Raw genomic sequence first — 57671 nt, forward strand, 5'->3', positions numbered from 1 at the left:
ATGTATTATGCGCGCCACACCAAACAAGGTGTATGTAGTGGCGGTTGTAGCTCAGTTGGTAGAGCCCCGGATTGTGATTCCGGTTGTCGTGGGTTCGAGCCCCGTCAATCGCCCCACTATTTTCTAAGTTTCCTCAGTAATATCTAAAGTTAATTCATAACTTCATTATTAAAAATCAAATTATAGTTTATTTTGATACACCGAGAAAAGCCACGGCTGCGGGTAACGGGTTTCAGGCTATAAGTCCTAGCACCTAGTCACTTTAATCTCTTACTCTGTGTTCTCTTTACCTCTGTGGTAAATAAAATAACTAAAAAATATAACAATAAGCCGCCCTGCGGCTACCGTGAGCAAGCTCTACGTCTACAAAATATTTTAATTTACCCGCGCCACGTCGCTCGTAACCTTTCGCCTTTAACCTTTAAAAAAGTTACATGTGCGCGGCGTAAAGCCCCGCCAAAAATATTTTTTACCACAGAGAACACCGAGGCGCTACGCGCTACACAGAGAAGAGCTACGGATAGCAGGTTTCGGGCTATAAGTCCTAACCCCTAGTCACTTCCCTAGCACCTAATCACTTCCTCTGTGTTCTCTTTACCTCTGTGGTAAATAAAATAACTAAAAAATATAACAATAAGCCGCCCTGCGGCTAACGTGAGCAAGCTCTACGTCTACAAAAAATTTTAATTTACCCGCGCCACGTCGCTCGTAACCTTTCGCCTTTAATCTTTAAAAAAGTTACATGTGCGCGGCGTAAAGCCCCGCCTACAAAACAATTAAAACGCGGTGGTTCCCCGAAACTCGTTGCCCGTTGCCCGCGCTCCGTTGCCGTTTATTAAAGGCACTCTTTCCACTGTTCAATAGGCAGTGGCTTTGAAAATAAATAGCCTTGAAATAAGTTGCAACCGCGCTGCTTTAAATAATTAAATTGCGCGGGTTCTTCAACGCCTTCAGCAACGCTATTTACACCTAAAGCACTGGCCATGTCGATGATCATATTCACAATAGTTTTACTTGAATTATCATCAGTATCCATAATGCCATCGACAAAGTATTTATCTATTTTAAGCTCAGAAATTGGCAACTCTTTCAAATAACTCAGGCTTGAATAACCCGTTCCAAAGTCATCAATTGAAAACCTAAAGCCCTTTTTATTAAGTTCAAGCATAGTCTCTTTTACTAGTTCGATGTCTGACACTAAAGTCGTTTCGGTCAGCTCAATCACTAAGTTACGTGGTGACACTTGCCACTTATGAACACTGGCGAGCAATTTTTCCTTAAAATCGGGGGCTACAATTTGTTTAGCGCTAATGTTAACGGCAATACAGGTGTTTTTTCCTGCTCGGCTGACTTCATGCAGCAACTTACATACTTGATCAACCACCCAATCGCCAATTTTAATAATGGCTTCACTCTCTTCTGCTAGGGGTATAAATTCCCCAGGGCTTATTACGCCTAATTCCTCAGAATCCCAACGTAATAATGCTTCGGCTGAATTAAAGGTATTTTCATTAATAAATTGTGGCTGTAGTACCAGTGTTAATTCATCACTTTTATCAACATTTATTAGTAAGTAACGAATTTTATTGGTACGTTCGTAACGTTTTAATGCATCTAAATCTGCAAAGTAATAACCAAAAGGAGACAACTTTTTGGCTTGTTTTAGTGCGTATTCCAACTTATCAAACATAGAGCTATAGGAGTCTCTACTCGCATTAATAATTGTACTGCCCAACGAGGCGCTTAGTACCACATCAAGATCACTGATCTTATGTGAGAAGTTATCTAGCGCTAATATTTTAGAGTCTATACTTGGTTGTTGTTGCTCTAGGTAGGATAAGTCATTACTTATATTGGCGCTTATAATTAAAAAAGAATCGACTCCGCTTTTGTATAGCTTGTACTCGCCCTGTACCGCATTTGATAGTTTTTTAGCCGTTAAAATGAGTGCTTCGTTGCCCGCCTCAATACCGTACTTAAAGTTAAATTGCGCTAACTTATCCATATCTAATAATGCAGCATATATATAGCCATTATTAATGCTGGCACTTTGTAGTAAACTTCTGCATTCGCGCTCAAACCACCGCTTATTTTTTAATCCTGTTATGGGATCTGAATAAGCTAAATTATAAATGGTATCTTGCGCTTTGAGTTTTTCACTAATATCTCTAACTACACCAATATATTCAACGCTTTGCTCATTAACTGCTTTGGTAAGTGACAATTCTATTTGAAAAATAGTGCCGTCTTTTTTTCTTGCAGGTAGTTGCCTACCAACACCAATAATTTTAGCCTCACCTGTTTGCTCATAATTTCGCATATACGAGTGATGCTTAGATGCATAAGGCTCAGGCATTAAGTTGTTAATCGACAAGCCAAGCATTTCATTTTGCTTATAGCCAAACATAGTTAATGCGGTTGAGTTACAGTGAACAATAACGCCTTGCTGATTAATAGTGATCACTGCATCATTTAAGTTATTTAAAATAGCTTCAAGGCGATTATTTTTATCATCAACCTTGGCCTTTAATTCATACTCTAAAGTGACATCTTCAAAAGCACCATGCACTTTAATAACCTGATGATCATCATTAAAAACAGGGTGACCACTCGTCCGTACCCACTTTTTATTGCCATGAGCATCTACAAACTCAAAGTCTTCACAATAAGGAAGACCATGTGTTTGCAAACGATTAAAAAAATCACGAATACGCGCTTGCTCTTTTTCACCAGCATAATGCGCAATCGCTTGTGTGGTCGTGAGCGGTTTGCGCTTATCAAGGCCATAAATATTATAAACCTCGGGTGAATAATTTAGCTCGCCGGTTGAGATTTTGTATTCCCACGTGCCTACCTTCGACATAGCTTCAACAGCACTAAATAGTGATTGCTGTGAGCTTGATTTATCTTCTAAAAAACACTTTTGCAGGAACACTGCTGTATAACTCGCAAAGCTAATTAGCCTTGGTAGGTAGCGTTCGATTGTTGGATCACTATTTAAATAAAGACCAACCAGTACGCCGCTTAATTGGCCTTCATCATTGCTTATAGAGACGCCAATGTAAGCTTGCGCATTTATAGTTTTTAGTAGCTGATTTTCAGGGTAGTGTTGTTGTAATTCATCCGTTATAAAACACGCACTTTTTGAAGGTAGTTGTTCACAAGGCGAGCCTTCTAGCGAATAAGAAAAGTTATCAACGACCTCTGCGTTATGTAAAACCAACTGCGTAGTGGCTAATTTATCTTCATTTACAGAGGCAATAAATAAGTAATCGGCTTTAATTTCGTGCTGCAGTACTCTCAATTGTGCACTTAAATTTGCACATTGAGAATACGATACATCATAGGCTGTACCTATATCTAACTGCTTGCTATCCTTGCTCACTTTACTAACCTACTTTGAAAGAAAGACCTAATGACGCTAATGCTTTAGAGTGCTTTTCAATCGCATCAGACTCTGCCCCTACACAATGCGCTTGGGCTAAGTTTTCTGAAGACGCACTACTAATATTGGAAATATTGCGGCTAATTTCTTGCGATACCATGCTTTGCTCTTCCGCAGCGGTTGATATTTGCGTTGCTAAATCGGAAATATCTGTAATTGCTGCATAGACTTTTGAGACGATATCTTGGCTATTACGGGTTTCTTTAACACATGTTTCAGCAGCGTGTTTACCCGCTTCCATTGTTTTTGACCAGTTGAGTAGCGTAGATTGCATTTCAGATATTGAGACTTGAATTTGCTCTGTGGCGGTATGCGTTCTGCTTGAGAGTGCACGTACCTCATCAGCAACAACCGAGAAACCTCGGCCATGTTCACCAGCACGCGCAGCCTCAATAGCGGCATTAAGTGCAAGTAAATTTGTTTGATCGGCAATCCCTTGTATCTCTTGCATTATTCCACCAATTTTTTCAGCCTCTATTGCTAACTCACTCGCAGAGCTTGCTGAGTTATCAACTTCAGTTGCAAGTAACGACACCTCTCGCATTGTCCCTGACATGGCTTGCGTTGCTGACTCACAATCTTGGTGAGCTTGTTGCACTCGTTGATTAGTAACTAAGGTATTTTTAGCCACCTCGTCAATTGAATGCACCATTTCTTCGACCGCAGACGATACCTGATGTAATTCAGACGCTTCTTTTTCAACGCCAGCCTGCGCAGCTTCAGCACAAACTTTAAGCGAATCAGCTCCTTTGCTAAGGCTTAAAGTGCCATCAATAATACGCCCAACAATGGTCGTTACTTTACCCTCAAGTAATTTAATCTGAAAATCACTATAGCTGAGGCTATCGCTACCAGAATAAATATGCCGAGATACGCTATCTGGGCCTGCTTTGGTTTTTTTGATTTTGCTTTGCGAGCGAATTAACTCTTCATAAAAAATAACAAAAGGCAGAGGAACAAACAGCAAACATAACCAGAACATGTAACTTGTTAACCAAGCAATTAAAGCGGCACACCCAATAAATAGAGGCAATTTAAATGCAGCTAATTTTTCACTTAAAGGCGTAATTGATTGACCGTTGTTTAAACGTTGGTAAAGCTTTTCTGCGCGGTGTTTATATTCTGGAAGGAGTTGTTGACGAACTGATTGATAACCTACTTTTTTACCGTTTTCGTAAATAGGGGTAACAAATGCATCAACCCAGTAATAACGCCCATCTTTACATCTATTTTTTACAGCTCCTCGCCATGCGGTATCGCTTTTTAAATTAGACCACATATCACCAAATGCCGCAGGTGGCATATCTGGGTGACGAACCATATTATGATTTTTCCCTTTTAACTCATTGATGGTATACCCTGAAACTTTACAAAAGCTATCATTTGCATAGGTGATAACCCCTCGTAAATCTGTTGTAGAAACTAATTCTTCGTCAATGCCAAACGAAACTTCCTGGTCTACCGTTGCTTGATTTCTTCTACTCATAGTGGGTGCTTCATTATTTTTTAATGGGTGAATTTGCGGGATGTTAATTTATAAATGTATAAAACACAATTATACATTATTACTATATTCTAACAGTTCAAAAGAGCCTGAAACTTCATATTACACCTCAGTTTAGTAAAAATATACATTTAAAAACATGAGGTTACAAAAACTCACAAAAACAAACGAGAATAGTTATTACTTTATTTTAAGCTTATATACAAAGTTTAAACACCAATCACTGCTTATAGAGTAATTTTAGACCGAAGCGATAAGGTTCGCCACAAAAGTGGCTAAAAAAAATGCCACCAAATGGTGGCATTTACACACGGGGGTATTTCTACTTATAGAAATTTTTTTACTATTTTGTTACGAAAAATATATATTAAAAAGGTAACATTTAGCCCATTATCTAGCAACATTTAACCGAGTTTTATCTTACAACCATTAACTCATCGGAACAGTCTTAATCATTACACCTTAATACATACGTATTTTTCTTCTAAGTACTCATCTAAACCCTGATGCCCGCCTTCACGACCAAGACCTGATTGCTTTACACCACCAAACGGCGCAACTGGGTTTGATATAACTCCCTCATTTACACCTACCATGCCAAACTCTAGCCCTTCGCTTATACGATAGATTTGTTTAATGTTTTGGCTATAAAAGTACGCAGCTAACCCATAAGGGACGTCATTAGCAAGCGCAAGTACTTCGCTTTCTTCATCAAATGGGATCACCGTTAATACAGGACCAAACACTTCTTCGTGATAAATATCCATTTGTGTAGTGACATTGGTGACTATTAATGGGTTTTGAAAACTGCCACCTAAATTGCTGTTATCTCCAATTAGCGTAGCGCCTTTATCAAGAGCGTCTTTAATCAGTTGTTGCACTTTCTCTTTTGCTTTGGGGTAAATAAGCGGCCCTATGTCGGCATTTTCATCAAAACCGTTCGCAACTTTGAGCGCAGCGACTTTGGGTGTAATTTTTTCAAGCACGTCATTTAATATATTACGCTGAATAAAAATACGATTTGCTGCAACACAAGCTTGTCCTGAGTTTCTAAATTTGGCCGCCATCAATCCATCAATCGCATCGTCAATATCAGCATTATCAAATATTATAAACGGGGCATTTCCCCCCAATTCCATTGAAGTACGCTTTATTGTAGATGCACATTGAGAGAGTAACTGCTTACCTACACCGGTAGAGCCAGTAAAAGTAAACTTACGTACCACCTCTGAGTCTGTCAGCATTTTGCCAACCTTTTTGGCATCTTGTGACACAAGCACATTAAATGCACCTTTAACAAAGCCAGCCTGATCAGCTAAATAAGCTAAAGCGATAGCACATAATGGTGTGTGCTCAGAAGGCTTGAGTATAAAACTACAGCCCGCGGCATAAGCCGGCGCGACTTTTCGAGTCACCATAGCAACAGGAAAGTTCCATGGCGTAATACCTGCTACCACGCCAATAGGTTGCTTGAAGCTAGTTAAACGATGACTGTTATCGGTGGCGGGGATAACATCACCGTAGCTGCGTTTAGCTTCCTCTGCAAACCATTTAATAAAGCCAGCCCCATAATCTATTTCACCAAGAGATTCTTTAAGCGGTTTTCCCTGCTCTTTAGTCATAAGTGTAGCAAGGGTTTGTTTGTGCTTGATCACTAGATCATACCAACGCATCAAGGTTTCGCTTCGCTCGGTCGCATTGGTGGCTTTTAATTTTACAAAAGCGCCTTGTGCTGCTGTTATGGCATTTTTTACGCCTTGCTCGTCAATATCACTTACATCAACAATACTTTGTTCGGTGGCCGGATCATCAACGCTAAAACGTGAGTTGGTTTGATAAAATTCACCGTTAATAAACGAGTCTGAAAAAATAAGATCACTCAAAATATACCTCCAAAATGGGTTTTGGTTTTTTGGCCTCGAGCTTCGGGCTTCGGGCTTCGGGCTTCGGGCTTCGGGCTTCGGGCTTCGATAAATTAAAAAGCCTTGTGGTTAACGCTACAAGGTTTTTTATTTTAAATGTGTACATTTGCGCGTTAAGCCCTCGCCTACAAAACAATGTTCGCCACCTTTTAGGCGGGAGTTTACCTCGCGCACTTATAGAGCTTTTGGCTTACCCGCGTCTCGCAGCCCGTAACCCGTAACCCTTTACCTTCAAGCTTTGTATTTATTCACTTCCTCTACGCACTCTGTAATCTCTGTGGTAAATAAAATTACTAACAAACGCGGAATAAAACCGCTTTAAAAAGCATATGCACAAAGAGAAGTGAATGAGAAGAAAATGAGAAAGCACTAACCATTAGCCTGAGTGATTAATTGTTTTGTCACTTCCTCTAAAAGCGCAGCGTCTCTTAACCTCTTTGTGCATAATTTTATTACCTTTAACCACATTTGCGCGGCGTAAAGCCCCGCCTACAGGTTATTTTAATTTACCCGCGTCTCGCAGACCGCCGCTCGTAACCTTTTGCCTTTCGCCTTTAACTTTAAAAAGACGCGGGGTAAACCCGCTGCTACTTCTGCTCGGCGTAAAGCCCCGCCTACAAAATATTTACACCACAGAGAATACAAAGGCGCTTCGCGCTACACCGAGGGGTTAAGGTAAATAACACTAAACCTTTGCCTTTGCTCACTTTCTCTGTGATCTCTGTGGTGAATAAATCACTAAAAAATCAAATAATGAGCCGCTGCAAGGCTAACTTGAGAAAGCTCTACGTCTACAAAAGATTTGTCTGCGCGGCATAAATCTTCGCCTAAAACAAAAAAGCCGCTGTATCAAACAGCGGCTTTTAATATGATAGTCATTAATTAAAAACTAGTGTTCTTCATTAACGATATTGAGATTGTACTTAGGTATTTCAACCACTAAGTCTTCATCTCTGATAATTGCTTGGCAACCTAAGCGCGATTCAGGCTCTAAACCCCATGCTTTATCTAGCATGTCATCTTCTAGATCATCACTTTCATCTAATGAGTCAAAACCTTCACGGATCACTAAATGACACGTTGTACATGCACATGATTTTTCACAGGCATGAGGAATGCTAATGCCATTTTTAAGCGCGATATCAAGTACCGTTTCGCCAGCGGGCGCTTCTATTGCTGCACCGTCAGGACACAACTCCGGATGGGGAAGAAAAACAATTTGTGGCATTCTAATCTCTCTTATATATTGTCTACTGACTGACCCGTTAAGGCTTTTTTAATTGACGCGTCCATTCTGCGCGCGGCAAAATCACTGCTCGCATTATCCATTTTTTCAATGGCCGCTTTAATTTCGCTTGGCTCTTGCGCACTCTCGCGTACTTTCGCAAGTTCGCTTATTTCCACTTTTAGCGTCGCTAATTGCTCAGGCTCAAGTAAATCGCCATCAGCAGCTAATGAGGCTTCCATCGCTTCTATTACACGAAGCGCTTCAACTTGTTGCTCTTTGAGCATACGCGCTTGCATATCGCCTTTAGCGTTACTCATCGACTCTTTAAGCATATTAGCAACTTGGTCGTCAGACAAACCAAACGACGGTTTTACTTGTATTTCTGCTTGGACACCCGTTGATTTTTCCATGGCTGATACGCTTAGTAAACCATCAGCGTCTACTTTAAAGGTAACGCGAATATGCGCCGCCCCCGCCGCCATAGGAGGAATACCTTTTAAGCTGAACTTTGCCAGCGATCGACAATCGTCAACCAGTTCACGTTCACCTTGTAATACATGCAACGACATGGCCGTTTGACCATCTTTAAACGTAGTAAATTCTTGCGCACGTGCAACCGGAATCGTAGTATTGCGTGGAATGATTTTTTCAACCAAGCCACCCATTGTTTCAAGGCCTAACGACAACGGTAACACATCAAGTAATAACATGTCGGAATCTGGCTTGTTACCAATTAATACGTCAGCTTGTAATGCAGCACCCAGTGCAACAACGCGATCAGGGTCAATTGAAGTGAGTGGCTGTTTATCAAAAAATTCACCGACTTGAGTACGCACTAATGGCATACGGGTTGAACCACCAACCATTACAACTTGTAATACTTCTTGATTTTCAATACCGGCATCTTTTACTGCACGACGACATGAGCGGAGCGTTTTTTTAACCAGTGGCATAGCGAGCTCATTAAATTTTTCTCGCGTTACTTCAACCATGTATTTTTCATCGTCAAACTCAAGGCCAACATTCACTTTTTCGTATTGGCTGAGTGCTTCTTTACAGGCTTTGGCTTTATTAATGAATAAGCGTAATACCGAAGGAGATAAGCTTGTCACGCCGGTTTCTTGTTTTAGGTAATCAACTAATAATGAGTCAAAGTCGTCGCCGCCTAGGCTAGAATCGCCACCGGTGGCCAGCACTTCAAACACGCCTTTATTAAGACGCAGAATAGAGATATCAAAAGTACCGCCCCCTAAATCATAAACGGCGATAATACCTTCTTGCCCTGAATCTAAACCGTAAGCAACGGCAGCGGCAGTAGGCTCGTTTAGTAAGCGCAGTACATTAACACCGGCAAGCTCAGCCGCATCTTTGGTGCTTTGACGCTGTGCATCATCAAAATAAGCTGGTACCGTAATCACTGCCCCTAAAATATCTTGATTACCAAAGCTTTGCTCAGCGCGTACTTTTAAAGCATTTAAAATATGACTTGAGGCTTTAACTGGGCTGATTTTTCCCGCAGCCGTTTCGATAGCCAATGCACCATCATCATCGCAAAACTGATAAGGCAGTTGGCCATAGCTTTGTTCTATTTCGGTTTGCGTTTTACCTAAAAAGCGCTTCACTGAAATAAGCGTATTAACCGGATCGAGTGTAGCCGCTTGCATTGCATCATTACCCACGGTAATGCCGCCAGCTTGATAACGAACCACTGAGGGTAACATCGCTTCGCCTGACTCATCAGTAATAGTGCGTGCTTCGCCGCTTTGTACGGTTGCCACTAATGAATTTGTAGTGCCTAAATCAATTCCAATGGCTAATTTGTGTTCATGTGGTGCCGCGCTCTGCCCCGGCTCAGCAATTTGCAATAATGCCATAATGCTCTTTAAACTCGTGTTGCTCGCTTTGCAGCAAGTAATTAATCGTCAAATAAACTGTCTTCAATGCGTTCAAGTTCGTCTTGTAACTTATATACAAATTTTAATTTGCGAATGTTGTCAGCAGCGTGTTGATATTGTTGCTCATCGTTGCTTGCAAGTTGCTCAGCCAATTCGTTGCTATACTGGGCTTTTAATTGCTTTATTTGCGACTCAAAATTAGCAATAGCGATATCTGGATCACTTGCAGAGGGAAGTTCTTCAAGCTCTTCGCGCAGTTCCATTTGTTGCATCAAGAACATGGGATCTTGCAATGTTTGCTGCTCAGCGCGAATATCAACGCCCAGCTCACTCAACATATATTCAGCACGTTTAACCGGATGCTTAAGTGTTTGTAATGCGTCGTTAATTTCAGCGGTACTTTGTACGGCCATTAATTTATCACGACTGCTGGCATTAGCATGACGATCAGGGTGTACAGCACGTTGAAGTTCTAAGTAGTGCTTGTTGATCATTGCTAAGTCAATATTGTAGTCAACCGGTATTGCAAATAACTCAAAATAACGCATAACTTCTCACAAATGACAAAGCCCTACATTAACTGGCAGGGCTTATTTATATCTTAAAACAAGTTTGAGCTTAAACGGTAAAGCTTTCGCCACAGCCACACTCATCAGCTTGGTTAGGGTTATTAAATTTAAACCCTTCATTTAAACCTTCTTTAGTGTAGTCGAGCTCAGTGCCGTCGATATAAACTAAGCTTTTAGCGTCAACAATTAAGGTAACGCCTTTGGCCGCAAATGTTTCATCGTCATCGTTTAGCTCATCAACAAACTCTAGAACATAAGCAAGACCTGAACAGCCCGTCGTTTTAATGCCAACTCGCAGGCCAATGCCTTTACCACGGTTTGCTAAAAATGATTGTACGCGGTTTGCTGCCGCATCTGTCAATGTCACTGCCATGAATATCTCTTAGTTTGTATGTTTGCTTTTGTAATCTGCAATTGCTGCTTGAATTGCATCTTCGGCTAAAATTGAGCAGTGAATTTTCACTGGTGGTAATTCTAGCTCTGCGCTGATATCGGTATTTTTGATAGTCGCAGCTTCGTCTAATGTTTTGCCTTTAACCCACTCTGTTACCAGCGAAGATGAAGCAATTGCGCTACCACAGCCGTACGTTTTGAATTTTGCATCTTCAATAACGCCTTCCGCCGATACTTTAATTTGCAATTTCATTACGTCACCACATGCTGGTGCGCCTACCATACCCGTTGCCACTGACGGATCATTTTTGTCTAGAGCACCTACGTTACGTGGGTTTTCTACGTGGTCGATTACTTTATCACTGTAAGCCATAATTCTATCCTCACTACCTGCTAGGTATGGGCTCCACTAATTAGTGGTGCGCCCATTCAACTGAATCTAAATCAACACCTTCTTGGTGCATTTCCCAAAGAGGAGACATTTCACGTAAACGGCCAATCGAGTTTTTCATTAGCTCAACGGTGTAATCAATCTCTTCTTCGGTGGTAAAACGGCCAATACTAAAACGAATCGAGCTGTGCGCTAGCTCGTCGTTGCGACCTAATGCACGTAATACGTAAGAAGGCTCTAAGCTTGCAGATGTACAGGCTGAACCTGACGATACCGCAATATCTTTAACAGCCATTAATAACGACTCACCTTCAACAAAGTTAAAGCTAATGTTGACAATACCAGGTACTGATTGGTCTTGCGTGCCGTTAAAGTACACTTCGTCCATATCCGTTAAAATGCCGTCGATTAGGCGTTTACGCAACGCACTGATGTGTGCGTGATCTTTTTCAAAATCTTGTTTTGCAATTCTAAATGCTGCGCCCATACCCACTAATTGATGGGTTGCTAATGTACCAGAACGCATGCCACGTTCATGGCCGCCACCGTGCATTTGTGCTTCTAAACGTGCACGTGGTTTACGACGAACATACAAAGCACCTACGCCTTTAGGGCCGTATACTTTGTGCGCCGAGAATGACATAAAATCTACTTTGGTTTGTTGCACGTCAATTAAAACTTTACCCGCACTTTGTGCTGCATCTACGTGGAACATAATTTTACGTTCGCGACACATTTCACCAATAGTATTGATGTCTTGGATTACACCTAGCTCGTTATTTACATGCATGATACTTACAAGCACGGTGTCGTCACGCATGGTGTCAGCTAATTTTTGCAGATCAAGTAGGCCGTTTTCTTCAACGTCCATGTAGGTTACTTCAAACCCTTGACGCTCAAGTTCACGACATGTGTCGATAACCGCTTTGTGTTCAGTTTTAGCGGTAATAACATGCTTACCTTTTTTCTTGTAAAACTGAGCTGCACCTTTAATAGCAAGGTTATTTGATTCTGTTGCACCCGATGTGAATACAATTTCACGTGGGTCTGCATTAATTAAATCAGCAATGTCAGTACGTGCTTGGTCAACGACTTCTTCAGCTTGCCAACCAAAACGGTGTGAACGCGATGCTGGATTACCAAAATTACCGTCCATAGTCAGGCACTGCATCATTTCTTTGGCAACTCGTTCGTCAACAGGCGTAGTTGCTGCGTAATCTAAATAAATCGGTAACTTCATTTCTCTCTCCGCTGCAGGTCAACCTTAAAGTTGACAGCTTACTTGAATATTTTCCAACTGCTTAATTGCATCATTAACGCTGTTTTCTTGGCGAAGAGCGACCGCTTTAACGTCCGACTTTTCGACCAGTTCAGCTAAGGTAATATTATTTAAAAATTCTTCAATTCGTGCGCTTAAGTCTGACCACAATGTATGGGTTAAACAACGCATACCACTTTGACAACCAGTATTGCTTCGCTGACACCGTGTAGCGTCAACAGATTCATCTACCGCATTGATAACATCGCCAACTGAAATTACGTCAGCCTCACGTCCTAGTAAATAGCCCCCACCAGGACCTCGAACAGAACTCACTAGCCCATTTTTACGTAAACGGGCAAATAATTGCTCAAGATAAGACAAAGAAATTTCTTGGCGCTGCGAAATATCTGCAAGCGCTACAGGGCCTATATTTGCATGTAGTGCAACATCCAGCATGGCTGTAACGGCGTATCTGCCTTTTGATGTTAACTTCATAACGCCCCCCGCACAAAAGAGTGCAAATTTTAATTACCAGAGTAGATTAGTCAAGTATTATCCTGATTGGCTAGCCTCGAATGCCAGCCGATAAACTTGTAATACCCGACTGTTTTGGTCAAGTATTGGGTCTATTGTAATTACCTGAGTAATTTAGTCAAGTATTAGTAGAGCAATAAAGAGCGCTATTTATAACTAATTGCTATTTTATAGACTTATTAATTGAGGTAAGAATACCTCGTAATATGTTCATTTCAGCATCTTCAGGGCGAGCACGATTAAACAAGCGACGTAGCTTAGTCATTACCATGCCTGGGTGCTGCTTAATGATGAAGCCTGTTTTAAACAAAGTGTCTTCAAGATGTTCGTAAAACAGTTCTGTTTGTTTAGACGATGGATATAGGGTGTCGTCTTCTTCTTGAACAGCCTTAGGTTGCTGATTTAAAAACGCCATACGCGTTTCATAACATAAGGTTTGCACAGCCATGGCTAAATTAAGTGAGCTGTATTCTGGGTTAGCAGGAATACACACATGGTAATTACACAGTTGTAATTCTTCATTAGTTAAGCCACTGTTTTCACGGCCAAACACAAGCGCTACAGGGCCGTTTACGGCTTCGCCAACAAGCTTTTCACCACATTCTCTCGGCTCTACCATAGGCCACGACAATGTACGCGAGCGGGCGCTAGTACCAATCGTTAATGCACAATCAGCAATCGCATCTGCAACACTATCAACAATAACGGCATTGCCTAGCACATCAGTCGCACCAGCAGCGAGTGCACTTGCATGGCTGTCTATTTCACAGGCTGGATCAACAAGGTATAACTTTGATAATCCCATGGTTTTCATGGCGCGCGCCGCTGAACCAATGTTACCAGAGTGTGATGTGTTTACTAAAACGATGCGAATATCATCTAAGATCATTACAGTGCTACTTATCGAGTACAAAAAAATTGCGCAAATTCTAGCATGAAAACGCGCTGAGATCCTATATTCAATAGTCGAGATCTAAAAGATCAGTTCGGGGTTCGGGGTTCGGCAGGATTGTGTTTGGTATTAATTAAAAAGCAATTCGTCATTTATTTATTCATCACCTAACCCTTCAACTCTTGATAAAGCAAATTATAATTGGCAGTTACACAACATTAATTACACCCTCGGAGCCTTTACCCTATACGCGGCATAAAGCCCCGCCTACAAAATAGTGTGCGCCACCCCATCAACCTTAGTTTACCTCGCACACGTTTTAGGCTCGAAGCCCGTCGCTCTTAGCCCGTTAACCTTTAACCTAAACCATCGCGGCTTTTACATATACATCAAAGCGGTTCTTTTTAGTTTTGATTTGCATGCTTGGAGTTTTATCATTTAAAAATGGCGCATAATCGGGGCGTTTAACTACAACACGTTTGCTGGCAAGGGGGTAGGCAAACTCGAGTAAATCATCGGCGTCGGTATCGCCACCTACTAATTCTTGGAATACGCGCATTTCTTTTTTAACCAATGCTGATTTTTCACGGTGCGGAAACATTGGATCTAAATACACCACATCTGGCATGCTGTCACATTGAGTAAGTAAGGTGTGGCTTGAGCCAAATATTAAGCTCATATTTTGCTGCATCCATAGGCCAATTTCACTATCGTTATAAGCACGTTGTAAACCGTCATATAACAGTGCGGCAACCACGGGGTGGCGCTCATGCAAAATCACTTTACAGCCTAGCGAAGCTAAAACAAAACCATCACGTCCAAGCCCTGCGGTTGCATCGAGTACCACTGGCGTTGCGCCCTTATTAAGACCAACTGCTTTAGCAATTGATTGCCCTTTACCACCACCAAATTTACGCCTATGTGCAACGGCACCAGTTACAAAGTCTACGTTGATTGCACCTAGTTTAGGCTCATCAGTTTTATATAGGCTTAGCCCTTTATCATCGTAATGCAAACTAAAGCCACTGCTTTGCTCCGCCCATTGAGCAAGCCCAAAGCGTGCTTCTAACTCATTTAAATAAGGTCGACACTCTTTAAACGCACACTGTATAACCACTTCACACTCCGATGATAAATTTCACCGCTATTATACCCAAACAGCAGCAATATACGAAGTTCGCAAGGTGTATAGTTTAAAACAACTCAATATCGTTATTTTCACTCTCAGATTCTGGCTGCGCTTGTTGTTTACTTAGTTGTGTTTGAGTAATTAAGTCATCACGCTGTTGAGTAGTTGTTTTTAGTTGGTGCTTAATAAACGCTAAATCATTCGTGATTGCAACCAGCTGCTGTGATGTATGGCTAAGCTGAGTTATTTGCTCATTGAGCTGCGAAGCTGGTAAGTCATTTTGTGTTTGCATTAACGATTGGAGTTGCTCGAGCTGCTCTGTAAGCTGGCTAATCGCATTCGTTTGCATGGCGTTTTGATTTTTAAGCTGGGCAACAATATCTTTAAAAGCAAGGGTGAGCTCATTGTCGCGCATTAGTCGATATTGGTGCTGCTGTATAGTAACTACTTTTTCGTTAGTTACTTCTAAAATATGCGGAAATAAATCTTTATAGCGACCATACAGTGATGGCGTATCTATTGGCATATTTTTAATTAACAGTGAAATATTAGGGTAATTAATAATAGTACTATGACCAATATCAACAAAGCGCTCTGCATTTTTATGCTGCATGAGTAGCTCTTGCTCTAATGGGCATACGCCCGTCTCTTGGCTATAAAACACTCCCTGGTTATTTTGCCAAAAAACAACCACGACATTGAGATGTAATGGCGTAAAAAAGCCTAAAAAGTATTCACTTAATAGTTCTAAATTATCAGCATGGTAGCTTTGACAAACAAAGCGCATAATGCGTCCCATGTCACCGGTTTCAATCATCGCCATTTCAGCTGTTTTATTGGCCTTTGCTATATCATACTGCAGTGCTGCGCATTGCTTGCGGTACTGGTAAAGAATTTTAATGCGTGCCATCAGCTCCTGTGCGTTAAAAGGCTTTAAAATGTAGTCAGCCCCGCCAACACTAAACCCTTTAATACGTTCGGCCTGCCCCACTTTGGATGATAAAAACATTACCGGAATGTCTGTTGTGGCTTTATTTTGTTTAATACTTTGGCAGACCTCATAACCAGACATACCCGGCATTTCAACATCAAGCAAAATAATATCAGGGTTGTATTTATTTGCTTGTCTTATGCCATCTTCACCATTTTTGGCATGGATCACTTTACAAAACCCAGCTAAAGACTCTTCAATAATATGGTGCATTAATTTATCGTCATCAATTGCCAGTATTAACTTTGCCATGCGTTAGTCCCTTTTAGTACTTTGTTCAAAGCATAGTACGCTATGTTGAAACTACTAAAATTTATTCAAAATATTCTTTAACAACACTGTGTTTTAGGCAATAAAAAAGCGCCACTGGGGCGCTTTTGTAATTATATTTTAATCCGCAAAGGTCAATAGACCCTAAGCGGCAATGCCACTGTGGCGTAGTAGTGCGTCTACACTTGGCTCACGACCACGGAAGTTTTTAAACAATGTCATCGGCTCTTCGCTGCCGCCTTTTTCAAGAATGTGCTGCATAAACGCTTGGCCTGTTTGTGGATTAAAAATCCCCTCTTCTTCAAATTTAGAATAGGCGTCTGCCGAAAGTACTTCAGCCCATTTGTACGAGTAATAACCTGCACTATAACCGCCCGCAAAAATATGACTAAAGCCATGCTGAAAACGATTAAACGCTGGCGGCTTAATGACTGAGGTACGACTGCGTACATCATCAAGCACAGCTTGAATGTTACATGGTTTGTCTGCCACGTAATCGTGGTGGATTTTAAAATCAAATAACGAGAACTCAAGTTGTCTTAACATTTGCATACCTGAGTTATAATTTTTAGCCGCAAGTAGTTTGTCAAGCAACTCTTTAGGTAGTGGCTCACCGGTTTCGAAGTGACCTGAGATAAAGCTAAGCGCTTCTTCCTCGTAACACCAGTTTTCTAAAAACTGACTTGGCAACTCAACGGCATCCCATGCCACACCATTAATACCGGCAACGGGGGCTGCATCTACTTGGGTAAGCATATGATGAATGCCGTGACCAAACTCATGAAACAGTGTGGTTACTTCATTATGGGTAAACAAAGCAGGCTTATCGCCAATCGCTTTATTAAAATTACACACCAGGTAAGCAACTGGTGTTTGAAGTTCACCATTAGCGCGCACTTTACGACCCATACAGTCATCCATCCACGCACCACCACGCTTGTGATCGCGCGCATACAAATCTAAGTAAAAACGACCACGTAAAGTGTTATTGCTATCGTAAATTTCAAAAAAGCGTACATCTTTATGGTAGCTATCAAAATCAGCGACTTCTTTTACAGTAATACCAAATAGGCGATTAACCGTTTCAAATAAGCCACTGAGCACTTTATTTGCTGGGAAGTACGGGCGAAGAACTTCATCTGAAATCGCGTACTTTTCTTGCTTTAGTTTTTCACTGTAATAACCAAAATCCCACGCCTGCAGTTCACTAATACCGTGCTGTTGCTCTGCATATTGTTGCAGCTCTTTAAGTTCTTGCTCTGCTTGTGGTTTAGACTTAGTGGCTAAGTCTTCTAAAAATGAGAATACCTGCGCGGGTGATTCTGCCATTTTTGTAGCCAACGATTTTTCAGCGTAGTTATTAAAGCCAAGTAATTGTGCTAACTCATGACGCAGTGCCATCTCTTCACTCATGATCGCAGAGTTATCAAACTCTCCCGCATTAGGGCCTTGATCGGATGCACGGGTAGAAAACGCGGTGTATGTTTCTTTGCGAAGTTCACGATTATCTGCATAGGTCATAATCGGCAAATATGAAGGGAAATCTAGGGTAAATACCCAGCCGTCTAAGTCTTTACTTTTTGCCGTATCGGCCGCTAATGCAAGCGCTGATTCTGGTAAACCAGCCAATTGGCTTTCATCGGTAATATGCTTATGCCATGCAAGCGTGGCATCCATCACATTATTACCAAATTTTGAGGCAAGCTCTGATAAACGCGCACTAATTTCACCGTAGCGTTTTTGTTGCTCAGGATTTAACGCAATACCTGAAAGCTTAAAGTCACGTAATGCGTTAGTAATGGTTTTTTGCTGGGCAGTAGTGAGTGTTTTAAATTCGTCACTGTTATAAAGTGCGTTGTAAGCCTCATACAAACCTTGGTGCTGACCAACAAAAGTAGAGTATTCAGAAATAAGCGGTAAACATTGCTCGTAGGCTTCGCGAAGTTCATCATTGTTCATTACTGAGTTCAAATGCGATACCGGTGAAAACAATCGCGATAGTTTATCGTCAGCTTCTTCAAGGGGTAATACTAAACCTTCCCATGTGTATGATTGCTTTGCTAATACATCATTAATTGCACTGCGACAGTGCTCAATACCTTTTTTTAGTGCCGGGACAACATGCTCTGGCTTTATTTTTGAAAAAGGCGGTAAACCTTCAAGCCCGATTAGGGGATTAGTATGTGCATTGGTCATAGTGATTCTCGGTTTATGCAAAATATAAAAATTTAAGTTGGGGCAAAATACGTAAATACAAGGGCAAACCTGCTTTACTAGTTAACGAGTGTGTATCTGTAAATGATCACCTAGCAGCTTGATCTGAAATAGCATATCTTTCGTTTGATGAAAGATGTTTGATAGATTTTAGCAGCCCCGAACAAGTGACTTGCTCATCGCATATGCTATCATCGGCACAGAAAAGTTAAATTAATATTTAGAGGATTAAACATGGCTCAGCATTTTGATTACATTGCAATTGGTGGCGGTAGTGGTGGTATTGCATCAGCTAACCGTGCAGCAATGCGTGGCGCAAAAGTAGCATTAATTGAAGCTAAACACATGGGTGGCACCTGCGTAAATGTAGGGTGTGTTCCTAAAAAAGTAATGTGGCATGGCGCTCAAGTTGCTGAAGCAATTAATCTTTATGCTCCTGATTACGGTTTTGATGTTGAAGTTAATGGCTTTGACTGGTCAAAGCTAGTAGAAAGCCGTGAAGCCTATATTGGCCGCATTCACAAAGGCTATGATAATGGTTTAGCTAAAAATGGCGTAACTGTGATCAAAGGCTTTGCAAAATTTGTGGATAGTAAAACCGTTGAAGTAAATGGTGAGCATTACACTGCTGATCACATTTTAGTTGCCGTAGGCGGACGCCCTACTATTCCTAACATTCCAGGTGCTGAACACGGTATTGATTCAAACGGCTTTTTTGAGCTGAACGAACAACCTAAGCGTGTTGCCGTTGTTGGTGCCGGTTACATTGCCGTAGAAATTGCAGGTGTGCTGCACAGCCTAGGGACACAAACCCATTTATTTGTTCGTAAGAGCAAGCCGCTGCGCACCTTTGACCCATACATTATCGACACACTGGTTGATATTATGGCAAAAGAAGGCCCTACTCTGCACACTGAGTGTTCGCCAAAAGAGGTGGTAAAAGAGGCTGATGGCAGCTTAACTATTCATTTTGAAAACGGTTACAGCGAAAATGTTGATCAGGTTATTTGGGCGATTGGTCGTACACCTACAACCGATAAAATTAACCTTGCTGCAGCAGGCGTTGAAGTAAACGAAAGCGGCTATGTAAAAGTAGATGAATACCAAAATACCACGGCTAAGAATGTATACGCTGTGGGTGATATTATCGAAGGCGGCATTGAGCTTACACCAGTTGCTGTAAAAGCGGGTCGTACTCTATCGGAGCGTTTATTTAATAAAGAATTGCCGAACGATTTAAAAATGGACTACAGCCTAGTACCAACCGTGGTATTTAGCCATCCACCTATCGGCACCATTGGCTTAACTGAACAAGAGGCGATTTCTCAGTACGGCGAAGAAAATGTAAAAGTATATAAATCAAGCTTTGCGGCTATGTACACCGCAGTTACTCAGCATCGCCAAGCATGTAACATGATGCTTGTGTGTGCAGGCGATGATGAAAAAGTTGTGGGCTTACACGGTATCGGTTTCACCGTTGATGAAATGATTCAGGGCTTTGCTGTCGCCATGAAAATGGGCGCGACTAAAGCCGATTTTGATGCGGTTGTAGCACTTCACCCGACGGGTTCGGAAGAGTTTGTTACCATGAGATAAGCTCGAGGTTCGAGAAAATAAAAAAACCTTGCGGTTAACATCGCAAGGTTTTTTTATTTAGAAGTTAGGTGTTTTGCTCGAGACCCGTTGCCCGTAGCTCTTTACCTTTCGCTTTGACCTTTAAAAAAGACGCGGAATAAATCCGCTGCTACATGTGCGCGGCGTAAAGCCCCGCCGTTTAAGCCAAGCACTGTGCTTGGCTTAATCTCTGCCTAAAACCTTTGCCTTTAATCTCTTCCTCTGTGGACTCTGTGACCTCTGTGGTAAATGATGTTTTAATTTTTTTCACCACAGAGTGCACCGAGGCGCTGCACGCTACACAGAGAAGAAAATCTTGCGCAGGATAAAGCCTCCGGGTTCGAGGTTCGAGAAATGACCAACTTTACGCGGGGTAAACCCGCTGCTACGTAATCTCAACTCGTAGCCCGTAGCTCGCAGCCCGTTAACTCTAACCTTCGTATTTTAAGCTAAATGCTCTCTTGCTAAATACTCTAACGATTGCATTTCTTGCAGGCGACTCACACAACGTCTAAATTCAAAGTTTAAATTACCTTGTGTGTACAGCTCGGTAATGGGTTTTTCTGCAGAGATAATTAAGGTAACGTTACGCTCATAAAACTCATCTACCAACGCAATAAAACGCCTTGCTGCATCATCATTATTTTGTCCAAGCTGTTTTACGTTTGATAAAATCACCGTGTTATATAATCGGCTTATTTCCATGTAATCCACTTGGCTACGCGCGGTTTCACACAGTTCGCTAAATTCAAACATAACGATGCAATCAGACACCTTGCGGGTTTTGATCATCCGCCCTTCTATTTCAATTGGGGTGTCTACTTTACCGGCCTCAGGGGAGAGCTTATCAAAGTATTCAAATAGGTTTTTATCAGCTTGATCATCAAGCGGGCTGTGAAAAATTTCTGCTTGTTCCAGTGTACGTAACCGGTAATCAACACCGGAATCTACATTAACTATTTCAGTATGCTTATTCACTAAGGCAATAGCCGGTAAAAAACGAGCGCGTTGTAAGCCATTACGGTATAAATCATCAGGTATAATATTAGAGGTTGCAACTAACACAATACCACGAGCAAATAGCGCTTCCATTAAACCACCGAGCAGCATGGCATCGGTAATGTCTTGTACAAAAAACTCATCAAAACAAATTATGTCTGTTTCTGCTTTAAAAATATCGGCAACTGTTTCTAATGGGTTTGCTGTGTTGTTTAACTTTTTAAGCTCGTCGTGTACTCGGTGCATAAAACGGTGAAAATGCACTCGCATTTTTCTATCGCCCGGCAAAGCTTCGTAAAAAGTATCAACTAGGTAGGTTTTACCACGGCCTACGCCACCCCAAAAGTATAAACCTTTAATGGGAGCTGGCTCTGCTTTATTAAAAAGCTTTGCAAAAAAGCCTTTAGATTGTGGTTTTGCTTGTGTTAAATCGTCGTATAAACGCTGTAAATGACGAACTGCATTTTCTTGTGCTGCGTCATGTACAAAGTCATCGCGTTGAAGGTCTTGCTGGTATGTTTGCCAAGGAGTCATATCTATTTACAGTTAAAACACAGTTTAATTTGTAAAGCATATTAACACGCATCAATACTCAGGGTATATTAGACTTAGTATGAATTATTATTGAACTAAATTTTTTTAGTTATTTTCGCATAGAGGTGAATTTATGGGTACATTTACATGGGTAGGTTTAGTGATAGTGGTTGCTATTGCTGCATTTTTCGTTGGTGCCTTTGTCACTAAAAAACAATTTAAGCAAGATGAGTTAGAGCAACAAGCAGAGCAAGCTAAGCATTCGCTTGAGCAGTATCGTCAAGATGTTGCCGACCATTTAGCGAACACTGGTAAGTTAGTAAACAAAATGAAAGAAAACTACGACCAGTTATTAAGCCATGTTGAAGAAACCAATCAACTATTACTTGAAGACAGAAATAAAGCCCCTGCTGAACCGTTTTTCTCTAAAGAAACCACAGAGCAATTACAAGCGTCATTAAAAGAGCGTAGTTCGGATCGCTCAAACGCCGATGCTCAACCAGCTGATTATGTGTCGGGTAAATCAGGATTATTTGCTGGTGATGTGAATACTTCTAAAGCATCTTGATGAACTTTTTTTTGACCCCATAGTCTTTAGATATAACAGCTTTGTTGTTTTATCTTATTGATATACTTTTTTGAGGCTGCTTATTGCAGCCTTTTGCTTTTTAAGTGGAGTAAACCCTGACTATGAAAATGAAATTATCACTTATCAGTGCTGCTATTTTATCTACTAGCTTATTACTAAGTCCAGCCGCTTCGTTTGCTAAATTGCCGGTTGCCGTTAATGGTCAACAATTACCAACACTTGCCCCTATGCTTGAGCAAATTACCCCAGGTGTAGTGAGTATTCAGGTTTCAGGCTCTAAAGAGGTTCGCCGACGCGGTGACCCGCTCGATTTCTTTTTTGGCAACCCGCAGCCACGTAGCCAAAAGCGCCAGTTTAGTGGTTTAGGCTCAGGAGTTATTATTGATGCTGACAAAGGTTATGTCGTTACTAACAACCATGTAGTGCAAGACGCTGAAAAAATGGTGGTCACCCTTGAAGATGGCCGCGAATATGAAGCAACAAAAATTGGTAGCGATAAAGAGTCTGATATTGCGCTACTACAAATAGACGCAGATGAATTAACCGCAGTAAAGCTAGCTAACTCAGATGACTTACGTGTCGGTGATTTTGCCGTCGCAATTGGTAACCCTTTTGGTTTAAGCCACACGGTTACCTCAGGTATTGTTAGCGCATTAGGCCGCAGTGGCTTAAATATTGAGGGTTACGAAGATTTCATTCAAACCGATGCCGCGATAAACCAAGGTAACTCAGGTGGGGCTTTAGTTAATTTAAACGGTGAGCTGATTGGTATTAATACCGCTATTTTAGGTGCATCAGGCGGAAATGTGGGGATTGGCTTTGCTATTCCGTCAAATATGATGAAAAACCTAGTTGATCAAATTGTAGAGCATGGTGAAGTACGCCGTGGTTCGTTAGGTATTTCAGGCCGCCCTCTTGATGCAGGCCTTGCTAAAGCACAGCAGCTTGATGTTAAACAAGGGGCTTATGTTATGCAGGTAATGGATGACACCGCAGCCAGCAAAGCCGGTATTAAAGCAGGCGATGTGATTATTAGTATTAATGGTAGTGAAATTAGTGGCTTCCATGAACTACGCAGTAAAATTGCCACCTTAGGTGAGGGTCGTGAAGTACAGTTGGGGATTTACCGTGACGGTAAAGTTAAAAATGTGGAAGTAACCCTAGATGGTGCATCAGGCATTACCGCTGCGGGCGAAGAGTTACACCCAGCATTCCAAGGTGCAACGCTTGAAAACGTGAAGAAGAACAAAATGAAAGGGATTGAGGTGACCTCTGTAGACCCTCGTTCGCCATCAGCACGGGTTGGCCTTGAAGAAGGCGATGTTATTGTGCAAGTAAACCGTCAACGAGTAGAAAGCATTCGCGACATGAACAAAATTATCGAAGATATTCAAGGTAATATTGTGTTAGGTGTGAAACGCGGACGTGAATCTATTTTTGTATTAATTCAGTAATAATACAATAAAAGTAACAGCGGCACTTGCCGCTGTTATTTTTTTTGTGCCATCATAAAGGGATTGCTCACTAACAATAAGAATACCGTGCTAAAACTTCTAAAATTTGTACTTCCTCCTCTATTTGCCGGTTTAGGCATTGCTTTTTTAGTGGTTTTTTTTAGCCCTAACATGCGCACTGCATTGCTACCTAACGTGCCGCTACCCAGTGCAATGACTGCAAGTCATTTGAGCTTTTCTGACGCAGTTAAGCGCGCAGCGCCATCGGTTGTCACCATTTTTTCAGAAAGCATTTCTAAAGAGCCACGCTATAAACGCCAAAATACGGTGCAAGAGCTTGGTTCTGGAGTGATCATGTCACCTGACGGTTATATTTTGACTAATTACCATGTGATCAATAATGCCGATCAAATACTAGTTATTCTTACTGACGGCAGACGTTTTTTTGATGTGCAACTCATTGGCTTTGATACTATTACCGACTTAGCATTGTTAAAAATAAATGCCAATCACCTGCCTGTTATACCCGTTAACGATAACTACAGTTCGAGTGTAGGCGATTTAGTATTAGCCATCGGAAACCCACTTAACTTAGGGCAAACCATTACTCAGGGGATCATTAGCGCCACCGGTAAGCAAAAAATTACCGACAGTCCTTACAATAACTTACTGCAAATGGACGCTGCTATTAACGTAGGTAACTCTGGTGGTGCACTGGTAAATTCTAATGGCGATTTAGTAGGGATCACCTCTGCCCAGTTTAAAACCCGTGAAAACTTAAATATACAAGGGATCTTTTTTGCGGTGCCTTACACCTTGGCAAAAGAGGTAATGGGTAAGCTTATACGCCATGGTCGTGTTGTACGCGGCTATTTGGGCTTTGAAGGCACAGCGGTAGACAGTACAGGCAAAGAGGTCAATGATAGCTTAACGCCTGTTGCAGGCATGCGTATTACCAACCTAGACCCTTTAGGTCCTGCATGGCAGGCGGGTATAGAAGAGCAAGATATTGTGATTAAAATTGCTGGGCTTTCAGTGGCTAATCCACAAAATGTATTGAAAAAAATAGGCAGTACCGAACCGGGGAAAGAAATTGAATTTGAGCTTTACCGTAACGGTGAAATACAAAAAATAATGGTGAAAGTAGCAGAGCTCGAAACCAAGCTATAAAGCGCTTATTTATACTTTGGCATTAGACATAAAAAAACGCGATAGATCATCGCGTTTTTTATGGATTAGAATAATAATTGTATTAGTATAACTAATTGCTTTTGCGTTTGATGTTAGCACCTAGCGCACTAAGCTTATCTTCAATACGCTGATAACCTCTATCTACATGATAAATACGATCAACAACCGTTTCGCCTTGAGCCACAATCCCCGTTAGAATAAGACTCGCTGATGCACGAAGGTCAGTTGCCATTACTTGCGCACCCGATAAGCTTTTTGTTTCACCACAAAAGGCTGTATTGCCTTCTAAGCGAATATTAGCGCCCATCCGTTGAAGCTCAGGCACATGCATAAAACGATTTTCAAAAATAGTTTCGGTAATCGTCGCACTACCATTAGCCACCACATTTAATGCGGTAAACTGCGCTTGCATATCGGTTGGAAAACCTGGATGAGGCATAGTTTTAATATTCACCGCTTTAAGCTCTCGGCCTCGCATATCTAGGTAAATACTGTCATCGTGCACTTCTAATAACGCATTGGTTGCACGTAGTTTCTCTATTACAGGCTCAAGTGAATGAAAATCGGTCATTTTACATAGTACTTCGCCGCCAGCCATCGCTGCAGCCACTAAAAAGGTACCTGTTTCAATACGATCCGGTAATATACGGTGTTCACAACCTGATAAACGCTCAACCCCTTCAATCTCAATACGGCTTGAGCCCGCACCACTGATTTTAGCCCCCATAGCAATTAAGCAATTGGCTAAATCGATAATTTCTGGCTCGCGGGCAGCATTTTCTAGTACTGTTTTACCCTCGGCGAGCGTTGCCGCCATCAGTAAGTTTTCAGTAGCACCTACGCTGATCATTTCCATGAAAACTTCAGCGCCTTTTAAGCGACCATCTACTTTGGCATTAATATAACCGTTTTCAACGGTTATTTGAGCGCCCATACGCTCTAAGCCTTGAATATGAATATCAACTGGGCGTGCACCAATAGCACAGCCACCTGGCAAAGATACTTGTGCCTCACCAAATCGAGCGACTAAAGGGCCAAGTGCAAGCACTGACGCACGCATTTGCTTTACTAAGTCATAAGGCGCTAACGTGCTATTTACCGTTGCACCATCAATAATGAGTGAATCGCCCTGCCACTGAACATCAGCGCCTAACGTTTTCAGTAAGGCTTCGGTCGTGATGATATCGCGAAGATGTGGTACGTTAGTAAAAGTACTTTTGCCATCAGCTAATAAAGCTGCAAATAGAATCGGAAGAGCTGCGTTTTTAGCGCCAGAAATAGTTACTTCACCAGCCAGTGAAGTGCCACCTTGAATTACAAATTGATCCATCTAAGGGGCCTTATTTATTGCGGTAAAATGAATTTTTGCTCACGTTTCCACTCTGTCGGAGTAAAAGCGCGGATAGAAACAGCATGAATGGTACCGTCTGAAATAGTGTTCATTAATGGCCCATATACTAGCTGTTGCTTTTTAACACGACTTAATCCGTCAAAGCATTCACCGACAGCGATTACTTCATAATGACTGCCATTGGCTTTTACATGTACTTCAGCTAACTGAAGTTCGTCGCGTAATAATGTTTCGACTTGACTCGTTTCCATAACTCTCACTCAAATAGGGTTGTAACCTGGCCTAACTGCATAAGGTTTTGCAGTTGTTCAGGTGGGTTTTGCAATTCAAGGCGAATGCCTTGTTGCTTAAATTCTGTAAAAGAGTGAATTAACCAAGCTAAGCCGGCTGTGTCAACCCTTGTCACCTCACTTAGGTCAAAATAAAGGGTTTTATGCTCAGTTTGTCGCTTAGTGTTCAGAAGCCGTTCATTGCCAATTGAATTATGAGTCAATTCACCACTGACTCGTAGATGCTGTTCATCGACTTGGCTGATTGCCAATTTAGTCATTTGTGTCACTGCCTCTAAACTGAACCGGTAACTTACTTTTTTGCTCTAACAGGTCGCTAACGTGGTCAATACCTTGTTGGCGTAAAATGCCCTGAAGCTCACTTTGTTTTGCATCAAGTAAGCTAATGCCTTCAGCAATCATATCGTAAGCGCGCCATTCGCCACTTCTATCTTCACGTACTTTAAAATCAATTTTAATATCAGGCTTACCGGCTTCTACAATTTTGGTTTTTACCACCACCACATCTTTGCCTTTAAAAGGCTGCTCGGCAGCAAATTCAACTTGTTGATTAGTATACTGGGTAAAAACGCCAGCATAAGTGGCAACAAGGTACTCTCTAAACGCGCCAATAAAACGCTGAATATCTTCAATTGCTTTTGCTTTTTCTGCTTTGTTGGTAATGGCGCGTACCTTAGATACTTCGCTACCTAACACTCTCAGTGCAGCATATTTGTAGTCAATGTAGGGCATCAGTTCTTCTTCAACGATGACCCGTAAATGCTCTTTGTTAGTGGTTATTAACGGCTGGTCTTTGGTAATACGCTCAAAGGTATTATCAGCAACCTGACGTACCATTTTATTAGGATCAGTCAATTTCACTTCACCGGCATGTGCACTTTGTACTAGCGTGACAGTTACTAATGCGATACTTGCTAAAAATGTTTTCAACATAATAATTACTCACTACCTTGGTTGAATAAAAACTGGCCTATTAATTCTTCTAGTACCAATGCTGACTTGGTATCTGTAATAGAATCGCCGTTGGCTAATGCTTTACTTTGAACACCAAATAAATCGTCAATGGCTTGATCTTGTTCGCTGTTCGCTACATCTTCGCCTAAACATCGCTGTTTAGCTGAATCTGATGCGATAACGGGGTTAATTCCTAAATATTGTTCACCTAAAATACCCGAGGTTAAGATAGAGATGGAACTAGTGTCTGAAAAACGACACAAATACTGCGCATCAATGCTCATATTTACTACTGGTAAAAACTCTTGTGGATGCACATAAATTGACTCTACACGACCAATAACAACGCCGCCCACCTTAATGGGTGCACGTGTTTTTAATGATCCTATATTTTCAAACTTGGCGTTCAATGTGTAGGTTTCACCTGAGCCGCTAATACCCGAATTAGCCACTTTGAGCGCCAGCATTGAAAATGCCAAAATGCCCAATGCTACAAAAAAACCAACTAAAATTTCTAATTTCCGTGAATTCATTATTTAATACCCTATTAGCTGGTAAACATTACCGCTGTCAAAATAAAGTCAAAACCTAATACCGCTAGTGATGAGTGCACCACTGTCTCTGTTGTTGCCTTGCTGATCCCCTCTGATGTGGGAACACAGTCATACCCTTTGTAAAGCGCAATCCAGGTAACAACAATCGCAAATACGATACTTTTAATTAAACCGTTTAGTATGTCTTTTTCAAACGACACCTGAGATTGCATAATTGACCAGAAACTTCCCGTATCAACGCCTAGCCAATCAACCCCCACTAAATGAGCACCAATAATAGCTACAGCAGAAAAAATAAGTGCCAACATTGGCATACTAATCAAACCAGCCCAAAACCGTGGCGCTATAATTCGTCTAAGCGGGTCAATGGCCATCATCTCAAGCGATGATAACTGTTCGGTGGCTTTCATTAAGCCAATTTCAGCGGTTAACGCACTGCCTGCCCTACCGGCAAATAATAATGCGGTTACTACTGGCCCAAGTTCACGTAATAAACTGAGTGCCACTAAAGGGCCTAGGCTGTCTTCAGCGCCAAAATCAACTAAAACAGTATAGCCTTGCAGGGCTAATACCATGCCGATAAATAATCCCGACACAACAATAATCAACAGCGATTGTGAACCAACCATGTAAAGTTGGCGCACGAGTAAAGGTGTGCCTTTTTTAAAATTGGGTACATGCCATAACGCACTTGCCAGCATTTGGGTTGAACGCCCCAGTGCAGCAAATCGGCCCAGCGTTTTGTGGCCTATTTTTTGTAGTAAATCCAACATTACTGCTGCTCTCCTAACAGTTCATCTGCATAGGTTTGTGCTGGATAATGAAATGGCACTGGACCATCTGATAACCCTTTTAAAAACTGTTGAACAAGTGGTGATTCGTGCTCTCGCATCTGCTCTGGTGTACCACTGCCAATAACGCCTTGTTCAGCAATAATAATAACGTGGTCGGCAATACTCATTACTTCTGTCACATCGTGCGTGACAATTAAAGAAGATAAGCCAAGTACTTCGTTTAAAGATTTGATCAGCTTAACTAAAACCCCCATTGAAATAGGGTCTTGTCCTGCAAAAGGCTCATCATACATAATAAGTTCAGGATCAAGCGCTATAGAGCGAGCCAAAGCTGCACGACGTGCCATACCGCCAGATAACTCTGAAGGCATTAAATCTTTAGCACCACGTAAGCCAACAGCTTGTAGTTTCATTAATACCACTAAACGGATTAAATCTTCACTGAGTTGCGTGTGCTCTCGAATGGGGAATGCAATGTTATCGAACACCGACATATCAGTAAATAAGGCACCGCTTTGAAATAACATACTCATGCGTTTACGTGCCGCGTAGAGTTCTTTGCGCGACATAGCGACAATGCTGTCGTTTTTAAATAAAATATCACCGGAGTCTGGTTTAAGCTGACCACCTATTAGGCGTAGCATCGTGGTTTTGCCAATTCCGCTTGGCCCCATAATGGCAGTAATTTTACCCTCAGGTACGTCAAAGCTCATATTTTTATATATGACCCTATCGCCTCTAGAAAAGGTAACATCCTTGACTTCAACTATTGATTGCGACAAGTCGCTCTCCATAACAATACTCTCTCATATTTCTATTTTAAGGGTTTTTTAACCAATATGGAAAAAACAATTCGTAAGATTTTGTAATAGTGTCGCAAAAACAGTTATAAGATTGATTCAAGCAGCCTTAACTTTGGCTTAAAATTTCATATAAAAAGCGCCAAAGAATACTTAAAATAACCGTCTAATGTATTACACCTTATTCTTTTATTTATACTTTTATGGTGGCTTTTGTTACTATTCGCGCTATCTGAATTTACATTAATTGGCTTATCACAATGGTTACCTCGTTTGTCATTTTAATTCTTGGTTTTGCGGCTCTCGTATGGAGTGCAGACAGGTTTGTTTATGGTGCAGCAGCACTGGCTAAAAACTTTGGCGTGCCAACGCTAATTGTAGGTTTAACCGTGGTAGCTATGGGCTCTTCAGCGCCTGAAATGATGGTATCGGCTTCAGCAGCTTTGGCAAATAAAACCGATACTGCCGTGGGTAATGCAGTTGGTTCAAACATCACTAACATCTTATTAGTTTTAGGTATTACCGCCCTTTTAAGACCCTTATCAGTATCTTCAAGTACGTTAAAACGTGAAATTCCACTGGTACTGCTGGTCTCCATTGCAACTTGGTATATTTTTTCAGATAACTATTTTTCATTTTTTGAAGGTGCAGCCTTATTATTTGGCTTTGTTGTTTTTATTGGCGGACTTATTTTTGTCTCACTGCGAGCTAAAAACCAAGACGATCCGTTTGTGAGCGAAGCCTGTGACGAAGTACCTGACAATGTACCAACCAAAAAAGCTGTTTTTTGGCTGGTAGTGGGTATGATTTTACTGCCGGTTAGTTCACACTTTTTAGTTGGCTCAGCCGTTGATATCGCAAAATATTTTGGCTTAAGTGACTTGGTGATTGGTTTGACCATTATTGCTATAGGCACCAGCTTACCTGAACTTGCAGCTTCAATTGCAGGTGTACTTAAAAATGAAGATGACTTAGCGCTGGGTAACATAGTTGGTTCGAATATTTTTAATATTTTAGCGGTATTACCGCTGGCAGGATTAATTAATCCATCGGTTATTGACGCATCAGTAGCTAACCGTGATGTTATTATTATGATTGGCGCAACCTTGGCGCTAATTGCTATGTCATTGAACTTTAGAGGTCAAAGACGTATCAATAGAATAGAAGGTGGCTTGCTCATCGTCGCATTTATGATTTACCAAGGTTATATTTTTAGTCAAGTAGGATAGCCCATGGCAACGCTAAACTTTATTCAACAAGGGTTACGTGTTCTAGAGATTGAACGCCAAGCACTCAGCGATATTACACAATACGTTAATGAAAGCTTTAACCAAGCCTGTCAATTAATGTATGACTGCTCAGGTCGTATTATTGTTATTGGCATGGGTAAATCAGGCCATATTGGTAACAAAATAGCCGCCACTCTTGCCAGTACCGGCAGCCCCGCATTTTTTGTTCACCCGGGTGAAGCAAGCCATGGTGATTTAGGAATGATCACAGCAAATGACGTGGTTATCCTCATTTCAAACTCTGGTGAAACCAGCGAAGTACTTAATATTATTCCAGTATTAAAGCGCATTGGTGCCAAAATGATTGCCATGACAGGCAACCAAGGCTCAACCATGGCAACATTGGCAAATGTGCATGTGTGTATTAAAGTTGAACAAGAAGCCTGCTCATTGGGCTTAGCACCTACTGCAAGTACCACTGCCACACTCGCTATGGGTGATGCCATGGCGGTGGCATTATTAGAAGCACGCGGCTTTACTGCTGATGATTTTGCACTATCGCACCCTGGTGGTAGCTTAGGCAAGCGATTACTCTTAACTCTTAAAGATGTTATGCACAGTGGTGCTGATACGCCTATCATTAACGAGACGCAAACGATTAAAGATGCCTTAATTGAAATGTCGGCCAAAGGACTCGGCATGACCGCTATTGTTGATAGTGACCAGCAATTATCAGGCCTGTTTACCGATGGCGATTTACGCCGTATTTTAGAGCAACGTATTGACATTCATAGCACTGAAATTAATGTTGTGATGACCAAGTCGTGTACTACAGCCACCCAAGAGATGCTCGCGGCTGAAGCGTTAAATATTATGGAACAAAAACGTATTAATGGTTTAATTGTAATTAATGAGCATAATCAACCGATTGGCGCACTAAATATGCAAGACTTACTTAAAGCCGGAGTGCTATAAATGCAATTTGAAGATCTCTATCAACCGCTAAGTGATGATGCAAAGGCGCGCGCAAAAAAAGTAAAGCTATTAATTTGTGATATTGATGGTGTATTTTCTGATGGCCGTATTTACCTTGGAAACCAAGGTGAAGAACTCAAAGCATTTAACACCAAAGACGGATTTGGTATTAAAGCCCTGATTAACAGCGGTTTTGAAGTCGCCGTAATCACTGGGCGCCATTCTCATATAGTGCAGCAACGTATGAGCAGTTTAACCGTACAACATATATATCAAGGCCAAGAAGACAAGCTTATAGCCTATCAAGAATTAAAACAAAAATTAGCGCTTAGCGATGAGCAAATTGCTTATATAGGTGATGATGGCCCAGACATGCCAGTAATGGAGCAAGTCGGTTTTGCGGTTGCCGTAAACGATGCTCATCCACTTATTAAACGTTTATCACATTATGTAACCCAACTGCCCGGCGGTTTTGGGGCGGTAAGAGAGCTGACAGACTTACTTATGCTCGAAAATAACAAGCCACTAACTAGCCAAGGAACGAGTTCATGAATGTAGCGCGCATTATACTGAGCGTTTTATTCATAAGCTGTATGGTTTGGCTCTGGTATCCTTATTTTACTAAGGTTGATATTACTGCAAGCGAAGAAACACAAGTTATTGCTAAGCCTGATTATACCGCTATTGAGCTAAAACAAACGGCTTATAATGAACAAGGTAAAGTGAGCCATAAGGTAACTGCGGTAAAAATGGAGCTGTATCAACAACTCGGTTTTACCTTTTTTGAAAAGCCTATATTCACTTTATACAACGAGCAGCAAACATGGCGTATTAACGCCGATGAAGCCACCCTCTACGACGACCGTCAACTGGTGTTAGAGGGTAATGTAACCGCTCAAAACTTAGTAGATAACGCCATGATCGATACGATCACCGCCCAGACCATCAATGTTGATATAAAACTATTAACCATGCAATCACAGCAGCCTGTCGTTATTACAGGACCTAATTTAAAAATCACAGGTAAAGGCCTTGAGGCCGATTTAAAAACCGAGGTGATTAAACTTATTAACCATACGCGAACCCTATATTATGACCAATAACCTATTTAAAATTTTAATTGTTCCCTCACTATTAATTGCTTTTAACAGTAATGGCGCTGAACCTGCTGAAGCCCCCGCTGCTAATCAAATTTCAATTAGTGCAGATAAGCAAGAAGGTCAATTAAAAGAAAACGTAGGCATTTTTGAGAAAAATGTTGAAATTATTCATGGTAATCGCCGTATCACAGCTGACCGTTTAGAAGTGCATAAACGCGATGACCTAGGCGATAACAAACAGTTATTAATTGCCACAGGCAGCCCTGCATATTTTGAAGAAACACAAGCTGATGGCACCATAATGAGCGCCAGTGCTAATGAAGTGCGTTACGATGTGTCGCTGCGTTTTTTAACCTTAATCGGCGATGCAAGCATTGCTCAAGCAGGTCAAAAAATAACAGCTAAAAGTATCACTTACGATATCGAGCAGCAGTTAATTAGCGCAGAAAAAGACGAAAACTCAACAGACCGTGTACACACTATTTTAGTGCCTGTTGAAAATAAAAAAGAAGATGATAAAGGCCAACCATGAGCACATTAAAAGCAGAGCTATTAGCTAAAAGCTACAAAGGTCGTGAAGTTGTAAAAAACGTTGGCCTAGAGGTTGAAGCTGGCAGTATTGTGGGGTTACTTGGCCCTAATGGTGCAGGTAAAACCACCACTTTTTATATGATTGTAGGCCTTGTCCCTAGTGATAAAGGCAAAATATCAATTGATGATAAAGATATTACTTTATTACCGATGCACAGCCGAGCGCGTTTAGGGATTGGTTATCTACCGCAAGAGTCGTCTATTTTTAGAAAGCTGACTGTTTATCAAAACTTAATGGCTATCTTAGAAACACGTAAAGAATTAAACAAACAACAACGCGAAGATACCTTAAATAATTTACTTGATGAATTTAGCATTCAGCATATCCGCGACAGCCAAGGTATGGCCTTATCAGGTGGTGAACGTCGCCGCGTTGAAATTGCTCGCGCGTTAGCAGCAAACCCTAAATTTATCCTTTTAGACGAACCCTTTGCGGGGGTTGATCCTATCTCAGTATTAGATATTAAAAAGATTATAGAGCATCTTAAAAACCGTGGCATTGGCGTACTTATTACAGACCATAACGTGCGCGAAACACTTGATGTTTGTGAAAAAGCCTACATAGTTTCTCATGGGGAGTTAATTGCATCAGGCACTCCTGAATACGTATTAAACGATAAAACAGTACGCGATGTTTATTTGGGCGAGCAGTTCAAGCTCTAATATGTGTGTTATTCCACTAAGCATCTGCTAAGATTAATCATACTTAGGTCTGTTGACCTTTCAAGGTTGAATTTGCAGCAGTCTGTTTGGTATTTAGGCAAGGCAGAGCCTATGTGGTGTGGTATTCCCCATAAATAGGCGATAACGCAGCATCAATGCCAAACAGGCGCTGCCCTTCGGGTTCTGCCTAGGGACGATTTACTCTTTGTTGCCTACATGGATGTAGGTAAGGAGCGTGAGCAGGACGCGGAAGCTTTGCTCGGTTTTGACTTAGCCCACTAGGTTACAAACCTCGCGCCGCAATTAAACCGCCCCTAGTTTGAACAAATTTTAATCCGTAAAGGTCAACAGACCGTAATTTAAAAGGATTGTTAGAGATAAATGAGGCAATCATTACAGCTGCGCATGGGCCAGCAACTTACAATGACTCCACAGTTGCAACAAGCAATTCGCTTATTGCAACTCAGTACATTGGATCTCCAGCAAGAAATTCAAGAAGCGCTCGATAGCAACCCCTTGCTTGAAGTTGAAGAACACGATTACAGCGAAGACACTGCAGGTAAAAACGAACAAAAAGCCGATAACGATGACTTAACGCTAAGTGCCTCAGCTGACGATAAACCTAGCGAGGATGAGCAAGATAGCGGCGAAGCAATGACCAAAGACACCATTAGCGATGATATGGCTATGGATGTTACTTGGGATGAATATATGAGCGCTGCGCCTGCCTCTTCATCGGGCCCAATGCCAGAAGATGAATCTATTTATCAAGGCTCTTCGACTGAAACGCTGCATGAGTATTTAATGTGGCAACTTCAACTGACGCCGTTTAGTCCTACCGATGAAGCGATAGCTATTGCAATTGTAGAAGCTGTGGACGACTCAGGGATTCTAACCCTTAGCTGTGAAGAAATATTAGAAAGCTTTAACCAAGAAAACGACGGCGAAGATGAAGTTGAACTTGACGAAATAGAAGCGGTACTAAAGCGTATTCAACTATTTGATCCAGTGGGAATAGCCGCGCGTAGTTTACAAGAGTGCTTGTGTATTCAGCTAAATCAATTTGATAAAGACACACCTTTTTTAAACGAAACAAAAATGATCTTAACCGATCATATTGATTTACTTGCTGCACGTGACTATCGCACGTTGATGAAAAAAACAAAGCTTAAAGAAGATGAGCTTAAAGAAATCATGACGTTGATTCATACGCTCAGCCCAAAACCGGCAGACACTATTGTTAGAGAAGAGTCTGAATACGTTATTCCTGATGTGTCGGTTAAAAAAGTTAAAGGTCGTTGGGTAGTTGAATTAAACCCAGATAGCATGCCTAAGATCAGAGTAAATAGCCAATATGCAGCTATGTCGCGTACGGTTAAATCAAGTGGTGATAGCCAGTTTATTCGCTCGCACTTACAAGAGGCTAAATGGTTTATAAAAAGCTTAGAAAGTAGAAATGACACGCTACTTAAAGTAACCAACTGTATTGTGCAACAGCAACAGGCCTTTTTTGAACACGGTCCTGAGGCTATGAAGCCTATGGTGCTTAACGATGTGGCTGAAATGGTGGAAATGCACGAGTCGACTATATCGCGTGTTACTACGCAAAAATACATGCATACACCACGTGGCATTTTTGAGCTTAAATATTTCTTTTCAAGCCATGTAAGTACTGAAAATGGTGGCGAATGTTCATCAACAGCAATACGTGCATTAATTAAAAAATTAATCGCTGCAGAAAACTCAGCTAAACCATTGAGTGATAGTAAAATTGCAGATATATTGGCAGAGCAAGGAATTAAAGTAGCGAGGAGAACCATTGCAAAATATCGCGAATCTCTAGCTATTCCCCCGTCTAATCAACGTAAAAGTTTGATTTAAGGCGTACAACAAAGAGGAAAATGTTTATGCAACTGAATTTAACTGGTCGCCATGTAGATATTACCGACTCGCTTAGAGACTACGTAAATAGTAAATTTTCGAAGTTACAGAGGCACACTGATCACATAACGAATGTGCACGTTATTCTCGATGTAGAAAAACTAAACCAAAAAGCTGAAGCAACCGTTCATGTTAGTGGCGCTGAGATTTTTGCCTCTACTGAGCATCAAGATATGTATGCCGCTATAGACTCGCTCATTGACAAGCTAGATCGTCAAGTAATTAAACACAAAGAGAAACTTGCTCGACACTAACACTATGAAACTAAGCTCACTTATCTGTCAGGACTGCAGTAAAGCTGCGGTCCTTTTTAATAGTAAAAAAAGAATTTTAGAATTTATCAGTGAATTGGCTCACAATAAGCTGCCCTATTTAACACAACAAGATATTCTTAATGCATTAACTGCAAGAGAAAAGCTTGGAAGTACAGGCATTGGCCGAGGCATTGCTATTCCACATGGTCGCATGAGTGGAGCTCAAGAGCCCCTTGCTTTGATTTTAGTGAGCGAAACAGCTATTAATTTTGATGCGATTGATAACCGGCCGGTTGACATTTTTGTCGCGTTAATTGTTCCCGATGGCGATAATCAGCAGCATTTGAAAACGCTAGCCACGATTGCTGATAAGCTCAATGATAAAGAATTTTGTAAACAGTTACGCGCCGCCAAATCGGATAGCGAACTATATCAGGTTATCGTCAGTCAATCGTAGTAACAAAGAAAGGTGATAAATGGAATTAATAATTATAAGCGGTCGTTCAGGGTCAGGTAAATCTGTGGCGTTACGCGTTGTGGAAGACTTAGGTTATTATTGTGTAGACAATATTCCTCTTAATTTATTACCATCATTAGTGCGCAGTGTTTCCGACAGTTATAATAAAATTGCCGTGAGTGTTGATGTACGTAACCTACCTAAAGAGCAACAGCAGTTTAATGAAATCATTGAATATTTACCTGGTTTTACTAAACCAACGGTATTTTATTTAGACAGTGACGATCAAACATTAATAAAACGCTTTTCGGAAACGCGTCGTCTCCACCCTTTATCTATTGATTCTTTGCCGCTTGATTTAGCCATAAAAAAAGAAAAACAACTGCTTGATGTATTGATTAATCGTGCTGATTATATGATTGATACCACAGATTTAAGTGTGCATCAGCTTGCTGAATCTATTCGTGAAAAAATACTCGGAAAAAAAGATAAACAACTGATCATTACCTTTGAGTCATTTGGTTTTAAACACGGCATCCCTAAAGAAGCAGATTACGTATTCGATGCCCGTTTTTTACCAAACCCGCATTGGGAGCCTGAACTTAAGCCACTTACGGGGCTGGATCAACCAGTAAAAGACTACCTAGCAAGTCACAGCATAGTGCAAAAATTTACATGGCAAATTCAAACATTTGTGCAAACATGGCTGCCGCATTTAGAACGAAATAACCGCAGCTACTTAACCATTGCAATTGGCTGTACCGGTGGGCAACACCGCTCTGTTTATTTAGCGCAAACCATTGGTGAAAGCTTTGCAATGAGTCATCCTAATGTAAAAATTCGCCACCGAGAACAAGAATAAAATCAAAGCTTGCGAGAACATGTCATGCGGTTAGAAAATACATTTTTAATAAAAAACAAATTAGGATTACACGCTAGAGCGGCGACAGTATTAGCTCAGCTTTCTGTGCAATTTGATGCCACAATCACTTTATTTCAAGATGACAAACAAGCCGCTGGCGATAGCGTGCTGGCACTTATGTTACTCGAAAGCAGCCAAGGCAAAGAAGTTAAGGTGGTATGCGAAGGCCCCGACGCTGAGCCTGCACTTAGCGCAATAGGTGAACTCATCGACCAACGATTTAATGAGCAAGAATAAAAAAGTTCATTATTAACTCATCATCCTAAGCTTAGGTTAATAGTGGTTGAGTTAGTTTGCTCACATAAAGTAAGATAAACTAAAATTGAATAGCATTTATACCCTTCCAGCATGTAATACAATTTAATTAAGGACGCCAATGCCTGAAGCTTTAGAACAAGATATTCCACTACAACAACTAAAACAGGTGACTAAGTCACTAAATAGTGGTCAATTTGTTCAAGTTAGACGCATGCTGGCAAAAACGGCGCCTTGTGATACCGCACTTCTTTTAGAATCATCCCCGCATAAAATTCGCCGTATGCTCTGGCAGCTTGTTGATCCTGATGTACAAGGTGATGTGCTTGAAGAGCTGTCTGAAGATGTACGTTTGGGTATTATTGCGCAAATGGCACCCGAGCACATTGCTGCCGCAACCGAAGACATGGGCCATGATGACTTAGGGGAAGTACTACGTAGCCTACCTGACACCGTTTATAAAGATGTTGTTAGCGCTATGGATATTCAAGATAGAGAACGTGCAACGCAGGCTTTATCGTATCAAGAGCGCTCTGCTGGCGCATTGATGAATATAGATACCGTTACTATTCGCCCCGATGTGACTCTAGATGTGGTACTGCGTTATATTCGCTTACGCGGCGAATTACCTGAGGGTACAGATGACTTATATGTGGTTGATGAAAATAACTGCTTTTTAGGCGCCCTATCGCTGAGTACTTTATTAACTAATCCCCCTGAAAAAATTGTTCATGAGTTAATGGATGAAGACTGTGAGTCTATTCCTATTTCAATGGATGAGAGCGAAGTTGCACAATTGTTTGAGCGTCATAACTGGATATCGGCACCGGTTGTTGATGACAACGCACACTTGCTTGGGCGGATCACCATTGATGATATCGTTGATGTTATTCGTGAAGACGCTGAGCACAGTTTACTGGGTTTAGCGGGTTTAGATGATGAAGAAGATACCTTTGCACCTGTGTTGAAAAGCTCTAAAAAGCGCTCAATTTGGCTGGGTGTAAACTTACTAACTGCATTGCTGGCTGCAATTGTGGCGAGCTTTTTTGAAAACACCTTAGCTATATTACCAATTCTTGCTGTGCTCAATGGTATTGTCCCGTCAATGGGTGGGGTTGCAGGCAGCCAAACCTTAACTTTGGTTATTCGCGGTATCGCGGTGGGCCATATCAACCAAACTAACCAACGTTTTTTATTATTAAAAGAACTCGCTATCGGCGCGATTAACGGTATGGTTTGGTCTATCCTAATTGCCGGTGTCGTTGCGCTTTGGCAATGGGATTTCAAACTCGGTGGTGTTTTAGCGTTTGCTATGTTTATGAATTTAGTTGCAGCAGGTATTGCGGGTGCTAGTATCCCACTATTGCTTAAAAAAATGAAAATAGATCCAGCACTTGCAGGCAGTGTGGTACTAACCACGGTAACTGATATTGTTGGTATATTTGCCTTCTTAGGTACTGCGACTTGGTTATTGATTTAATCTTTTTATAAACAAAAACACCGCATCAATACGCGGTGTTTTTGTTTAAGCCGATAGTTACTTTACATAAGTTAAGGCTACTTAGCGCGTTGGCGATTACCACCTACCTTAGGTTTAGTGTTGGCTTTTTTAAACTGGCTAAAGCCAGTATGACGAGTCAGCGCAGGACGACCGCCCTTGTTACCTTTTCCGCCTTTGGTTTGTCTTTCATCTCGTCCTTCTTCAGGGACTAAACAGTTAGGTCCTTTACCAATAAGCTTGGCTTTGCCCATGTTACGCAGGGCTTCGCGGATCATTGGCCAACCGGCAGGATCGTGATAGCGTAAAATCGCTTTATGCAAACGACGTTGGCGCGCTCCCTTAGGCACAGGTACTTGCTCCGTATTATTTTTAATATTACGTAGCGAGTTCATTTCTGTGTGGTAAATGGTGGTTGCGTTGGCCATCGGTGATGGATAAAAATTTTGTACCTGATCAAGCTTAAAATCATTCGATTTCAACCATAAAGCCATGTTTACCATGTCTTCATCTTTAGTCCCCGGGTGAGCAGAAATAAAGTATGGAATTAAATACTGCTTTTTACCCGCTTCTTTTGAGTACTTATCAAATAACGCTTTAAATTCATCATAGGCGCCCATACCTGGTTTCATCATTTTTGATAATGGGCCATCTTCTGTGTGCTCAGGTGCTATTTTTAAATATCCACCAACATGATGGGTTACTAGCTCTTTAACGTAACGAGGATCACGTACTGCAAGGTCATAACGCACGCCCGAAGCAATTAAGATCTTTTTGATCCCTTTAACCTCACGCGCCTTTTTATATAAGTCGATAGTGGGTGTGTGATCGGTATCCATATGCTTACAAATATCAGGATACACACACGACAAGCGACGGCACGTACTCTCTGCTTTTTTGCTGGTACAACGCAGTTTGTACATATTTGCAGTTGGCCCACCTAAATCAGAAATAACCCCCGTAAAGCCCGGCACTTTATCTCTAATTTGTTCAATTTCTTCGATAATCGATTCTTGAGAACGGCTTTGTATTATGCGCCCCTCATGCTCGGTAATAGAACAAAACGAACAGCCGCCAAAACAGCCGCGCATAATATTTACCGACGTTTTAATCATATCGTAAGCAGGGATTTTATCATCGCCATAACTTGGATGTGGTATACGCTGGTAAGGTAAACCAAACACGTCATCCATTTCCTGAGTTTCAAGCGGATAAGCCGGCGGATTCACCCAAATAGAACGATCGCCATGACGCTGAAATAACGCCCTTGCACAACCTGGGTTGGTTTCTTGATGTAAAATACGTGATGCATGGGCATACAAAGGCTTATTAACGCTAACCTGCTCAAATGCCGGCAGTTTAACGTAAGTTTTTTCCCACGGCTTAGGACGAGCAGGCTGGATGGTAATTGGTTTTGCAGCTTCTGCTTGTAAATCGATGCCGGCTTGCTTAAATTCTGATTTAGCACAGCCCACATCATCCGCGCCATAAGGATTAGGAATAGGGTCTATTTTACCAATTTTATCAATGGCTGTTGAGTCACTGCCACGCCAACCAGGTAAAGGCTCTTTACGAATAACTGCCGTGCCTCTAACATCCTGTATGGTATCGATGGTTTCACCGGCAGCGATACGATGCGCTACTTCAACTAACGGGCGTTCGGCATTACCATAAATTAAAATATCGCCTTTAGCGTCAAATAATACGCTACGACGTACTTTTTCTTGCCAGTAATCATAATGAGCAATACGGCGCAGACTGGCTTCAATGCCCCCTAACACTAATGGCACATCTTTGTAGGCTTCACGACAGCGTTGTGAATAAATGATCACTGCGCGATCTGGGCGTTTACCGCCGACATTTCCTGGTGTGTATGCGTCATCATGGCGCATTCGTTTTTCAGCGGTGTAACGATTGATCATCGAGTCCATATTACCGGCTGTAATACCAAAAAATAAGTTAGGCTTACCCAATGCCATAAACGCATCTTTAGAGTTCCAATCTGGTTGAGCAATAATACCCACTCTAAAACCTTGCGCTTCTAGCACTCGGCCAATTACGGCCATCCCAAAACTAGGATGGTCTACATAAGCATCACCGCTAATAATAATAATATCGCAGCTATCCCAGCCAAGCGCGTCCATTTCTTCGCGTGTTGTTGGTAAAAATGGAGCTGTGCCATAACACTCAGCCCAATACTTGGGGTATGAGAATAAGGCGCGTTCAGCTTTTAATGTGCTCATAAAATTGGCCGTTCAATAACAAAAGGCGCGAATTATACCCTATCGACATCCCCGTTGATATAGCACAAAATGAAAGCGCTGATTAAAAATTGTTTACCTTTATTGCATTACTAAAACTAATAAATCATCTAAACTTATTACGGCTAATGTCTGCTTTTGGAATAATACAAGGTAGATAAAATAGATCAAAAGCAACCGTGACTTCGTTAAACTATTAAATAATTAATAATTGATAGACGCTGTAAATTAAAATAGATGAGGAATACCTATTAAACTACTTAAAAAAATAATGCAGTTTTCAATCATATTGCTTCTGGTTTTTGTTGTCGTTGGATTATTGTTACCACAAAATTATCATGTGCAAAAAAGTATAAAAATTAATGCACGCGCTCCCGTAATAAAGTCATTAGTGGAGGACTTTACCCAGTGGTATAAATGGTCGCCGTGGCAACAAATAGACCCTAATATTAAGTTTAATATTGGAGAACCGAGCTCTGGCGCAGGAGCCTACCAATCTTGGGAAGGTAAATGGGGCAAAGGCGAAATGACAATATCGTCATTAAGCGATAATGAAGTTGTATTTAGTGTGTTATTTAATCAAGAGCATATTATCACTAGCAAATTACTATTTAGCCCGCACACAAAAACCGTCACGTGGCATATAGAAGGACAAGCAACGATGCCGCTTATTTCTGGGTACGTTGCTATATCTGCTGAAAATATATTAGGTAATATAGTGACCCTAGGATTAAATAACCTAAAAACGGTCGCTCAACTCAGTGATGCACAAGCAATAATGGAAAGCCATGACAGTCAAAACCGCACAAGCCAGGATTAAACTTGCCAATATTATTGAGTCACTGCTAGGTTACTCGGTCACAAAAGTGAGCAATACGCCTGCCATTGATGAAAAAACCTATAATCCTCAAGGTAAAGCCAAATCGCTTTATAGTATTAATAGCGAGCATTCAATTTTAGCGCGTGCTCAAAAACGACAAGACTTACTACTGATTAAACAGCAACAAAATATTGAGACTATTTTAGCCTTAGCAATGGAGTTTTGTCCTGATGTTGCTTGCGCTAAGCAGCCCGATGCTGATTGGGTGGAGCACTTTATAGCCTTATGTGAAGATACCTCAAATCAATCTATGCAAGTGTTGTGGGCAAAAATTTTTACTGGCGAAACCATTAGCCCAGGTACTTTTTCTATTAAAAGTTTACAAACACTTAAGCACATGACCCAGCGCGAAGCCGATTCATTAAGAAAGTGCGTGTCTATTTCTGGATATAACGAAAAGGATAGCAGCCACCTAATATTCTTGGGGTATTACAAAAAACCCTCATTATTTGATTTACTAGGTAAAGGCAATAAAGTGTCATTAAGCATAGGTAAAAGCGGCGTGAGCTTTCCAGACGTACTAACTTTAATGGATTTAAACTTGCTGTATCGTAAAGAAATAGAGTCAGCGGCATTAAAAGTAGGACAAGAGTTCACCCTATCCTTTTTATCACAAAAACTAACCTTAAAAGCAAAAAGTAACGATTTGGTGCTTAGCTATTATAAGTTTACTCAAACAGGTGATGAACTATTTAGATTAATGAACTACCCGATTAACAAGGTGTACAAACAGTTAATTGGTTCAGCATTTGAAGGGGAGTTTGAATTAGTTTGGCATTCTTTAAAATAGCAAACAGAGATGACTAAAGCGTGTGTTAGCTTTTAAAAATAAGAGCCACACAAGGTGGCTCAAAATAATACTTTAATTAAAAGTGAACCTGAATACCGGCAAACGGACCCGATGCATCAATATCAGTATTAATATCATCGACATCATCAAGTTCTAAAACCATAGAGCGGTAGCCCGCTTTAACCGCAACATCAACCGCTAGGTTATCAATAAACTCCCAAGCAATACCCATTTGGTAATCTTGTACTTTACTGTCATCTATGGCTAAAAAGCTGCCTTCAGCAAAAACACTTAAACCACTAAATGGTAAACCCGCTTCAAAACGTCCATATACTAACGGCACAACACCAGAGAACTCTTCGATTTCAGTAAAGTTAGCGCCACCTTGTTGTGATGTACCTGTTACAACAAGCTCACCATCAAACTGCTTAGCATTAAGACCTAAATCAATTGAGATTAAATCGTTATCAAAAATCTCGTAGTAAAGAATATAATCAATGTGCGATAAGTCAGTCACTGAATTAACATCAGTGCCAACAATATAATCAGTACCGTTAAAACTAAATGTGTCTTCAAGCACTGTTGAGCCGTTTAATTCAAGCTCAGTGTATTTTAACTTTAAGTTTGGCACTAATGGCACTGGGTGCTCAAGCGCAGCGTAATAACTTACAAAGGTTTCATCTTCAAAGTTGAAGTTTTGCAGGGCGTTATTGTTATCAGAAAAGCTACCGTCATTATCTGCTTTCCAACCATCAACCCCTACATATAAACCCAATACAGTGTCGGCTTGTGCTACAGGGGCTAAACATGCCATTGATAAGGCTGCTGCTATACAATACTTTTTCATTTTTTATCCTTGCGCTAATAATTCGCTAAGTTCAATTAGTGCCGCATTGGCTCTAGAAATATAATTTGCCATAACAAGTGAATGGTTGGCGACATAACCAAATCCATTACCGTTTAAAATCATTGGGCTCCATACCGTTTCTTGGGTTGCTTCAAGCTCGCGTATAATTTGTTGCAAGCTGACACGGGCGTTCTTTTTATCAAGCACATCGGCAAAATCATATTCAACCGCCTGTAAAAAGTGCAGTAAAGCCCAAGTAGCACCACGTGACTCATAAAATACATCATCAATTTCCCACCATGATGTTTTTATTTGTTGTTGTAAAGGCGTATAGGTGGCCTGTGTATTTGAAGAGTTACCGGCGAGGTCAGTGTTAACCTTATCTTGACCCACGCTTGCACTTAAACGCTGACTTAAGCTGCCTAAACGCTTTTCAGCTTCTTTTAACCAACTGCGTAGGTTATCTGCACGAGAGTAAAATTGGCTATCGCGCTCATGCTGATTGGCTATTTGAGAACGATATACCATTAAATAATCAATTCCTTTTTGGTATTCACCCTCAGCACTTGGCCATGCCCATGCTTCAGAGCTGATATTAAATTGTGGCTGAGCTTTTTTGAGCGCTTCGTGTTCAGTTGATTGCGATTGTGAGCGGCTAAAATCTTTTCGCATAGACAACGCTAAATCACGCACCATTTCCAGCGCACCATACTCCCAGGCCGGCATATTGTCCATTATTACGCTCGGTGGTAGCACATCATTTGATAAGTAACCGCCTGATTTAGTTAAAAGCGTATCAGCTACAGTGATGAGTGTTGAAGTTGTTACATAACCTGTGACCAGTTTTTCACTGCGTTGCTGCGCTTGTTGCTTAGCATTTTGCACAACATCAAAACGTGAAGGCTCTATACTCCAGTACACTGCAATGGCGTAAAACACGACAAATAACAGTACCAGTGCCGTTATTATTTTTCCTTTATGCTGTGACATTTATCCTCCTAATGATGACTATGATCTTTCGATGCTTTTACCGGCTCTGCTTGTGAGGCTAACGAAACGACTTTTGCATTGGTAAATACTCGGTTCCCGTCTTCAAAATATAGCGTGAGTTTACGTTCTTGACCTACTTTTAACGGTTCTTGTGGTTCAAACACCATTAAATGATAGCTGCCTGGCTTAAAATCGAGTTGTTGGTGAGCTTTAATAAGCAATGATTCGACTTTTTGCATTTTCATCATACCGTCAGCGTGAACGTGCTCATGAATTTCAACACGCCCTAGGCCATCAATTGTCGCTTTAGTCAACGTTGCTGGTACATTGCTGTGGTTTTTAATACTAAAGTAAGCCACACTGGCTTTGGTTGCCGGCAAAAACTCTCTTACTTGCGCATGTGTTACTTGTAGCTGCGCAACAACACTATCGTGTTCATGTCCTTCGTGCGCCATTAACGAAGACGAAAAAACACCCACCATTAATGCACTTGCTATCGAAATACATTGTTTAATCATCAGTAAAATCCTTGTTAAAACAAAAAAATATAGTTCAAATTTATCATAATTCCCTTATGTTAGGCAGCTAATTTAAGCTCAAGAGACGACTTTTTTGTTATCTGCGATTAACCAACACAGCCCTGCTACAAACAATAACGGCCAAGCAATCATCAATGATCCGAATAAAAAAGCTAAAATAGTACCAGCCAGTGCCACCATCGCCGCGCCAACTAACCCCATCGTCACTAAAGCAACAATCGCAATAACAACGATAATAGCAACTAATGCACCAATGAGCTCTATACCTGTCCAGCTAATATCTGAGATCCATAGCGGAAACTGCCACACATCAAAGTGAATAATTGAACCGCTATTAATTAAAAACAACGCAACAATAACTAGGCACACGGCGAATGTTTTCATGCTGCTCTCCTTACACTGCTTTTTCTTCAAGGCAACAGTGAGCAATTAAATAACCTAGCGCCACTGCAAACGGAAAACTTAAAAATAATAAAACAGTCACTAAGCGAGTAGACCATACCGGAAAGTCTAGTCGGTAAGCTAACCCACTACAGACGCCTGATATTTTTTTGTTAAGCGTATTTTTGTACCAACGACGGTGTGTATTAAAACTATTCATAACAATCTCCTTAAGCTGTTTGTTTATTAGCAGTATTTAAACTTGCTTTTAAACTAGCCAGTTCTGCATCAATTTTTTCATTTTTAACCAGTGACTCAATTTGCATAGCTGTATTGCTCGCAGTATCTGTGAGCTCATACGCTTCAACTTGCGACTCTACACTTTCAACGCGGCGCTCTATTTGCTCAAATCGTGATAAGGCAAAAGCCACTTTATCGCTTTGTAGTTGCGTATTTATTTTTGCCCTTGCTTCAACTACGTTTTCACGCTTTGTAAGTTGTGCTTGTTTTGCTTTTGCCTGCATCATTTTTTGTTGTAAGCGCTCGCAGTCTTCTGTGATTTTTACAATTGATTGCTGCAATGTTTCAAGCTGCGTTTGCAAGCACCCTATGCTTTGTTCAACTGTGTGTTTTTCGGCTAATGCTGATTTAGCTAAATCGTCACGATTTTTTTTCACAGCATGCTCAGCTTTTAATTGCCAATTTGCGAGCGCTTGCTGTTTGTTACTTATTTGACGTTTAATGCTCTTTTCTTCACATAAAAGTGCAGCTGCCGTACTACGACACTCATTAAGCGCTTCTTGCATTTCAGTAAGCATTAAATTGAGTAACTTTTCTGAGTCTTCTGCTTTATCAAGCATAGCTACAATATTTGCTTGAATGACGTCGTTTACGCGGTTAAATATGCCCATGTTATTCTCCTGATGATTTTTATTTATACATCAACTGGATTCCAAGAGTTATGCCAACAACTTAAAATGGTTTTATTTTCATTAAATATCATGTGGTTAAGTTATTTTAAGTAGGTAAATTAATGACTCGCCACTGAATGAAATTAAGTCGAATTGGCTAATAAATTAAACTTTTGACCAAAATTTGGGATCAAAAAAAGCCACCTGAGGTGGCTTTTTTCTATACAGAGGATCTGTTATTCGGGTACGTAACTTAGTGCTTTATCCATAACACTCAAATCAGCTTGCTTGCCATGGCCATTTTCAGATAAATGGCGTCTAAAACCACGCGCACCGGGTTGTCCCTGAAAAATACCCAACATATGGCGAGCAACATGCCAAAAGTTAGCGCCTAAACGCATCTCTTCTTCAATGTAATCATACATAGAGCGCACAACATCATGACGTGACTGAGTATTAGCAGCATCACCATATATTTTTTCATCAACTTCATTTAGCATAAATGGATTGCTGTAAGCCTCTCGCCCAACCATCACCCCATCTATGTACTGTAAATGCTCAAGACTTTGCTCAATGGTTTTAACACCGCCATTAATACTTAAATCAAGTTGTGGATAATCTTTTTTAAGCTGGTAAACACGGGGGTAGTTTAGCTCAGGAACTTCGCGATTTTCTTTTGGACTCAACCCCTTTAGCCATGCCTTACGGGCATGAATAATAAAATCATCACAGCCTACTTTATGCGATGCTTCAATAAGCGCACATAAGAATTCATAGGAATCTTGCTCATCAATACCAATGCGCGTTTTTACCGTAACAGGAATACTGACTTCACTTTTCATTGCAGCAACACACTCTGCCACAAGCTCGGGCTCTGCCATTAAACAGGCACCAAAACGCCCATTTTGCACACGATCTGATGGGCAACCTACGTTAAGGTTTATTTCATCATAACCGCGCTCACCTGCAAGCTTGGCACACTGTGCTAGCGCTTGCGGATCTGAGCCCCCCAGCTGCAGCGCTACTGGGCCTTCATGTTGATTAAAGTGCAAATAGTCACCACGGCCAAACAAAATAGCACCTGTGGTGATCATTTCAGTGTAGAGCACGGTGTGCTTTGTCATTTTACGATGAAACGTACGACAATGGCGATCAGTCCAATCGAGCATGGGGGCAACAGAAAAGCGTCGATTTAAAGTACGTTTATCCAAAATGTAGTCCTCAAAAATTTATAATTTAAGCACAGCTTAAAAGGCGCTGCATTTTACACAAAAGCCCCATGCGCAGCAATATTAAGCAAACACCTGCAAGCCAAAGTATTGTGCGATACCATTTAAAATATTCGTTACTGCGACTGAGCTTAAAATTAACCCCATAATTCGGCTAATAATACTTGCCCCACTATCACCTATTATTTTATGTACATGCGTAGCAAGTAATAACAAAATAAGTACCACCACTAAAACGGCCAGCATCATTGATGAGGTAATCATTTGTTCAACCCAAGTATATTCTTCATTACGCGTCATTAATACCGCACCTAACATAGCGCCTGGGCTTGCAATTGAGGGTATAGCCAGCGGAAAAATAGCGGTTTCAGTGCTATCGCGAACACTTTTAATTTCAGCTTCGGGTTTACTTTCACCAAACGTCATGGAGAGTGCAAAAATTAATAAGATCAACCCACCGGCTATTTGAAATGCCGATAGTGGAATCTCAATCACATTGAGTAATTGCTCACCGGCAACCACAAAAAATAACAGTACTAAAGCAGATACACCCACTGCTTTAAAAATTACTTTACGCTTAAACTTGTCGTCATCACCCCGAGTTACGGCGATAAAAACCGGAATTGTGCCGATTGGATCGATAACTGCAAAAAAGAAAATAAATATGGCTAATAGTTCATGCATTAATGAATACCTTTTCACAAAAGCGGTTAATAAAACGCTGCAACTACAATACAGTATGTTAGTATATCACGGCAAAGTAAGGATGAGAGAAGATGAATATAGAATCACTCGTAAGTAAAGCAAAACAAGTATGCGACAACCGTGGTGCGCGATTCACACCTATTCGCGAAAAGGTATTTCGTTTATTAGCAAGCGCTCAAGGTGGTGTGGGTGCATACGATTTGCTAGAGCAATTAAAAGTCACTGAAACAGGCGCAAAACCTGCGACAATTTATCGTGCTTTAGACTTTTTAGCAGAACTCGGTTTTATTCATAAAATTGAAAGCACTAACGCATTCATGTTGTGTCATCACTTTGATCATATTCATCCTGTTCAATTACTAATTTGCGATACATGTGGGTTTGTTAAAGAGCTGCATTCAACAGTAATTTCACATGAGCTCAATAACTTAGCAGCCGAAAGTGGCTTTGTAGTTTCTGGGCAAACCATAGAAGCACACGGTAAATGTGACGCTTGTCGAGCATAGCTGAGCGACTATAGCTATACTTTACGTATACCCTCTATCAGTACCAATTTAAGGATATATAATATGAATGTAGAGTTCATTAATCCCTTTTTATCTTCTTTGATGAATGTATTGAGCACCATGGCTCAAACTCAGTTAAAACCAGGTAAACCTCGCATTAAAACCGATGAAGTAGCCTGTGGTGATGTATCGGGATTAATTGGTATGGTTGGCCCCCAAACTCGCGGTTCATTTTCAATAACCTTCGACGAAAGTTTAGCGCTGACTATAATGGAACGTATGTTAGGTGAGCGACCTGACAGCGTAAATGAAGAAGTCACTGACATGGTCGGCGAAATAACCAATATGGTCACCGGTGGTGCTAAAAACCTATTAGGTGAAAAAGGCTATGACTTTGCCATGGCAACCCCCATTGTTGTGTCTGGTAAAAACCATACTATTACGCATAAAAGTGACGGCAAAAAAATTATTATGCCATTTACCAGTGATGCAGGTAATGCAAACATTGAAGTGAGCTTCGATAAGCTATGAGCTGGTCGCAAACCACGATTACATTAAAGCCTCGCTCGCGGGGCTTTCACTTAATTGATAACGACATACTGACTAAACTCCCACAGCTGAGCCAACTAAAAATAGGTTTATTACACTTATTTATTCAACACACCTCTGCCAGCTTAACCATTAATGAAAATGCCGATCCGACCGTGCGTATGGATATGGAAAGCCACTTCAATCAGTTTGTACCTGAGCGCCAGCCTTATTATCGTCATGACTATGAGGGCGATGATGATATGCCTGCTCATATTAAAACCAGCACTTTAGGTTGCGAGTTAACGATACCTATTAATGATGGTCAATTAGCGCTGGGGACTTGGCAAGGAATATACTTAGGCGAACATCGCGACCATGGCGGGGCTAGGCGTATTATTGCCACTTTGCAAGGCGAAACGTTTTAGAGCTAGGTTTTAGGTTTTACAACACAGATCGTTCGCATCCATTGAGTACTTCAAATCTAATAAAAATTATATAAATTAAATTTATAATGATTCACATGTGGATTATTGTTTGCTATTTGAAAATGAATATCTGGAAAGTAAATAAGATTGGAGCGGTACACGAGGCTCGAACTCGTGACCTCGACCTTGGCAAGGTCGCGCTCTACCAACTGAGCTAGTACCGCATTATATGAAGATTCTAGGTCCTAGGTTCTGTCAAAATTAAACCTTGTTCCTTTCGCCTTGAATCTTTATTTCTACTACAATTTCTTTTGGTGAGAAATTGGAGCGGCACACGAGGCTCGAACTCGTGACCTCGACCTTGGCAAGGTCGCGCTCTACCAACTGAGCTAGTGCCGCATTCAAAATAGTCAGTAATTCGTCCGTTGGTGCGCGACAGGGCGCGTTCAACATTCTGGCAACTGAGCTAGTGCCGCATTCAAAAGTCAAAGCTCAAACACACTAACCCCGCGGGGGTTATCGTCTTGAGCGGGGCAGGATTCTACAATAATTAGGGTGCTTTGCAAGTATTTTTTATAAATTAAAAAACTTTTCTCGGTAAACCTTTAATTCCATAATCGAATCTTTAATGTCGTCTAACGCTAAATGTGACCCTTTTTTATTCACTTGAGCCAATACATCTGGTTTCCAACGACGAGCAAGTTCTTTAATGGTACTTACATCTAAATTACGGTAATGAAAAAAGTCTTCAAGCTCACGCATATACTTATTCATAAAACGACGGTCTTGGCCAATCGAGTTACCACACATAGGTGAAGCACCCGCTGGTACCCATTGCTTTAAAAACGCGAGGGTTTGCTCAGCGGCATAAGCTTCATCGAAAGTACTTGCCTTACAACGCGCTGTAAGCCCTGATTTGCCATGCTGAGTTGTACACCACTCATCCATACCATCAAGTAGTTCATCACTTTGATGAATGGCAATGGTTGGGCCTTCGGCTAATATATTCAGATCAGCGTCAGTGACAACAGTTGCAATTTCAAGTATTTTGTCAGTCTCTGGTTCAAGTCCGGTCATTTCCAGATCGAGCCAAATTAAATTTGATTTATTAATAGTCATAATTACCTTAAACGGTGCTTTTCTTTAGATCCAACGCATTTCGATATATCATATTAGCATCAACCGTCGAGCTAAAGCTTTTTTTGGCAAACTCGGCATTTAACTCAGGTTATAGGCCTCAAGTGGCAAAACAGAAAAAATTAAGTAAAGGCCAATCCCGTAGGATCAAGGCCAATCATCAAAAGCGCTTATCGAATGCCGATACAAAACCGGCAAAAGTCGGCGCGCAAGAATGGCAAACAGATAATTTAGGTCAAGTGGAAAATGCGATTGTTATTAGCCGCTTTGGACAACATGCCGATGTAGAAACACAAAACGGTGATGTATTACGTTGTAATATTCGTCGTACCGTATCGAACTTGGTTTGCGGCGATGAAGTATTGTTTCGCCGTGCAAAAGTAAGTGAAGGTGATTTAGCGGGTGTTATTGAAGCAACTCAAGAGCGCCGTTCACAACTCACGCGCCCCGATTTTTATGATGGGGTTAAAGTGATTGCCGCTAATATTGATCAAATTTTAATGGTTTCAGCGGTACTGCCAGAGTTTACCCCGAGCATTATTGACCGCTATTTAATTGCCTGTGAAGACATGGGTATCGAACCCATTTTAGTACTGAATAAAATTGATTTAATTGATGAAGCTGGTTTAAACGAAATACAACAAATCCTCGACATTTACCGTAACCTTAATTATCAGGTGCTGCTAGTTAGTAATATAACTGGCGAAGGCATTAATGAGTTAAAAGAAGTACTTGCGGGCAAAAATAATATTTTTGTTGGTCAAAGTGGCGTGGGTAAATCTACCTTAGTTAACACTGTACTGCCGGATGCTGAAATTTTGACTAAAGAAGTGTCTGAAAACAGCGGGCTTGGCCAGCACACCACCACGGTATCACGCCTTCATCATTTACCGAGTGGGGGTAATTTAATTGACTCACCGGGAATTCGTGAATTTGGCCTATGGCATTTAGATGTTGAACGCGTCACTTGGTGCTTTAAAGAATTTAGAGAATTTATAGGCGGATGCCGGTTTAGAGATTGTAAACATTTAAACGATCCGGGCTGTATAATTAAACAAGCGGTAGCCGATGGCGATATTTCAAAATTACGCTTTGAAAGCTACCACCGTATTTTAGAAACCATGGCCGATGGCCGTGCAGGCGCTCGTGCGCCCCGCGTATAATAAGGGAATAACCTGTGAGTTTAGATAAATTTAAAATCGCCATGCAGTATGCCATGCCAAAACACTTTATTTCTCGTGTGGTAGGTAAACTTGCTGCAGCAAAAGCCGGTGCGTTAACAACCACATTAATTAAATTATTTATTAAACAATATAAAATAGATATGAGCGAAGCTAAATATTCAGATCCGGCTCATTACAAAAGCTTTAATGAATTTTTTACCCGTCCGTTAAAAGACGGTGTGCGTCCTATGGTTGAAGATGAAGAAATTATTATTCATCCAGTAGACGGCGCAATTAGCCAACTAGGCGACATTGTTGATGGTCAACTTATTCAAGCTAAAGGCCACGATTACAGCTTACAAGCATTGTTAGGTGGATCACAAGACGACACAACCCCGTTTTTAGGCGGTAAATTTGCAACTATTTACTTGGCACCAAAAGATTACCACCGTATTCATATGCCAATTGATGGCACGCTAAGCAAAATGATTTATGTACCGGGCGATTTATTTTCAGTAAACCCACTTACCGCTCAAAACGTACCAAATTTATTTGCCCGTAACGAGCGTGTAGTGGCTATTTTTGAAACTGAAATTGGCCCGCTAGCTATGGTTTTAGTAGGCGCAACCATTGTTGCCAGCATAGAAACTATTTGGGCTGGCACAGTGACTCCACCAGCTGGCAGTGATGTGTTTAGCTGGAACTACCCAACTAAAGGCGAAAACGCGATCACCCTTAAGAAAGGGGAAGAAATGGGTCGCTTTAAATTAGGCTCAACGGTTGTGCTCGCATGGGGTGCGAACAAAGCAGAAATATTAGACGATCAACTCCCAGAGGTAGTTACTCGTTTAGGCACTGCCTTTGCAAAAATTGATGATTAATAGGTAGTGTCAGTTCGAGCTTAAAAAAACACCGCGTTTATTTTCAATAACCGCGGTGTTCTTTTCTTGTAGACGTAGAGCTTACTCACGTTAAAAGCCAAGCTTTTCATTACTCATACCCGCCACACTCTTTACACGCTAAATCCTTAGTCATCTTAAAATGCTGTTGCTTTAAGCTTAATGCGTCAAACGTTATAAACACATTCCCCTTAAAATGACCTAACAACATATTGAGGGTTAATTGTGCCTGCATTGACCCAACAATCCCAAGTAAAGGGCTAATTACCCCGGCATTACTACAATTTATAACCGGTGCATCGCTACTTTGAGGGTAAACACAGCCATAACATGGGCTGTCACTTTGTCTAAAATCAAACCCCATTAATTGCCCTTGAGTTGCCAGCGCAGCCCCTGTAATTAAGCGAGTGTTATTAGCAATGCAATAGCGATTAACCGCATAACGGGTACTAAAGTTATCAGAGCAATCAAGCACTATATCGGCGTTTTTTAAGAGCAACGCACTGTTGGTATCATCCAGCTTTTGAGTGTGGGTTATTATATTTATTTGATTGTTAAGGCTCGCAAGCACCTTTCCAGCCGCGCGAACTTTGTTTTGCCCCAAATGATTTACTTTATAGAGCACTTGGCGCTGCAAGTTAGACAGTTCAACTACATCGTCATCAATTAAAATAAGCGACCCAATGCCAGCTGCCGCTAAATACAGCAGCGCAGGACTACCTAAGCCACCTGCACCAACTACGGCAACCGTTGAACGTTTCAGCGTTAACTGCCCGTCAAGCCCCACTTCATCAAGTAATATGTGGCGGCTGTAACGCAAGGTTTCTTTATCATTTAACGTTTGCGATGTATCAGTCATATTTCGTATTAATCGCGGTTTGTAGTGATCTAATTGCTGAAACATGATCAGGCGCTTCACTAATGGCACGTACCACAGCTACGCTACCAACCCCCGAATTTGCTACTTCAGTTGCGCGGCTTAAATCAATACCGCCAATAGCGACTGTAGGGTAACTCTGCATAAGCGGTACAAATTTATTGAGCTTTTCAAGCCCTTGTATTTGCCCTGTCATGTCTTTGGTCGTCGTTGGGTAAATAGCACCAAACGCCATGTAGCTTGGGCGGTAATTATGCGCCCGAAGCATTTCATAAAAGCCATGGGTAGAGAGACCAAGTCGCAGGCCTGCTTCTTTTATAGCAACTAAGTTTGCACTCTCTAAGTCTTCTTGCCCTAAATGCACCCCATAGGCGCCATGTTTGATGGCAAGTTGCCAGTAATCATTTATAAATACCTGCGCATTATACTGCTCACCCAAGGTGACCGCTTTGGCAATCAGTTCATCTAGCTCATTCTGCGTTTTATTTTTAACACGAAGCTGAGCTGTTTTAATTCCTTGCTGTAAGCACTTTTCTAGCCATTCAATACTATCAACCACACCATAGAGGCCAAGCTTTTTACTTTCACAGGCTGCAAAATCAGCAGCCATATTAAAATCAAGCGGCACATCAAAATCCAACTCATCACCTAACCAGCTACCCGGTTCAATCACCTGAGGGTAATGCGCTAAATCGGTAGGAAACTGCGTTTGTGCAACCGGCCCTATGCCCTCGCCATAGCGAACTGATTGCTTTAAACCTTGGTTTATATAGGCTTTAGCTAAAATAAACGCATCTTTTAACGGGTAGTCTTTTGCAAGACACGCAGCAATTACTGACGCCATACTGCACCCTGTACCATGGCTATGAGGAACTTGAATTTTTTCATTACCTAGCCAATAGTCTTCACCGTTTTGTGTGCAGTAATCAATGCAATACCCGCTTGGGTAATCCCAATGTCCGCCTTTAATCACCACCGCTTTTGCGCCCCACGCCATCAGCTTACTCGCCGCTTCTTTAATCGCTGCAGGGCCAATTAAATACACACCCGTTAATAACTGGGTTTCGTGGGTATTTGGGGTAATTACATCCACCAGCGGTAGTAAACATTCTTTTATCGCACTTACGGTGTCTTCTTCTGTTAGTAAGTCACCGCTTGAGGCAATAGCCACAGGGTCATACACAATAACCGGCGGGGTTGGCCATTTGGCTTTGTAATGGCTTATGTGCTCACTAATTAACTGAATTTGCTGCACATTGGCAAGCATACCAATTTTTATCACTTTGGCTTTCATGTCTTTTTCAAGTGCAAGCAACTGGGACTCAATAATATCGGTAGACACTGCATTAATGGCCTCTACACCTAAGCTATTTTGAGCGGTAAGCGCGGTGATTGCTGTACAACCATGCACACCAAAACTTTGCATTGCCTTAATATCGGCTTGAATACCCGCGCCGCCGCCAGAATCAGAGCCAGCAATTGTCCACACTACGTTTGTCATATTTTTCTTTCCTTACTGCTGATGCCAAAATGGCATACCCATTGTTGGGGTTGAGGGGGTTGCAACGTCTTTTTCGGGCATTGCTTTGGCATTGTATGCAAAGCGCCCTGCCTCTACCGCAGCTTTAAATGCACGGCTCATAGTCACTGGGCAACCCGCCCCTGCAATGGCTGAATTTAATAATACCGCATCATACCCTAATTCAAGTGCTTGGCAGGCATGCGATGGTAAACCTAACCCGGCATCAACAATTAATGTTGTATTAGGCAGGCGTTCTCTAATGGTTTTTAAATTATAACTATTTAACAATCCTTTACCGGTGCCAATAGGCGCGCCCCACGGCATTAGCACCTCACAGCCTAATTCATTCAAGCGCTGACACAGCACTAAATCATCAGTGCAATAAGGCAGTACTTTAAACCCATCATCAATCAATATTTTTGTGGCTTCAAGTAATGCAAAGGGATCGGGCTGTAAATTATAGTCATCGCCTATTAATTCAAGTTTTATCCAATCGGTAGCAAATACTTCTCGGCACATTTTAGCTAGGTTAATAGCCTCTTTGACGCTGTGGCATCCGGCAGTATTAGGCAGTATTTTTAAACCGGTGTTTTTAATTAATTGCCAAAAATCATTTCCTGCCGCCGCGTTTTGTTGTCGCCTAAGTGATACGGTGACTATTTCAGCACCTGAGGCTTTAATTGATTGCGTCATTATATCTGGTGACGGATATAACGCAGATCCAATTAACAAGCGACTATTGATTGGCTCACCATAAATTGTTAAACAGTCTTTGCTTTGCATAGCACTATCCACCTTGGATAGGTGACAATAACTCAATACTGTCACCTTCATTTATAACAACGTGGCTATGGCGACTCTGAGGAATAAACTCTCCATTTACAGCCACGGCATAAGGCGCCATTGCACCCACGTTTTTTACTATTTCCAGCAGCGTATGGCTAGTCACATTTAAAGGCTCACCATTAATTGTAATGTTCATTTAATACTCACTCTATTTGCGATAATGCTTGTGCCACAAGCGCGGGTGCCAACATATAGCCGTGGCGATACAAGCCATTGATACTGATAACCTTGCTCGTTTTTTTTACCTGTGGGCGATTATCGCTAAACGCTGGGCGTAAGCCTGTTTGAATATTTAATAATCGCGCTTCGGCAAAGCCACTATGAACAGTGTAGGCCGCCGATAATAGTTCAAGGGTTGAGCGCACAGTTGCAGGTCCTGTATCTTGCGATTCGATCTCCGTTGCCCCTATGACATATTCATGATTAGGTTTAGGTGCAATATAAATAGGGTAACGCGGATGCATTAATCGCACAGGCCGCGTTAAGTTAACCTCAGGGGCGTATAACCTTGCCACTTCCCCGCGCACACCTCGAAGTGGCTGATCTTGTTTAGCTCCAAGCCCTCTGCAATCAATAATGTAATCA

60 protein-coding genes and 3 tRNA genes (1 of these 63 running past the window's edge) are annotated in these 57671 nt (G+C 41.3%); 24 read left to right on the top strand and 39 right to left on the bottom strand.

Features of this window, described 5'->3' with window-relative positions:
• Positions 1–40 precede the first annotated feature (40 nt).
• A tRNA-His gene (locus QL984_RS05405) sits at positions 41–116 on the top strand.
• A gap of 719 nt (positions 117–835) precedes the next feature.
• Here QL984_RS05405 and QL984_RS05410 read toward each other — a convergent pair.
• The 14 genes from QL984_RS05410 to prlC all read right to left on the bottom strand — a co-directional run bounded on the left by QL984_RS05410 (position 836) and on the right by prlC (position 18620).
• Positions 836–3385: an EAL domain-containing protein gene (locus QL984_RS05410; RefSeq protein ID WP_290172058.1), complete on the bottom strand. Its 2550-nt coding sequence runs from the start codon at positions 3383–3385 to the stop codon at positions 836–838.
• 4 nt (positions 3386–3389) lie between these two features.
• Complete coding sequence (locus QL984_RS05415) at positions 3390–4931, bottom strand: PAS domain-containing methyl-accepting chemotaxis protein (RefSeq protein WP_273001581.1); 1542 nt, start codon at positions 4929–4931, stop codon at positions 3390–3392.
• Positions 4932–5404: 473 nt separating this feature from the next.
• Positions 5405–6832, bottom strand: a complete 1428-nt coding sequence (locus QL984_RS05420) for an NAD-dependent succinate-semialdehyde dehydrogenase (RefSeq protein ID WP_273001582.1) — start codon at positions 6830–6832, stop codon at positions 5405–5407.
• A gap of 928 nt (positions 6833–7760) precedes the next feature.
• Positions 7761–8099 carry an ISC system 2Fe-2S type ferredoxin gene (gene fdx, locus QL984_RS05425; protein WP_008113929.1) on the bottom strand — a complete coding sequence of 113 codons (339 nt, stop codon included), beginning with the start codon at positions 8097–8099 and terminating at the stop codon, positions 7761–7763.
• An 11-nt stretch (positions 8100–8110) separates the two neighbouring features.
• The gene (gene hscA, locus QL984_RS05430; RefSeq protein ID WP_290172060.1) at positions 8111–9973 is read right to left on the bottom strand and encodes a Fe-S protein assembly chaperone HscA; all 1863 of its coding nucleotides are present in this window, start codon (positions 9971–9973) and stop codon (positions 8111–8113) included.
• A 41-nt stretch (positions 9974–10014) separates the two neighbouring features.
• Positions 10015–10542, bottom strand: coding sequence for a co-chaperone HscB (gene hscB, locus QL984_RS05435; protein ID WP_008113925.1), 528 nt, complete (start codon positions 10540–10542; stop codon positions 10015–10017).
• 70 nt (positions 10543–10612) lie between these two features.
• A complete protein-coding gene (gene iscA / locus QL984_RS05440) occupies positions 10613–10936 on the bottom strand; it encodes an iron-sulfur cluster assembly protein IscA (protein ID WP_008113924.1) in 324 nt (107 codons plus the stop codon).
• Positions 10937–10945: 9 nt separating this feature from the next.
• Positions 10946–11329 (bottom strand): Fe-S cluster assembly scaffold IscU, encoded by a 384-nt coding sequence (gene iscU, locus QL984_RS05445; protein WP_008113923.1) that lies wholly within the window; start codon positions 11327–11329, stop codon positions 10946–10948.
• 40 nt (positions 11330–11369) lie between these two features.
• The gene (locus QL984_RS05450) at positions 11370–12587 is read right to left on the bottom strand and encodes an IscS subfamily cysteine desulfurase (RefSeq protein ID WP_008113922.1); all 1218 of its coding nucleotides are present in this window, start codon (positions 12585–12587) and stop codon (positions 11370–11372) included.
• 24 nt (positions 12588–12611) lie between these two features.
• Complete coding sequence (gene iscR, locus QL984_RS05455) at positions 12612–13103, bottom strand: Fe-S cluster assembly transcriptional regulator IscR (protein WP_008113921.1); 492 nt, start codon at positions 13101–13103, stop codon at positions 12612–12614.
• A gap of 202 nt (positions 13104–13305) precedes the next feature.
• Positions 13306–14031, bottom strand: a complete 726-nt coding sequence (gene trmJ / locus QL984_RS05460; protein ID WP_013463999.1) for a tRNA (cytosine(32)/uridine(32)-2'-O)-methyltransferase TrmJ — start codon at positions 14029–14031, stop codon at positions 13306–13308.
• A gap of 364 nt (positions 14032–14395) precedes the next feature.
• Positions 14396–15151, bottom strand: a complete 756-nt coding sequence (locus QL984_RS05465) for a class I SAM-dependent methyltransferase (protein ID WP_016900271.1) — start codon at positions 15149–15151, stop codon at positions 14396–14398.
• A 76-nt stretch (positions 15152–15227) separates the two neighbouring features.
• Complete coding sequence (locus QL984_RS05470) at positions 15228–16406, bottom strand: response regulator (RefSeq protein WP_290172061.1); 1179 nt, start codon at positions 16404–16406, stop codon at positions 15228–15230.
• Between the two features lie 162 nt (positions 16407–16568).
• On the bottom strand, positions 16569–18620 hold the full coding sequence (gene prlC, locus QL984_RS05475) for an oligopeptidase A (RefSeq protein WP_290172062.1): 2052 nt from the start codon (positions 18618–18620) through the stop codon (positions 16569–16571).
• Positions 18621–18872: 252 nt separating this feature from the next.
• On the opposite strand from prlC, the gene gorA reads away from it, so the two are divergent.
• Positions 18873–20234: a glutathione-disulfide reductase gene (gorA, locus tag QL984_RS05480; protein WP_016900274.1), complete on the top strand. Its 1362-nt coding sequence runs from the start codon at positions 18873–18875 to the stop codon at positions 20232–20234.
• 462 nt (positions 20235–20696) lie between these two features.
• Here gorA and zapE read toward each other — a convergent pair whose 3' ends face one another.
• On the bottom strand, positions 20697–21785 hold the full coding sequence (zapE, locus tag QL984_RS05485) for a cell division protein ZapE (RefSeq protein ID WP_128583715.1): 1089 nt from the start codon (positions 21783–21785) through the stop codon (positions 20697–20699).
• Positions 21786–21918: 133 nt separating this feature from the next.
• Between zapE and QL984_RS05490 the strand changes: the two genes are divergently transcribed.
• The 3 genes from QL984_RS05490 to QL984_RS05500 all read left to right on the top strand — a co-directional run bounded on the left by QL984_RS05490 (position 21919) and on the right by QL984_RS05500 (position 24998).
• Complete coding sequence (locus tag QL984_RS05490) at positions 21919–22353, top strand: YhcB family protein (RefSeq protein WP_008115546.1); 435 nt, start codon at positions 21919–21921, stop codon at positions 22351–22353.
• 122 nt (positions 22354–22475) lie between these two features.
• Positions 22476–23828 (top strand): Do family serine endopeptidase, encoded by a 1353-nt coding sequence (locus tag QL984_RS05495; RefSeq protein ID WP_096038116.1) that lies wholly within the window; start codon positions 22476–22478, stop codon positions 23826–23828.
• An 87-nt stretch (positions 23829–23915) separates the two neighbouring features.
• A complete protein-coding gene (locus QL984_RS05500; protein ID WP_013463993.1) occupies positions 23916–24998 on the top strand; it encodes a trypsin-like peptidase domain-containing protein in 1083 nt (360 codons plus the stop codon).
• Positions 24999–25089: 91 nt separating this feature from the next.
• Here the strand turns inward: QL984_RS05500 and murA are convergent, their stop codons facing one another.
• The 7 genes from murA to QL984_RS05535 are packed head-to-tail and all read right to left on the bottom strand — an operon-like array spanning position 25090 to position 29756.
• Positions 25090–26349, bottom strand: a complete 1260-nt coding sequence (gene murA / locus QL984_RS05505; protein WP_008465122.1) for a UDP-N-acetylglucosamine 1-carboxyvinyltransferase — start codon at positions 26347–26349, stop codon at positions 25090–25092.
• A gap of 14 nt (positions 26350–26363) precedes the next feature.
• Positions 26364–26621, bottom strand: a complete 258-nt coding sequence (locus QL984_RS05510; protein ID WP_007378312.1) for a BolA family protein — start codon at positions 26619–26621, stop codon at positions 26364–26366.
• A 5-nt stretch (positions 26622–26626) separates the two neighbouring features.
• On the bottom strand, positions 26627–26920 hold the full coding sequence (locus QL984_RS05515; RefSeq protein WP_008465119.1) for an STAS domain-containing protein: 294 nt from the start codon (positions 26918–26920) through the stop codon (positions 26627–26629).
• Positions 26913–27593, bottom strand: a complete 681-nt coding sequence (locus tag QL984_RS05520) for an ABC transporter substrate-binding protein (protein WP_036955842.1) — start codon at positions 27591–27593, stop codon at positions 26913–26915. Before QL984_RS05520 ends, QL984_RS05515 begins: the two co-directional genes overlap by 8 nt.
• Positions 27594–27598: 5 nt before the next feature.
• The gene (mlaD, locus tag QL984_RS05525; RefSeq protein ID WP_013463990.1) at positions 27599–28147 is read right to left on the bottom strand and encodes an outer membrane lipid asymmetry maintenance protein MlaD; all 549 of its coding nucleotides are present in this window, start codon (positions 28145–28147) and stop codon (positions 27599–27601) included.
• 14 nt (positions 28148–28161) lie between these two features.
• Entirely contained in the window at positions 28162–28941 is a 780-nt protein-coding gene (mlaE, locus tag QL984_RS05530; RefSeq protein ID WP_290157908.1) for a lipid asymmetry maintenance ABC transporter permease subunit MlaE, read from the bottom strand.
• Positions 28941–29756: an ATP-binding cassette domain-containing protein gene (locus QL984_RS05535; protein ID WP_138687163.1), complete on the bottom strand. Its 816-nt coding sequence runs from the start codon at positions 29754–29756 to the stop codon at positions 28941–28943. The genes mlaE and QL984_RS05535 overlap by 1 nt, the downstream gene beginning before the upstream one ends.
• Before the next feature lie 266 nt (positions 29757–30022).
• Here QL984_RS05535 and QL984_RS05540 point away from each other — a divergent pair, with 266 nt between their 5' ends.
• The 12 genes from QL984_RS05540 (at position 30023) to mgtE (ending at position 39629) form a co-directional block, all read left to right on the top strand.
• Positions 30023–30991: a calcium/sodium antiporter gene (locus QL984_RS05540; protein WP_033104260.1), complete on the top strand. Its 969-nt coding sequence runs from the start codon at positions 30023–30025 to the stop codon at positions 30989–30991.
• Positions 30992–30994: 3 nt separating this feature from the next.
• Positions 30995–31966: a KpsF/GutQ family sugar-phosphate isomerase gene (locus tag QL984_RS05545; protein WP_016900276.1), complete on the top strand. Its 972-nt coding sequence runs from the start codon at positions 30995–30997 to the stop codon at positions 31964–31966.
• Positions 31967–32518, top strand: coding sequence for a 3-deoxy-manno-octulosonate-8-phosphatase KdsC (gene kdsC / locus QL984_RS05550; protein ID WP_013463985.1), 552 nt, complete (start codon positions 31967–31969; stop codon positions 32516–32518).
• Positions 32515–33069 (top strand): LPS export ABC transporter periplasmic protein LptC, encoded by a 555-nt coding sequence (lptC, locus tag QL984_RS05555; RefSeq protein ID WP_024601343.1) that lies wholly within the window; start codon positions 32515–32517, stop codon positions 33067–33069. The genes kdsC and lptC overlap by 4 nt, the downstream gene beginning before the upstream one ends.
• Positions 33059–33598 (top strand): lipopolysaccharide transport periplasmic protein LptA, encoded by a 540-nt coding sequence (lptA, locus tag QL984_RS05560; protein WP_016900279.1) that lies wholly within the window; start codon positions 33059–33061, stop codon positions 33596–33598. The genes lptC and lptA overlap by 11 nt, the downstream gene beginning before the upstream one ends.
• The gene (gene lptB, locus QL984_RS05565; RefSeq protein WP_013463982.1) at positions 33595–34320 is read left to right on the top strand and encodes an LPS export ABC transporter ATP-binding protein; all 726 of its coding nucleotides are present in this window, start codon (positions 33595–33597) and stop codon (positions 34318–34320) included. Before lptA ends, lptB begins: the two co-directional genes overlap by 4 nt.
• Before the next feature lie 381 nt (positions 34321–34701).
• Positions 34702–36201 (top strand): RNA polymerase factor sigma-54, encoded by a 1500-nt coding sequence (locus QL984_RS05570; protein WP_138764225.1) that lies wholly within the window; start codon positions 34702–34704, stop codon positions 36199–36201.
• A 26-nt stretch (positions 36202–36227) separates the two neighbouring features.
• Positions 36228–36515: a ribosome hibernation promoting factor gene (hpf, locus tag QL984_RS05575; protein ID WP_010390562.1), complete on the top strand. Its 288-nt coding sequence runs from the start codon at positions 36228–36230 to the stop codon at positions 36513–36515.
• 4 nt (positions 36516–36519) lie between these two features.
• A complete protein-coding gene (gene ptsN / locus QL984_RS05580; RefSeq protein ID WP_013463980.1) occupies positions 36520–36972 on the top strand; it encodes a PTS IIA-like nitrogen regulatory protein PtsN in 453 nt (150 codons plus the stop codon).
• A 19-nt stretch (positions 36973–36991) separates the two neighbouring features.
• Positions 36992–37834: an RNase adapter RapZ gene (gene rapZ, locus QL984_RS05585; RefSeq protein ID WP_010390558.1), complete on the top strand. Its 843-nt coding sequence runs from the start codon at positions 36992–36994 to the stop codon at positions 37832–37834.
• Between the two features lie 24 nt (positions 37835–37858).
• Complete coding sequence (locus tag QL984_RS05590) at positions 37859–38131, top strand: HPr family phosphocarrier protein (RefSeq protein WP_013463979.1); 273 nt, start codon at positions 37859–37861, stop codon at positions 38129–38131.
• A gap of 139 nt (positions 38132–38270) precedes the next feature.
• On the top strand, positions 38271–39629 hold the full coding sequence (gene mgtE / locus QL984_RS05595) for a magnesium transporter (protein ID WP_013463978.1): 1359 nt from the start codon (positions 38271–38273) through the stop codon (positions 39627–39629).
• A 77-nt stretch (positions 39630–39706) separates the two neighbouring features.
• Here mgtE and QL984_RS05600 read toward each other — a convergent pair whose 3' ends face one another.
• Complete coding sequence (locus QL984_RS05600) at positions 39707–41890, bottom strand: YgiQ family radical SAM protein (RefSeq protein WP_024601348.1); 2184 nt, start codon at positions 41888–41890, stop codon at positions 39707–39709.
• A 289-nt stretch (positions 41891–42179) separates the two neighbouring features.
• On the opposite strand from QL984_RS05600, the gene QL984_RS05605 reads away from it, so the two are divergent.
• The gene (locus QL984_RS05605; protein ID WP_024601349.1) at positions 42180–42728 is read left to right on the top strand and encodes an SRPBCC family protein; all 549 of its coding nucleotides are present in this window, start codon (positions 42180–42182) and stop codon (positions 42726–42728) included.
• On the top strand, positions 42697–43578 hold the full coding sequence (locus QL984_RS05610) for a TIGR03899 family protein (RefSeq protein ID WP_013463975.1): 882 nt from the start codon (positions 42697–42699) through the stop codon (positions 43576–43578). Before QL984_RS05605 ends, QL984_RS05610 begins: the two co-directional genes overlap by 32 nt.
• 76 nt (positions 43579–43654) lie before the next feature.
• On the opposite strand, the gene QL984_RS05615 is transcribed toward QL984_RS05610, so the two are convergent.
• The 8 genes from QL984_RS05615 to QL984_RS05650 form a co-directional block, all read right to left on the bottom strand.
• Positions 43655–44425 (bottom strand): TIGR04219 family outer membrane beta-barrel protein, encoded by a 771-nt coding sequence (locus QL984_RS05615; protein WP_013463974.1) that lies wholly within the window; start codon positions 44423–44425, stop codon positions 43655–43657.
• A 3-nt stretch (positions 44426–44428) separates the two neighbouring features.
• Positions 44429–45415, bottom strand: coding sequence for a DUF2333 family protein (locus QL984_RS05620; RefSeq protein WP_013463973.1), 987 nt, complete (start codon positions 45413–45415; stop codon positions 44429–44431).
• Between the two features lie 8 nt (positions 45416–45423).
• A complete protein-coding gene (locus tag QL984_RS05625; RefSeq protein ID WP_024601351.1) occupies positions 45424–45933 on the bottom strand; it encodes a copper chaperone PCu(A)C in 510 nt (169 codons plus the stop codon).
• Positions 45934–46011: 78 nt separating this feature from the next.
• Positions 46012–46338, bottom strand: coding sequence for a hypothetical protein (locus QL984_RS05630; protein WP_016900286.1), 327 nt, complete (start codon positions 46336–46338; stop codon positions 46012–46014).
• Positions 46339–46348: 10 nt separating this feature from the next.
• Entirely contained in the window at positions 46349–46555 is a 207-nt protein-coding gene (locus QL984_RS05635; RefSeq protein WP_013463970.1) for a PspC domain-containing protein, read from the bottom strand.
• Positions 46556–46565: 10 nt separating this feature from the next.
• The gene (locus tag QL984_RS05640) at positions 46566–47246 is read right to left on the bottom strand and encodes a PspA/IM30 family protein (RefSeq protein WP_036955837.1); all 681 of its coding nucleotides are present in this window, start codon (positions 47244–47246) and stop codon (positions 46566–46568) included.
• A gap of 236 nt (positions 47247–47482) precedes the next feature.
• The gene (dusA, locus tag QL984_RS05645) at positions 47483–48415 is read right to left on the bottom strand and encodes a tRNA dihydrouridine(20/20a) synthase DusA (protein WP_036955956.1); all 933 of its coding nucleotides are present in this window, start codon (positions 48413–48415) and stop codon (positions 47483–47485) included.
• Between the two features lie 123 nt (positions 48416–48538).
• A complete protein-coding gene (locus tag QL984_RS05650) occupies positions 48539–49159 on the bottom strand; it encodes a MarC family protein (RefSeq protein WP_008115498.1) in 621 nt (206 codons plus the stop codon).
• Between the two features lie 92 nt (positions 49160–49251).
• On the opposite strand from QL984_RS05650, the gene QL984_RS05655 reads away from it, so the two are divergent.
• The 3 genes from QL984_RS05655 to QL984_RS05665 all read left to right on the top strand — a co-directional run bounded on the left by QL984_RS05655 (position 49252) and on the right by QL984_RS05665 (position 50642).
• On the top strand, positions 49252–49686 hold the full coding sequence (locus QL984_RS05655; protein ID WP_013463967.1) for a transcriptional repressor: 435 nt from the start codon (positions 49252–49254) through the stop codon (positions 49684–49686).
• A 63-nt stretch (positions 49687–49749) separates the two neighbouring features.
• Complete coding sequence (locus QL984_RS05660; protein ID WP_013463966.1) at positions 49750–50217, top strand: chemotaxis protein CheX; 468 nt, start codon at positions 49750–49752, stop codon at positions 50215–50217.
• Positions 50214–50642 (top strand): secondary thiamine-phosphate synthase enzyme YjbQ, encoded by a 429-nt coding sequence (locus QL984_RS05665; RefSeq protein ID WP_024601659.1) that lies wholly within the window; start codon positions 50214–50216, stop codon positions 50640–50642. The genes QL984_RS05660 and QL984_RS05665 overlap by 4 nt, the downstream gene beginning before the upstream one ends.
• Before the next feature lie 148 nt (positions 50643–50790).
• On the opposite strand, the gene QL984_RS05670 is transcribed toward QL984_RS05665, so the two are convergent.
• The 3 genes from QL984_RS05670 to orn form a co-directional block, all read right to left on the bottom strand.
• A tRNA-Gly gene (locus QL984_RS05670) sits at positions 50791–50866 on the bottom strand.
• A gap of 99 nt (positions 50867–50965) precedes the next feature.
• A tRNA-Gly gene (locus QL984_RS05675) sits at positions 50966–51041 on the bottom strand.
• Between the two features lie 174 nt (positions 51042–51215).
• The gene (gene orn / locus QL984_RS05680) at positions 51216–51761 is read right to left on the bottom strand and encodes an oligoribonuclease (protein ID WP_024601660.1); all 546 of its coding nucleotides are present in this window, start codon (positions 51759–51761) and stop codon (positions 51216–51218) included.
• 122 nt (positions 51762–51883) lie between these two features.
• On the opposite strand from orn, the gene rsgA reads away from it, so the two are divergent.
• The gene (rsgA, locus tag QL984_RS05685) at positions 51884–52942 is read left to right on the top strand and encodes a small ribosomal subunit biogenesis GTPase RsgA (protein WP_024601661.1); all 1059 of its coding nucleotides are present in this window, start codon (positions 51884–51886) and stop codon (positions 52940–52942) included.
• A gap of 14 nt (positions 52943–52956) precedes the next feature.
• Positions 52957–53823 carry an archaetidylserine decarboxylase gene (gene asd, locus QL984_RS05690; protein WP_024601662.1) on the top strand — a complete coding sequence of 289 codons (867 nt, stop codon included), beginning with the start codon at positions 52957–52959 and terminating at the stop codon, positions 53821–53823.
• A gap of 109 nt (positions 53824–53932) precedes the next feature.
• Here asd and QL984_RS05695 read toward each other — a convergent pair whose 3' ends face one another.
• The 5 genes in view from QL984_RS05695 to QL984_RS05715 are tightly spaced (at most 12 nt apart) and all read right to left on the bottom strand, a layout consistent with a single transcriptional unit that may run on beyond the window.
• Positions 53933–54700: a HesA/MoeB/ThiF family protein gene (locus tag QL984_RS05695; protein WP_024601663.1), complete on the bottom strand. Its 768-nt coding sequence runs from the start codon at positions 54698–54700 to the stop codon at positions 53933–53935.
• On the bottom strand, positions 54693–56219 hold the full coding sequence (gene thiE / locus QL984_RS05700) for a thiamine phosphate synthase (RefSeq protein WP_024601664.1): 1527 nt from the start codon (positions 56217–56219) through the stop codon (positions 54693–54695). The genes QL984_RS05695 and thiE overlap by 8 nt, the downstream gene beginning before the upstream one ends.
• A 12-nt stretch (positions 56220–56231) precedes the next feature.
• On the bottom strand, positions 56232–57023 hold the full coding sequence (locus QL984_RS05705; protein WP_036955835.1) for a thiazole synthase: 792 nt from the start codon (positions 57021–57023) through the stop codon (positions 56232–56234).
• Between the two features lie 4 nt (positions 57024–57027).
• On the bottom strand, positions 57028–57222 hold the full coding sequence (gene thiS / locus QL984_RS05710) for a sulfur carrier protein ThiS (RefSeq protein ID WP_036955833.1): 195 nt from the start codon (positions 57220–57222) through the stop codon (positions 57028–57030).
• Between the two features lie 7 nt (positions 57223–57229).
• Positions 57230–57671: the final stretch of an FAD-dependent oxidoreductase gene (locus tag QL984_RS05715; RefSeq protein WP_028834527.1), read on the bottom strand. The gene runs 560 nt beyond the window's last position; only the last 442 of its 1002 coding nucleotides appear in the window; the start codon falls outside the window, past its right edge; it ends in the stop codon at positions 57230–57232.

Source organism: Pseudoalteromonas sp. APC 3495 (assembly GCF_030407645.1).
Classification (GTDB): domain Bacteria; phylum Pseudomonadota; class Gammaproteobacteria; order Enterobacterales; family Alteromonadaceae; genus Pseudoalteromonas; species Pseudoalteromonas tetraodonis.

Excerpts from the sequence above, each read along its gene's own strand:
- thiS (WP_036955833.1), bottom strand. The coding sequence starts at position 57,222 with ATGAACATTACAATTAATGGTGAGCCTTTAAATGTGACTAGCCATACG.
- QL984_RS05615 (WP_013463974.1), bottom strand. The coding sequence starts at position 44,425 with ATGAAAAAGTATTGTATAGCAGCAGCCTTATCAATGGCATGTTTAGCC.
- dusA (WP_036955956.1), bottom strand. The coding sequence starts at position 48,415 with ATGCTCGATTGGACTGATCGCCATTGTCGTACGTTTCATCGTAAAATG.
- QL984_RS05630 (WP_016900286.1), bottom strand. The coding sequence starts at position 46,338 with ATGAAAACATTCGCCGTGTGCCTAGTTATTGTTGCGTTGTTTTTAATT.
- prlC (WP_290172062.1), bottom strand. The coding sequence starts at position 18,620 with ATGACCAATGCACATACTAATCCCCTAATCGGGCTTGAAGGTTTACCG.
- QL984_RS05515 (WP_008465119.1), bottom strand. The coding sequence starts at position 26,920 with ATGACTAAATTGGCAATCAGCCAAGTCGATGAACAGCATCTACGAGTC.
- QL984_RS05540 (WP_033104260.1), top strand. The coding sequence starts at position 30,023 with ATGGTTACCTCGTTTGTCATTTTAATTCTTGGTTTTGCGGCTCTCGTA.
- QL984_RS05640 (WP_036955837.1), bottom strand. The coding sequence starts at position 47,246 with ATGGGCATATTTAACCGCGTAAACGACGTCATTCAAGCAAATATTGTA.
- trmJ (WP_013463999.1), bottom strand. The coding sequence starts at position 14,031 with ATGATCTTAGATGATATTCGCATCGTTTTAGTAAACACATCACACTCT.
- ptsN (WP_013463980.1), top strand. The coding sequence starts at position 36,520 with ATGAAACTAAGCTCACTTATCTGTCAGGACTGCAGTAAAGCTGCGGTC.
- mgtE (WP_013463978.1), top strand. The coding sequence starts at position 38,271 with ATGCCTGAAGCTTTAGAACAAGATATTCCACTACAACAACTAAAACAG.
- QL984_RS05600 (WP_024601348.1), bottom strand. The coding sequence starts at position 41,890 with ATGAGCACATTAAAAGCTGAACGCGCCTTATTCTCATACCCCAAGTAT.
- QL984_RS05665 (WP_024601659.1), top strand. The coding sequence starts at position 50,214 with ATGAGCTGGTCGCAAACCACGATTACATTAAAGCCTCGCTCGCGGGGC.
- QL984_RS05660 (WP_013463966.1), top strand. The coding sequence starts at position 49,750 with ATGAATGTAGAGTTCATTAATCCCTTTTTATCTTCTTTGATGAATGTA.
- mlaD (WP_013463990.1), bottom strand. The coding sequence starts at position 28,147 with ATGAATTCACGGAAATTAGAAATTTTAGTTGGTTTTTTTGTAGCATTG.
- QL984_RS05605 (WP_024601349.1), top strand. The coding sequence starts at position 42,180 with ATGCAGTTTTCAATCATATTGCTTCTGGTTTTTGTTGTCGTTGGATTA.
- iscU (WP_008113923.1), bottom strand. The coding sequence starts at position 11,329 with ATGGCTTACAGTGATAAAGTAATCGACCACGTAGAAAACCCACGTAAC.
- QL984_RS05570 (WP_138764225.1), top strand. The coding sequence starts at position 34,702 with ATGAGGCAATCATTACAGCTGCGCATGGGCCAGCAACTTACAATGACT.
- QL984_RS05655 (WP_013463967.1), top strand. The coding sequence starts at position 49,252 with ATGAATATAGAATCACTCGTAAGTAAAGCAAAACAAGTATGCGACAAC.
- QL984_RS05415 (WP_273001581.1), bottom strand. The coding sequence starts at position 4,931 with ATGAGTAGAAGAAATCAAGCAACGGTAGACCAGGAAGTTTCGTTTGGC.
- QL984_RS05695 (WP_024601663.1), bottom strand. The coding sequence starts at position 54,700 with ATGACTGATACATCGCAAACGTTAAATGATAAAGAAACCTTGCGTTAC.
- QL984_RS05470 (WP_290172061.1), bottom strand. The coding sequence starts at position 16,406 with ATGGCAAAGTTAATACTGGCAATTGATGACGATAAATTAATGCACCAT.
- orn (WP_024601660.1), bottom strand. The coding sequence starts at position 51,761 with ATGACTATTAATAAATCAAATTTAATTTGGCTCGATCTGGAAATGACC.
- fdx (WP_008113929.1), bottom strand. The coding sequence starts at position 8,099 with ATGCCACAAATTGTTTTTCTTCCCCATCCGGAGTTGTGTCCTGACGGT.
- murA (WP_008465122.1), bottom strand. The coding sequence starts at position 26,349 with ATGGATCAATTTGTAATTCAAGGTGGCACTTCACTGGCTGGTGAAGTA.
- thiE (WP_024601664.1), bottom strand. The coding sequence starts at position 56,219 with ATGACAAACGTAGTGTGGACAATTGCTGGCTCTGATTCTGGCGGCGGC.
- lptA (WP_016900279.1), top strand. The coding sequence starts at position 33,059 with ATGACCAATAACCTATTTAAAATTTTAATTGTTCCCTCACTATTAATT.
- QL984_RS05495 (WP_096038116.1), top strand. The coding sequence starts at position 22,476 with ATGAAAATGAAATTATCACTTATCAGTGCTGCTATTTTATCTACTAGC.
- QL984_RS05535 (WP_138687163.1), bottom strand. The coding sequence starts at position 29,756 with ATGGAGAGCGACTTGTCGCAATCAATAGTTGAAGTCAAGGATGTTACC.
- hscB (WP_008113925.1), bottom strand. The coding sequence starts at position 10,542 with ATGCGTTATTTTGAGTTATTTGCAATACCGGTTGACTACAATATTGAC.
- QL984_RS05545 (WP_016900276.1), top strand. The coding sequence starts at position 30,995 with ATGGCAACGCTAAACTTTATTCAACAAGGGTTACGTGTTCTAGAGATT.
- rapZ (WP_010390558.1), top strand. The coding sequence starts at position 36,992 with ATGGAATTAATAATTATAAGCGGTCGTTCAGGGTCAGGTAAATCTGTG.
- QL984_RS05705 (WP_036955835.1), bottom strand. The coding sequence starts at position 57,023 with ATGCAAAGCAAAGACTGTTTAACAATTTATGGTGAGCCAATCAATAGT.
- QL984_RS05510 (WP_007378312.1), bottom strand. The coding sequence starts at position 26,621 with ATGGAAACGAGTCAAGTCGAAACATTATTACGCGACGAACTTCAGTTA.
- lptB (WP_013463982.1), top strand. The coding sequence starts at position 33,595 with ATGAGCACATTAAAAGCAGAGCTATTAGCTAAAAGCTACAAAGGTCGT.
- QL984_RS05620 (WP_013463973.1), bottom strand. The coding sequence starts at position 45,415 with ATGTCACAGCATAAAGGAAAAATAATAACGGCACTGGTACTGTTATTT.
- mlaE (WP_290157908.1), bottom strand. The coding sequence starts at position 28,941 with ATGTTGGATTTACTACAAAAAATAGGCCACAAAACGCTGGGCCGATTT.
- zapE (WP_128583715.1), bottom strand. The coding sequence starts at position 21,785 with ATGACTCCTTGGCAAACATACCAGCAAGACCTTCAACGCGATGACTTT.
- QL984_RS05590 (WP_013463979.1), top strand. The coding sequence starts at position 37,859 with ATGCGGTTAGAAAATACATTTTTAATAAAAAACAAATTAGGATTACAC.
- QL984_RS05635 (WP_013463970.1), bottom strand. The coding sequence starts at position 46,555 with ATGAATAGTTTTAATACACACCGTCGTTGGTACAAAAATACGCTTAAC.
- QL984_RS05450 (WP_008113922.1), bottom strand. The coding sequence starts at position 12,587 with ATGAAGTTACCGATTTATTTAGATTACGCAGCAACTACGCCTGTTGAC.
- QL984_RS05625 (WP_024601351.1), bottom strand. The coding sequence starts at position 45,933 with ATGATTAAACAATGTATTTCGATAGCAAGTGCATTAATGGTGGGTGTT.
- QL984_RS05490 (WP_008115546.1), top strand. The coding sequence starts at position 21,919 with ATGGGTACATTTACATGGGTAGGTTTAGTGATAGTGGTTGCTATTGCT.
- hscA (WP_290172060.1), bottom strand. The coding sequence starts at position 9,973 with ATGGCATTATTGCAAATTGCTGAGCCGGGGCAGAGCGCGGCACCACAT.
- QL984_RS05650 (WP_008115498.1), bottom strand. The coding sequence starts at position 49,159 with ATGCATGAACTATTAGCCATATTTATTTTCTTTTTTGCAGTTATCGAT.
- lptC (WP_024601343.1), top strand. The coding sequence starts at position 32,515 with ATGAATGTAGCGCGCATTATACTGAGCGTTTTATTCATAAGCTGTATG.
- QL984_RS05520 (WP_036955842.1), bottom strand. The coding sequence starts at position 27,593 with ATGTTGAAAACATTTTTAGCAAGTATCGCATTAGTAACTGTCACGCTA.
- hpf (WP_010390562.1), top strand. The coding sequence starts at position 36,228 with ATGCAACTGAATTTAACTGGTCGCCATGTAGATATTACCGACTCGCTT.
- iscR (WP_008113921.1), bottom strand. The coding sequence starts at position 13,103 with ATGAAGTTAACATCAAAAGGCAGATACGCCGTTACAGCCATGCTGGAT.
- QL984_RS05610 (WP_013463975.1), top strand. The coding sequence starts at position 42,697 with ATGACAGTCAAAACCGCACAAGCCAGGATTAAACTTGCCAATATTATT.
- gorA (WP_016900274.1), top strand. The coding sequence starts at position 18,873 with ATGGCTCAGCATTTTGATTACATTGCAATTGGTGGCGGTAGTGGTGGT.
- kdsC (WP_013463985.1), top strand. The coding sequence starts at position 31,967 with ATGCAATTTGAAGATCTCTATCAACCGCTAAGTGATGATGCAAAGGCG.
- iscA (WP_008113924.1), bottom strand. The coding sequence starts at position 10,936 with ATGGCAGTGACATTGACAGATGCGGCAGCAAACCGCGTACAATCATTT.